The 57,671-nt window shown below is 61.8% G+C and carries 45 protein-coding genes, 2 tRNA genes and 1 other RNA gene (2 of these 48 cut by a window edge); 35 read left to right on the top strand and 13 right to left on the bottom strand.

Annotation, left to right across the window (positions count from 1 at the left end):
* A protein-coding gene (locus GX515_06655) for an endonuclease MutS2 (GenBank protein HHY32692.1) crosses the window boundary here: on the top strand, positions 1 to 328 show its final stretch. The gene continues 2,084 nt to the left of window position 1, outside the view; only the last 328 of its 2,412 coding nucleotides appear in the window; the start codon falls outside the window, past its left edge; it ends in the stop codon at positions 326 to 328.
* Positions 329 to 563: 235 nt separating this feature from the next.
* Here GX515_06655 and GX515_06660 read toward each other — a convergent pair whose 3' ends face one another.
* Complete coding sequence (locus GX515_06660; protein ID HHY32693.1) at positions 564 to 2,816, bottom strand: penicillin-binding protein 1A; 2,253 nt, start codon at positions 2,814 to 2,816, stop codon at positions 564 to 566.
* 453 nt (positions 2,817 to 3,269) lie between these two features.
* Between GX515_06660 and GX515_06665 the strand changes: the two genes are divergently transcribed.
* The 3 genes from GX515_06665 to GX515_06675 all read left to right on the top strand — a co-directional run bounded on the left by GX515_06665 (position 3,270) and on the right by GX515_06675 (position 6,565).
* Positions 3,270 to 4,493 (top strand): tyrosine--tRNA ligase, encoded by a 1,224-nt coding sequence (locus tag GX515_06665; protein HHY32694.1) that lies wholly within the window; start codon positions 3,270 to 3,272, stop codon positions 4,491 to 4,493.
* Positions 4,494 to 4,930: 437 nt separating this feature from the next.
* Positions 4,931 to 5,563: a sporulation protein YunB gene (gene yunB, locus GX515_06670; GenBank protein ID HHY32695.1), complete on the top strand. Its 633-nt coding sequence runs from the start codon at positions 4,931 to 4,933 to the stop codon at positions 5,561 to 5,563.
* A 354-nt stretch (positions 5,564 to 5,917) separates the two neighbouring features.
* Complete coding sequence (locus GX515_06675; GenBank protein HHY32696.1) at positions 5,918 to 6,565, top strand: hypothetical protein; 648 nt, start codon at positions 5,918 to 5,920, stop codon at positions 6,563 to 6,565.
* Between the two features lie 91 nt (positions 6,566 to 6,656).
* Here GX515_06675 and groL read toward each other — a convergent pair whose 3' ends face one another.
* The 5 genes from groL to GX515_06700 form a co-directional block, all read right to left on the bottom strand.
* Entirely contained in the window at positions 6,657 to 8,279 is a 1,623-nt protein-coding gene (gene groL, locus GX515_06680) for a chaperonin GroEL (protein ID HHY32697.1), read from the bottom strand.
* A 53-nt stretch (positions 8,280 to 8,332) separates the two neighbouring features.
* Positions 8,333 to 8,614, bottom strand: a complete 282-nt coding sequence (locus tag GX515_06685) for a co-chaperone GroES (GenBank protein HHY32698.1) — start codon at positions 8,612 to 8,614, stop codon at positions 8,333 to 8,335.
* Between the two features lie 160 nt (positions 8,615 to 8,774).
* Positions 8,775 to 9,401, bottom strand: coding sequence for a hypothetical protein (locus GX515_06690; GenBank protein ID HHY32699.1), 627 nt, complete (start codon positions 9,399 to 9,401; stop codon positions 8,775 to 8,777).
* 299 nt (positions 9,402 to 9,700) lie between these two features.
* Entirely contained in the window at positions 9,701 to 10,459 is a 759-nt protein-coding gene (locus tag GX515_06695) for a YebC/PmpR family DNA-binding transcriptional regulator (protein HHY32700.1), read from the bottom strand.
* Between the two features lie 490 nt (positions 10,460 to 10,949).
* On the bottom strand, positions 10,950 to 11,879 hold the full coding sequence (locus tag GX515_06700; GenBank protein ID HHY32701.1) for a PrsW family intramembrane metalloprotease: 930 nt from the start codon (positions 11,877 to 11,879) through the stop codon (positions 10,950 to 10,952).
* 169 nt (positions 11,880 to 12,048) lie between these two features.
* On the opposite strand from GX515_06700, the gene GX515_06705 reads away from it, so the two are divergent.
* The 16 genes from GX515_06705 to GX515_06780 all read left to right on the top strand — a co-directional run bounded on the left by GX515_06705 (position 12,049) and on the right by GX515_06780 (position 28,276).
* A complete protein-coding gene (locus GX515_06705) occupies positions 12,049 to 12,273 on the top strand; it encodes a DUF2905 domain-containing protein (GenBank protein ID HHY32702.1) in 225 nt (74 codons plus the stop codon).
* 260 nt (positions 12,274 to 12,533) lie between these two features.
* Positions 12,534 to 13,343: a DNA repair protein RecO gene (gene recO / locus GX515_06710; protein HHY32703.1), complete on the top strand. Its 810-nt coding sequence runs from the start codon at positions 12,534 to 12,536 to the stop codon at positions 13,341 to 13,343.
* A 64-nt stretch (positions 13,344 to 13,407) separates the two neighbouring features.
* Positions 13,408 to 13,809, top strand: a complete 402-nt coding sequence (locus tag GX515_06715) for a DUF4342 domain-containing protein (GenBank protein ID HHY32704.1) — start codon at positions 13,408 to 13,410, stop codon at positions 13,807 to 13,809.
* Positions 13,810 to 14,160: 351 nt separating this feature from the next.
* A complete protein-coding gene (locus tag GX515_06720) occupies positions 14,161 to 14,805 on the top strand; it encodes a stage II sporulation protein M (GenBank protein ID HHY32705.1) in 645 nt (214 codons plus the stop codon).
* A gap of 26 nt (positions 14,806 to 14,831) precedes the next feature.
* Complete coding sequence (gene glyQ / locus GX515_06725) at positions 14,832 to 15,851, top strand: glycine--tRNA ligase subunit alpha (GenBank protein HHY32706.1); 1,020 nt, start codon at positions 14,832 to 14,834, stop codon at positions 15,849 to 15,851.
* A gap of 13 nt (positions 15,852 to 15,864) precedes the next feature.
* Positions 15,865 to 18,018: a glycine--tRNA ligase subunit beta gene (locus tag GX515_06730; GenBank protein ID HHY32707.1), complete on the top strand. Its 2,154-nt coding sequence runs from the start codon at positions 15,865 to 15,867 to the stop codon at positions 18,016 to 18,018.
* A 118-nt stretch (positions 18,019 to 18,136) separates the two neighbouring features.
* Positions 18,137 to 20,842 (top strand): pyruvate, phosphate dikinase, encoded by a 2,706-nt coding sequence (locus tag GX515_06735; protein ID HHY32708.1) that lies wholly within the window; start codon positions 18,137 to 18,139, stop codon positions 20,840 to 20,842.
* A 641-nt stretch (positions 20,843 to 21,483) separates the two neighbouring features.
* The gene (locus GX515_06740; protein ID HHY32709.1) at positions 21,484 to 23,415 is read left to right on the top strand and encodes a DNA primase; all 1,932 of its coding nucleotides are present in this window, start codon (positions 21,484 to 21,486) and stop codon (positions 23,413 to 23,415) included.
* 109 nt (positions 23,416 to 23,524) lie between these two features.
* A complete protein-coding gene (rpoD, locus tag GX515_06745; protein HHY32710.1) occupies positions 23,525 to 24,667 on the top strand; it encodes an RNA polymerase sigma factor RpoD in 1,143 nt (380 codons plus the stop codon).
* A 101-nt stretch (positions 24,668 to 24,768) separates the two neighbouring features.
* A tRNA-Asn gene (locus GX515_06750) sits at positions 24,769 to 24,843 on the top strand.
* A gap of 6 nt (positions 24,844 to 24,849) precedes the next feature.
* Positions 24,850 to 24,924 (top strand) — tRNA-Ile (locus tag GX515_06755).
* A gap of 378 nt (positions 24,925 to 25,302) precedes the next feature.
* Positions 25,303 to 25,479 carry a hypothetical protein gene (locus GX515_06760; GenBank protein ID HHY32711.1) on the top strand — a complete coding sequence of 59 codons (177 nt, stop codon included), beginning with the start codon at positions 25,303 to 25,305 and terminating at the stop codon, positions 25,477 to 25,479.
* Positions 25,480 to 25,544: 65 nt separating this feature from the next.
* Entirely contained in the window at positions 25,545 to 26,258 is a 714-nt protein-coding gene (locus GX515_06765) for a hypothetical protein (protein ID HHY32712.1), read from the top strand.
* Between the two features lie 131 nt (positions 26,259 to 26,389).
* Complete coding sequence (locus tag GX515_06770) at positions 26,390 to 26,863, top strand: ribonuclease HI family protein (protein ID HHY32713.1); 474 nt, start codon at positions 26,390 to 26,392, stop codon at positions 26,861 to 26,863.
* A gap of 333 nt (positions 26,864 to 27,196) precedes the next feature.
* Positions 27,197 to 27,578: RNase P RNA component class A (rnpB, locus tag GX515_06775), an RNA gene on the top strand.
* Positions 27,579 to 27,712: 134 nt separating this feature from the next.
* Positions 27,713 to 28,276 carry an ECF transporter S component gene (locus GX515_06780; protein ID HHY32714.1) on the top strand — a complete coding sequence of 188 codons (564 nt, stop codon included), beginning with the start codon at positions 27,713 to 27,715 and terminating at the stop codon, positions 28,274 to 28,276.
* Positions 28,277 to 28,558: 282 nt separating this feature from the next.
* On the opposite strand, the gene GX515_06785 is transcribed toward GX515_06780, so the two are convergent.
* Positions 28,559 to 29,656 (bottom strand): Glu/Leu/Phe/Val dehydrogenase, encoded by a 1,098-nt coding sequence (locus GX515_06785; GenBank protein HHY32715.1) that lies wholly within the window; start codon positions 29,654 to 29,656, stop codon positions 28,559 to 28,561.
* 338 nt (positions 29,657 to 29,994) lie between these two features.
* On the opposite strand from GX515_06785, the gene GX515_06790 reads away from it, so the two are divergent.
* The 3 genes from GX515_06790 to GX515_06800 all read left to right on the top strand — a co-directional run bounded on the left by GX515_06790 (position 29,995) and on the right by GX515_06800 (position 35,240).
* Positions 29,995 to 31,458, top strand: a complete 1,464-nt coding sequence (locus GX515_06790) for a hypothetical protein (protein ID HHY32716.1) — start codon at positions 29,995 to 29,997, stop codon at positions 31,456 to 31,458.
* Positions 31,373 to 31,618 carry a hypothetical protein gene (locus GX515_06795; protein HHY32717.1) on the top strand — a complete coding sequence of 82 codons (246 nt, stop codon included), beginning with the start codon at positions 31,373 to 31,375 and terminating at the stop codon, positions 31,616 to 31,618. The genes GX515_06790 and GX515_06795 overlap by 86 nt, the downstream gene beginning before the upstream one ends.
* Before the next feature lie 322 nt (positions 31,619 to 31,940).
* Complete coding sequence (locus GX515_06800; protein HHY32718.1) at positions 31,941 to 35,240, top strand: DNA polymerase III subunit alpha; 3,300 nt, start codon at positions 31,941 to 31,943, stop codon at positions 35,238 to 35,240.
* Between the two features lie 41 nt (positions 35,241 to 35,281).
* On the opposite strand, the gene GX515_06805 is transcribed toward GX515_06800, so the two are convergent.
* Positions 35,282 to 36,193, bottom strand: a complete 912-nt coding sequence (locus GX515_06805) for a serine hydrolase (GenBank protein HHY32719.1) — start codon at positions 36,191 to 36,193, stop codon at positions 35,282 to 35,284.
* A gap of 528 nt (positions 36,194 to 36,721) precedes the next feature.
* Here GX515_06805 and GX515_06810 point away from each other — a divergent pair.
* The 9 genes from GX515_06810 (at position 36,722) to GX515_06850 (ending at position 48,587) form a co-directional block, all read left to right on the top strand.
* Entirely contained in the window at positions 36,722 to 38,602 is a 1,881-nt protein-coding gene (locus GX515_06810) for an ABC transporter substrate-binding protein (protein ID HHY32720.1), read from the top strand.
* Positions 38,603 to 38,962: 360 nt separating this feature from the next.
* Entirely contained in the window at positions 38,963 to 40,141 is a 1,179-nt protein-coding gene (locus GX515_06815) for an ABC transporter permease (GenBank protein ID HHY32721.1), read from the top strand.
* Positions 40,142 to 40,171: 30 nt separating this feature from the next.
* Complete coding sequence (locus tag GX515_06820; GenBank protein HHY32722.1) at positions 40,172 to 41,134, top strand: ABC transporter permease; 963 nt, start codon at positions 40,172 to 40,174, stop codon at positions 41,132 to 41,134.
* 4 nt (positions 41,135 to 41,138) lie between these two features.
* On the top strand, positions 41,139 to 42,182 hold the full coding sequence (locus GX515_06825; protein HHY32723.1) for an ABC transporter ATP-binding protein: 1,044 nt from the start codon (positions 41,139 to 41,141) through the stop codon (positions 42,180 to 42,182).
* A complete protein-coding gene (locus tag GX515_06830) occupies positions 42,175 to 43,158 on the top strand; it encodes an ABC transporter ATP-binding protein (GenBank protein ID HHY32724.1) in 984 nt (327 codons plus the stop codon). Before GX515_06825 ends, GX515_06830 begins: the two co-directional genes overlap by 8 nt.
* Positions 43,159 to 43,306: 148 nt before the next feature.
* Complete coding sequence (locus GX515_06835) at positions 43,307 to 43,873, top strand: hypothetical protein (GenBank protein HHY32725.1); 567 nt, start codon at positions 43,307 to 43,309, stop codon at positions 43,871 to 43,873.
* Positions 43,863 to 44,309, top strand: a complete 447-nt coding sequence (locus GX515_06840; protein HHY32726.1) for a hypothetical protein — start codon at positions 43,863 to 43,865, stop codon at positions 44,307 to 44,309. The genes GX515_06835 and GX515_06840 overlap by 11 nt, the downstream gene beginning before the upstream one ends.
* 74 nt (positions 44,310 to 44,383) lie before the next feature.
* Entirely contained in the window at positions 44,384 to 45,709 is a 1,326-nt protein-coding gene (locus tag GX515_06845; GenBank protein ID HHY32727.1) for an aspartate aminotransferase family protein, read from the top strand.
* 52 nt (positions 45,710 to 45,761) lie between these two features.
* A complete protein-coding gene (locus GX515_06850; protein ID HHY32728.1) occupies positions 45,762 to 48,587 on the top strand; it encodes a hypothetical protein in 2,826 nt (941 codons plus the stop codon).
* 270 nt (positions 48,588 to 48,857) lie between these two features.
* Here GX515_06850 and cysE read toward each other — a convergent pair whose 3' ends face one another.
* The gene (gene cysE / locus GX515_06855; protein HHY32729.1) at positions 48,858 to 49,523 is read right to left on the bottom strand and encodes a serine O-acetyltransferase; all 666 of its coding nucleotides are present in this window, start codon (positions 49,521 to 49,523) and stop codon (positions 48,858 to 48,860) included.
* A 203-nt stretch (positions 49,524 to 49,726) separates the two neighbouring features.
* Between cysE and cysK the strand changes: the two genes are divergently transcribed.
* The 3 genes from cysK to GX515_06870 all read left to right on the top strand — a co-directional run bounded on the left by cysK (position 49,727) and on the right by GX515_06870 (position 54,426).
* Entirely contained in the window at positions 49,727 to 50,644 is a 918-nt protein-coding gene (gene cysK, locus GX515_06860) for a cysteine synthase A (protein ID HHY32730.1), read from the top strand.
* 240 nt (positions 50,645 to 50,884) lie between these two features.
* The gene (locus GX515_06865; GenBank protein ID HHY32731.1) at positions 50,885 to 51,835 is read left to right on the top strand and encodes a SpoIID/LytB domain-containing protein; all 951 of its coding nucleotides are present in this window, start codon (positions 50,885 to 50,887) and stop codon (positions 51,833 to 51,835) included.
* A gap of 185 nt (positions 51,836 to 52,020) precedes the next feature.
* Positions 52,021 to 54,426 (top strand): copper-translocating P-type ATPase, encoded by a 2,406-nt coding sequence (locus GX515_06870; protein ID HHY32732.1) that lies wholly within the window; start codon positions 52,021 to 52,023, stop codon positions 54,424 to 54,426.
* Here the strand turns inward: GX515_06870 and GX515_06875 are convergent.
* The 4 genes from GX515_06875 to nifV form a co-directional block, all read right to left on the bottom strand.
* On the bottom strand, positions 54,406 to 55,413 hold the full coding sequence (locus GX515_06875; protein ID HHY32733.1) for an isocitrate/isopropylmalate dehydrogenase family protein: 1,008 nt from the start codon (positions 55,411 to 55,413) through the stop codon (positions 54,406 to 54,408). The two genes, GX515_06870 and GX515_06875, sit on opposite strands and share 21 nt — an antisense overlap.
* Positions 55,414 to 55,461: 48 nt before the next feature.
* Positions 55,462 to 55,965 carry a 3-isopropylmalate dehydratase small subunit gene (locus GX515_06880; protein ID HHY32734.1) on the bottom strand — a complete coding sequence of 168 codons (504 nt, stop codon included), beginning with the start codon at positions 55,963 to 55,965 and terminating at the stop codon, positions 55,462 to 55,464.
* A 66-nt stretch (positions 55,966 to 56,031) separates the two neighbouring features.
* Complete coding sequence (locus GX515_06885; protein HHY32735.1) at positions 56,032 to 57,288, bottom strand: 3-isopropylmalate dehydratase large subunit; 1,257 nt, start codon at positions 57,286 to 57,288, stop codon at positions 56,032 to 56,034.
* 126 nt (positions 57,289 to 57,414) lie between these two features.
* A protein-coding gene (nifV, locus tag GX515_06890; GenBank protein HHY32736.1) for a homocitrate synthase crosses the window boundary here: on the bottom strand, positions 57,415 to 57,671 show its final stretch. The gene runs 895 nt beyond the window's last position; the window shows 257 of its 1,152 coding nt (coding positions 896-1,152); its start codon lies off the right edge, out of view; its stop codon occupies positions 57,415 to 57,417.

A 57,671-nucleotide genomic window follows, 5' to 3' on the forward strand; every position in this document is an offset into this window, starting at 1 on the left:
CGACGACGAGCCGGAGAGCCCTGGCCCGGCTGTGGGCGGCGTGACCATGGCGCCCGTCGCCCGCGAGAAGGCCGCCGTCGTCTCGAGCGAGCTCGATCTCCGTGGGCTGACCGTCGAGGATGCGCTCGCCGAGGTGGATAAGTACCTGGACGACGCGTGCCTTGCGGGACTCCCGAAGGCCAGGATAATACACGGCAAGGGGACGGGAGCGCTGCGGCAGGCCGTCCGCGAGTTCGTGAGGACCCATCCTCACGTGAAAGGCTTCGAGCCCGGGGGACCTGGGGAAGGCGGGGACGGCGTCACGGTTGTCGCCATCCGGGGGGACTAAGTATGTCGCCATAAGTTTTCGTCCCCTTGCCTGACGGCGTTAGGGTTGCCGGTGCTTGCACGACGGGGCGTGGAGAATTCGGATGTCTCCCGCGCCGAATTCGAACGAGGCACGCCGCAAGCGCGCCGTCCCCGGAGGGCAACACCGATAACCTTAGGCAGGACCCCCCCTCCGAAAAGTAGCGCGAACTCTTGGCGACATACTTAGAAGCTCCCGCCTGACTGCAGTGCAGGTCCTACTCGGCGGGAGGGCTTGCGCTCTGAGAGGCGGATGGCAAGGTGTCTGGCTGCGCGGCGCGGTCGGTGGCGGTTCCGTCGTTCCGACCGTGAAGAGGGCAGTACGTCGTTGGGATGTGCTCGTCTGCCGCTATCGTGCCGTCCGGAAGCACCCGCAGACCGCTGGAGGACAGGTAGCGCCGAATCTCGACTTTATCCGGCGGACAGGCGCCCGTCGCGAGGCACCCCGACTCAGTGCACACTGCGACTTCAACGATGCCGCTGTGGAGAGAGCAGTAGTCTTTTGGCTCTGTCCCGGGCAAGAATACCTCTGTGGTGGTCTTTGGGCACGAAGGGGTCGCGAGCATACCTGATTCAGTGCAGATCGTGGTGAACACGAGCCCGGCCGGCACCGGGAATTCCGCAGGTGGGGTATCGCGCAACGCCTCCTTCATGAAAGCCCCCCATATCATCGCCGCCCGTGCGCTGCCGATCCTTACCCCTCCGTAAACCATCGGCTTCTGCTGCTCGTCATTGCCTATCCATACACATGCCACGAGGTCAGGCGTGAACCCTACGAACCACGCGTTGGTGTAATCTGACGTAGTCCCTGTCTTGCCTGCTGCCGGACGACCGATGTTTGCCGCCTTGCCGGTTCCGCGGGTGATGACGCCCCGCATCATGTCAGTCATGATATATGCTGTTTGCTCGTCAAGGACCACGTTCTTGACTGGCACGTTGCGCTCGAGCACATTCCCGTCGGGGTCCTCCACCCTCAATATGGCGATGGGCTCTGCCCTGATTCCCTGGTTGGCGAACACAGCGTATGCGGCCGCCATCTCGAGAGGCGTGACACCCTTCGTCAGCCCGCCCAGCACGAGCGAAAGGTTCATGTCGTTCCGTCGCCCAGATTCCACGAGGCTCGTTATCCCCATGGCCTCGGCGGTCTTGACCGCCTTTTCGATGCCTATCTGGTCGAGAAGCTTCACGGACGGCACGTTGATGGAGTCTTCCAAAGCCTTTCGCAGGGTAACGGGCCCCCGGAACTTGTTGTCGTTGTTGATGGGCGCCCAGGGTTCCTTTTGCCCCGGGATGTTGTACTCGACCGGCGAGTCATCCAGCATTGTGGACGGGGTATACCCCGCCTGTATGGCCGCGGTGTACACGAACGGTTTGAACGCTGACCCTGGCTGCCTATACGACTGAACAGCCCTGTTGAACTCGTCGTTGCCGCGTCCGCCGACCATCGCCCTGATGTAGCCATCGTGAGCATCGAGCACGACCATGGCTCCCTGGGGTTGTATGAGGCCCTTCGAGTCGGGTTTGCCCTGCGGAAGATTGGAGACGAGCGTTTTCTCGGCGAGCTCTTGGAGTCTCAGGTCTAGTGTTGTGTACACCTTCAAGCCGCCTTTGTACACCAGATCCCGTCCGTATCTCTCCAACAGCTGCGTTCGGACGTAGTCGACGAAATACGGGGCGACCTCTTTTGACGAGCGCTTTTCAATAACCCCCAAGGGGGCCCGATTGGCCGCATCCGCCTGCTCCTGTGAGATGTACCCGAGTTCCACCATGCGCGATAGAACCGTCGCACGTCTCGCCCGCGCGGCCTCGGGATTCTTGGTGGGCGAATAGAGCTGGGAGTTCCGTATCAAGCCCGCGAGGAGCGCGGACTCGGCGAGGTTCAGGTCACGCACGTGCTTGCCGAAATACCCTTGGGACGCGGCCTCCACCCCGTACACGGCCTGGCCGGGGAAAAAGTAAACCTCATTAAGGTACAGCTCTAGGATCTGATCTTTGGTGTACGCGCGCTCGAGTTGGATCGCGTAGATGAACTCCTGGATCTTTCTGGTGAACGTACGCTCCTGCGTCAAGAACGCGTTCTTGGCAAGCTGCTGAGTAATGGTGCTCCCGCCCTGGACGATCCGGCCCTCCCTGAGGTCGACGAGGAGGGCTCTCAGCATAGCGGTGAAGTTGACGCCGTGATGCTGGCGGAAATTGTGGTCTTCTATGGCGATCACGGCGTTCTGCAGTGTCTCCGGGATGTCACGTAACGGGACCCACACTCTGTTTTCTATGTACAACCTCGAAATGAGTTTTCCGTTGACATCGTATATCCTCGTGGCCTCGCTGGGCCTGTACTCGAGGTCTTGGAGCGCGGGCATGTTCCGCAAAGCCCCCATGACCACTCCCACGAGGACGCCGGAGACGACACATGCCGCCAGGACAAAGGTTATGACTAGGACGGATATGATGCGCCCCATGCCCCTGGACATCGTTGCGTCCCTCTCTAGACGAGCCCGTCATCGGCATCGACGCGCTCGGTGTAATGGAATCGCTGAGCCAGCCACCGCGTGAAAGGCTTCGAGCCGTCGGTTCACGCGGTCATGTCCGTAAAACCCCTGTGCAGCGCCCGGCCTAATTATACCACACACGCCTTCGCCCGTGCCAACCTCGCCTGGCAGTGGCGACGCACAGCGCGACCGGAGTCCCGTTGAGCCAACGACCGCTGCGACCGCGTGCGAGCCCGGGGATATTCCCGGATCGTCCGTTCGCCTTCGCTGAGGACAGCGGTCTACGCCACGGGCTCGCGGCGGCGCACGCCCGTAGCGCCGGCGCCGGTGGACGGTGAACGCGGCGCGCCGTTGTCCGGCGACAGGCGCGCCGGGGCGATTGACGCCGGGATCACCCTATGCTAAACTGAACGTAACGCCGGCTGGGAGGTATTGGTGGTGACTGTGGACGACCAGGTTAGCATCCTGAAGAAAAGGACCGCGGAGATAGTATCCGAGGAGGATCTCCGCGAGAAGCTGGAAAGAGCGTCGCGAGAGTCTCGGCCCCTCAGGGTCAAGCTCGGCCTGGACCCGTCCGCACCCGACATCCATCTCGGGCATGCCGTAGTCCTGCGTAAGCTCCGCGAATTCCAAGATCTGGGCCACGAGGTCATTCTGGTAGTAGGGGATTTCACAGGCCGTATCGGCGATCCTACGGGGAAATCCGAGACGAGGCGCCAGCTCTCCGTCGAGGAGGTCACGAGGAACGCCCGGACTTATCAGCAACAGGCGTACAAGATCTTGGACCCGGCGAGGACGAGGATCGCATTCAACAGCGAGTGGCTTTCGAGACTGACGTTCGAGGACGTTATCAACCTTGCTTCCAAGTACACGGTGGCGCGAATGCTCGAGCGCGACGAGTTCAGTGCGAGGTTCCGCCAGGAACAACCGATATACATCCACGAATTCTTCTATCCTTTCATGCAGGCTTACGATTCCATTGCGTTGAAGGCCGACGTCGAGCTCGGCGGCACCGACCAAAAGTTTAACATCCTTTTCGGTAGGACGCTTCAGCGCGAGTACGGGCAGGAACCCCAGGTTGCCATGCTGATGCCCATCCTCGTCGGCACCGATGGGGTCAACAAGATGAGCAAGAGCTTGGGAAACTACATCGGCGTGGACGAGCCTCCGTCGCAGATGTACGGGAAGACTATGTCGATATCCGACGATGTGATGCTGACATACTACGAGCTCGCGACCACTTTGTCCCAGACCGAGGTGGAGGACATTCGAGACTCTCTCGCCAGCGGCCGGTTGCACCCTAGGGATGCGAAAAGGCGCCTTGCGCGCGAGATCGTCGCGCTCTACCACGGACCGGACGCCGCAAAAGCCGCTGAGGAGGAGTTCGACGCGATCTTCCGCAAAGGGGAGCTACCCGAGGAGATTCCGGAGGTGACCATCTCCCATGACGAGTTGGTGGATGGCAGGATGTGGTGTCCAAGGCTGCTTGTGAGGGCTGGCCTTGTGGACAGCACAAGCGAGGCGCGGCGCCTCATCGAGCAGGGAGCGGTAAGGATCAACAGCGAGAGAGTGGCGGATCCGCAAGCTGAGGTGGCCGTCGGGCCTGACATGGTGGTTAGGGTGGGTAGGCGGAGGTTCGCGAAGATCCGTCTTTGCTGACGGCATTCAGAGCATCGCGACGGGGCCCTCGCGAGGGCCCCGTTTTCATGCCTTGCTCTATGGCTTTTTGTTGCACGGGGAGAATATGATCTACCACGAACTCCTTGCGTCCGTGAGGGCCAGGCGCGAGGGCTAAGGAGGTACGTGGTTCGATGGCGCATCGCCGCTGGTCGAGCGGCCTTCCGCGCCACCCGTGGTGGGTGGAGCTCGGACGCGCCTTGTCCAGGGCTTTCGGGCCCAGGTGGCCCGCGCGGCGGCGACCAATGACGCCATTTCAGCTGGCGCCCGCGGACCGGAAGATCAGCCGCAGCCAACGAGGGCTCGCAGGCCTTGGAGGCGAAGGGGGAAGCTTTGCTCATACGGCGGGGCACGGACGGGCCCGGAGATGGCCCGGACTCCGGCGTCGACCCCCGCGGTGGTACGGATGGCTGCGGCGCGTGGCTGCCATGGTCGCGGTGGGTGGCCTCCTCTTTGCGCTTGTGGATTGGCGTCTTCGGCCGACTCTTCATCAGATAGCGAGCGCGCAGGCCCGAGTGCTCGCCACTGAAGCGGTCAGTCAGGCGGTGGCGACGGAGATCGCGGAGGACATCCGGTGGGAAGACCTCTACGCTCTAAGACCTGACAGCACCGGGCGGGTTGTCCTCGTGCAGCCGAATACCGCGGAGATCGACCGCCTGACGTCCAAGGTGACCAACAGGGTGCAGGAACTCCTCAAGAAAGTCACCGTGACCCAGGTGCGGATACCGTTAGGACAGGTCTTCGGAAGCCAGATCCTCGCCAACATGGGCCCACGGATACCCATCTCGGTTGTGCCAGTGGGCACTGTAACCACCAAAATACTCAGCGATTTCGAGCAGGCAGGCATAAACCAGATCCGCCACAAGATCTACCTCGAGGTCGCGGCTCACATCAAACTTGTGGTTCCGCTCGTCGCCTCAGCGGTCGACGTCACGGTCCAAGTGCCCATCACCGAGGTCCTCATCATGGGCGACGTTCCCCAGACTTATATTCAGCTGGAGGGCTCCGAGCTGCGGAATCTCCTCCTGCCGCAGACTCCTCCGGCACAGTGAGAATCCTAAGTATGTCGCCAAAAGTTCGCGCTACCTTTCGGCGGGGCCGCCCTGCCTAAGGCTATCGGTGTTGCCCTCCGGGGACGGCGCGCTTGCGGCGCGCCTCGTTCGAATTCGGCGCGCAAGACATCCGAATTCTCCACGCCCCGTCGGGCAAGCACCGGCAACCCCAGCGCCGTCAGGAAAGGAGACGAACACTTATGCCGCCATACTTAGTGGCCTCGCGGGCGGCAGAAAGGCGTTTCCCTGCGTCTGTGCGGGAGGAATCCCGGTAAGAGTGCAGAACCTAGCAACTGACTGACAAGAGCACTCGGGCAAGTTTTGTCATTCTCAGACTAGGGGGATTCGCCGAGAATGCACAGGTTCCGTGACGCGGTCTTGGCTCGCAGCTACATTCAACGCGCCATTATCGTGTGGGAGACGGTCCTGGCCCTGCTCGTGTTGCTGGGAGTAGTCGCGGGGAGCCTGGACCTGGTTAGCTATCTCAAGCTCCTCTTGCAAAGGGGGTCTGAGCTCCAGGATCCGTACAGCACGCTGCAGGGATTAATAGGTCACGTGCTGATGCTCGTGGTTGGGCTTGAACTCGCCATGATGCTCATCCGGCACACGCCGGGGAGCGTGATCGAGGTCCTCATGTACGTGGCGGCGCGCAAGATGCTCGGGCCGCAGACAACGGTGGCGGAATTCCTCGCTGGCACTGCGGCCATCGCAGGGCTCTTCGCGGTCAGGAAGTACCTCTTCGTGGCGAGGATGGATGTGGGCGATCACGTTTTTGGTGCGGCGACTCCGGTGAGCACGGTGTGTCAGACCGCGGATGTGCGCATACCAGGGAGTATGGCGAAGACTATCGGAGGGGTGGTGGCGCGTCTTGCGGAGGAGCAGGGTGTGGACATCGTTCCGCGCCGCGCCTTCCGAGTGGGGGATGCCCTCATAGAGGTCGTGACGGTTGTGGACGGCTTGGTGGAAACCGTGAGGGTGACCCGAGTTGGCGACGATTCCTGACCCAAAACCCAGACTCAAGTGAGCGACCCCGGAGAGTGCTCCGGGGTCGCCTTCTTTCGGTTTCCGGGCCTCGTTGTGCAAGGCTCTCGTTCTAGTAGTCCATGCCGCCTCCAGGCGGATACGGCGGGTTCTTCTCCTCCTTGGGAATGTCCGCCACGAGGGCCTCGGTGGTGAGGAGCATGGACGCGATGCTCGCCGCGTTCTGCAGGGCGCTCCTTGTCACCTTGACCGGGTCCACTATGCCCGCCTTGACTAGATCGACATACTGCTCGGTTACGGCGTCGAAGCCTATGCCGGGCTTCTCTTGGCTCTTGACCCTCTCGAGCACGACCGATCCTTCGAGGCCAGCGTTGTTCGCGATCTGACGCAGCGGCTCCTCGAGGGCCCGCTTTACGATCTGCACGCCGACCTTTTCATCGCCGTTCACCTCGATCTTGTCGAGGGCCGGGATGATGTTCACGAGGGTCGTCCCGCCGCCGGCCACGATCCCCTCCTCAACGGCCGCGCGCGTAGCAGCGAGGGCGTCCTCGATGCGGTGCTTCTTCTCTTTGAGCTCGGTTTCAGTGGAAGCGCCGACCTTGATTATCGCCACGCCGCCTGCGAGCTTCGCCAGCCTCTCCTGGAGCTTCTCGCGGTCGTAGTCGGAATCGGTCTCTTCGATCTGCTTCTTGATCTGGGCTATGCGGCCCTTGATCTTCTCTCTATCGCCGCGGCCCTCCACGATCGTGGTCTTCTCACGAGTGATCTTCACCGTCTTGGCCTGGCCTAGCATGTTGAGGTCCACGTTCTCCAGCTTCACGCCGAGATCCTCTGACAGGAACGTGCCACCAGTGAGGATGGCTATATCCTCCATCATCGCCTTGCGCCTGTCGCCGAATCCTGGCGCCTTGACCGCGGCCACGTTGAGTATTCCGCGGATCTTGTTCACGACCAGCGTAGCGAGAGCCTCACCCTCGATATCCTCGGCGATGATGAGAAGCGGCTTGCCCGCACGCGCGACCTTCTCGAGGAGCGGCAGCAGATCGGCCACAGCCGATATCTTCTTTTCATGGAGAAGAATGTACGGGTCCTCGAGCACGGCCTCCATGGCCTCAGCGTTGGTAACGAAGTAGGGCGAGATGTAACCCTTATCGAACTCCATGCCTTCGACCTTTTCGACCGTGATCTCGATGCCCTTCGACTCCTCGACCGTAATGACGCCGTCCTTGCCCACGAGATCCATGGCCTCGGCGATCTTGTCGCCGATGGCGGGATCGTTGCCGGCTATCGCGGCGACGTGGGCGATGTCATCCTTGCCTTCCACCGGGATGCTGAGCTTCTTCAGCTCGGCCACGGCGACCTCGACGGCCTTGTCAATACCTTTCTTGACGAACATCGGGTTGGCACCCGCGGCGACGTTCTTCAAGCCTTCGGCAACAATGGCCTGAGCCAGCACCGTCGCGGTGGTCGTGCCGTCACCGGCCACGTCGTTGGTCTTCGACGCAACTTCCCTGCACAGCTGCGCACCCATGTTCTCGTATGGATCTTCAAGCTCGATCTCCTTGGCGACGGTTACGCCATCTTTGGTGATGGTGGGCGATCCGAATTTGCGCTCGAGCACTACGTTACGGCCCCTGGGGCCGAGGGTCACTTTGACCGCGGAGGCCACTTTGTCGACGCCTTTCTGTAGAGCGCGCCTGGCCTCCTCGTTGAAAGCGAGTTGCTTGGCAGCCATCGTATGTATACCTCCTCTTGACTGCGCCCGGACTGCGCTTGGAATATGGTGTGCTACTTGATAGCAAGGATGTCGCTCTGACGCAGGATGATATACTCCTCGCCATCGATCTTTACTTCGGTGCCGCCGTACTTGGCGAAGATGATCTTATCCCCAGGCTTCACGTCCATCGGCGCTCTCTGGCCGTTGTCCAGGAGCTTCCCGGGTCCGACGGCGACAACCTCACCCTCCTGCGGTCGCTCCTTGGCAGTGTCGGGCAGAACGATGCCGCCTTTTGTGCGTTCTTCCTCGGTATTCGGTTTGACCACCACTCTGTCCTCCAATGGCTTTACCACTCGTCATACCTCCTCTGGGCTGAAATTTAGCACTCACCGAGGGGGAGTGCTAACAATCCGATACCATATTACAGAAGGTCATTCCGGGTTGTCAATAGGATAACTCGCAAATTCTCGAAAGCGGCGGAGTCTGACGAGCTTCACACCCCGCATGATCCGTTCATCCGTCAGACCAGCTCGCGAGGGTTTCAAGGATTCGCAGCAGTTCCTCCTCGCTTGACACACGTATCCCGGCTTTGAGATCGGCCCTCTCATTTGGCGGAAGATCGCTAGCCCTTATTCTGGTCACGCTCTTGGGTCTGCACCTGTGCTCGGGGTCACCGTAGAAAACCGTCACCCATCCATCCTTCTCGCCGATGTGCATGTTAGAGAGGCAGGTGGGCGACATCCCGGCCCTCCTCTGCGACATCACGACCCGCTCTGGCGTGAACTCCGTTATGGTCCAGTCGACGACTTCGCGTGCTAGTTCCTCGCGGGTAAGGCCCACCATCTCCGGAGGCGCGGCCGTCCTGCTCACTTCCTCGTGGCCGCACTCGTAGAGCACCCTGTAGACAATCTCGGTGGAGGAGGATATCCTTGCGGCCGAGGCGACTTGTTCGGCGCCTGCCTTGAGACCCTCAAGGGGCAGGGAAGCCGCGTCCGGCCTCGTCGGACTGGTCTGTCCTAGCTTCTCCCGCGCCCGTTCGACGTTGTGAGCAGCTTTCAGGCTGAGGTAGGCGTACGTCGCCCCGGCGGAGGCCAGGGTGAACACGACGCAGAGCGCTACCAGCCTGCCCTTTCGGTCCACAGCCTCATCCCTCCGCAACCAGTACCCAAAACTCCCTGGCTATCATGCCCGAAATAGCGTGAAGTATTCCTTAAAACAGGAGAACATGGCATCCATGCCATGTTCTCCTGATCTGATCAGCCCTTTTCGCCCTGTGCACACGTCGTCCGCGTGGCGTGAGCAGCGAGCGGCGGGACGTCATCGTCATGCTCGGACTCGGAGGCGTCCCGCGATCCAGCTCTGTCCGGAGACAGGCGGGGCGAACTCCCCTGCGCTCCCGCGCTGCGAAACCTCGCCTTACACGGTGAAGCGACCGGAGGTCATTCCTCTGCGGCCGCTTCCATTTCCTCGTCCGGTATGTCGAAGTTCGCGTGTACCTGCTGGACGTCGTCCAGATCCTCGAGCTCCTCGGTGAGACTGAGCACCTGCCTTGCGTCCTTGCCTGTGACCCGCACTGTAGTCTGTGGCAGCCAGGTGAGCTCCGCGACGGTGAAGGCGACGCCGTAATCCTTGAGATATTTCTGCACTTTCTCGAAATCCGCGGGATCAGTGGTGATCTCGACGGTGGAGCCGTCAACCTTCAAGTCCTCGGCCCCGGCTTCCACGGCGAGGTTCATCAGGTCGTCTTCGCTCATCTTCGACTCCGCGAGGTCCACCACGAGGAGACCCTTCTTGCGGAACATCCACGCCACGCAACCGCTTTCGCCCAGGTTTCCCCCGTGCCGCGTGAAGATGTGTCGTATATCGGAGGCCGCGCGGTTCCTGTTGTCGGTCATGGCCTCAACCATGATGGCCACGCCTCCAGGGCCGTACCCTTCGTAAACGATCTCCTCGTACGTCTCGGTTCCGGACTCGCCCGCACCCCTCTTTATGGCCCGCATTATGCTGTCGTTGGGCATGTTGACGCCCCTGGCCCGCTCGATGGCCATCCTCAGCCTGAAGTTTGCCTCCGGGTCAGGCCCCCCCTGGCGCGCGGCGACCAAGATCTCCCGCGCGACCTTGGTGAACATCTTTCCCCGCTCCGCATCAGCCTTTGCTTTTCTATGCTTGATGTTAGCCCATTTGGAATGTCCAGACACGTCTCACCCCTCCCGTCACGACAATCTTAGCACAGAGGCCAACCTGTTGTCACCGGGTCTTCGACCGCAGGGTGGGCGTTTCTCACGCGTGCTTTCGCGCCACTCGGCAGCCGGACCAACCGACCGCGCCACGCCCCGTCTCTTGAGTGAATCAGCAGGGAGCTCCGCGTGATTCGCAGGGAGCACATCGGGGCGCCCTGTCGATGCGCGCTCCGGCGGTGGGTGAGATCGATAACTCGGTGACCCGCCGCAGGCACACCTAAGTATGTCGCCAAAAGTCCGCGCTACTTGTCGGCGGGGCGGCCCAGGGTTGCCGGTGCTGCCCTCCGGGGACGGCGCGCTTGCGGCGCGCCTCGTTCGAATTCGGCGCGCGAGACGGCCGAATTCTCTACGCCGCGTCGTGCAAGCACCGGCAACCCTAGCGCCGTCAAGAAAGGAGACGAAAACTCATGACGCCATACTTAGCAGCTAGGCCTCGCGGCAGGCCTACTCACGGGACGCGGCCGTCTGCCTCGCTCGGTCCGGAGACCTCGCCTCCCGGTTCGTCCTCGCAGGTTTCCACCGGCGTGGACCCCTCGAGCGCCTCCTGGCCGGGCTGGCCGGGCGCCATTCCGGGGGCGCGCGCCGGAGTCGCGGCGCCGGCATGGGGTTCCGTCCTCATGCGGTCTGCCGGGGGCGCCTCGCCGGGAGCGTCGGCGTGGGAGGGCCTGGCTGCGGCGGCCACAGTCTGTGGGGGTCGGACCGGCGATAACCTGCGCGCCTGAACGATTTTCCGGCTGAGGTAGGCGTAGGTCGCGAGGACCATGAAGACGCCGAAGGCTGGTGGGACTATCCCGCTCATTATGAGGAAATCGTATCCTCCATGTAAGGTGATTGCGGTACCTAGGCCCCTGGCGACGAGGGCGGTCGCATGCGGGGCGTCGAACTTCGCCCGCCCGAGGTAGTATCCCACTATCCCCGAGAACGAGGCATGGGCGAGGTCCGTTATGAAAGCCCTCACTATCCCGACGGCAAGACCATAAGTTGTGGCATAGAAGAGGTTTTCGGTGGCCGCGAACCCGAGCCCCGCCGCCACGGCGTACACGACCCCGTCCATCACCTCGTTGAACTGGGCGCTGTCGTAGGCCGCCACCTTCACTGCGACGAACTTCGAGACTTCCTCGACGACGCCCACCACCAGCACCGAGACTACGAGGAGAGCTGCAAGGTCCTGGGCGCCCGCGGTTATGACTCTGCGGAACGGCGCCTCGAGAAAGGCGGCCGGGAAAACCGACAGAACGCCGTACAGAAATGCCTTGGCCACAAGTGCCTTCGGCTCGGGTTCTGCCCGATCCTTGCGGTAGAAAAACCAGACCCAAAGAAATCCGGGAGCGAGGGATACGAGTGCGAGCACCACGAGATCTGGAGTGGCCGGGGCCATTCGCGTCACCTTCCGGGGCCGGATATTCGTTGCCGCCCATAAGTCTTCCCAGAGTCGGCGTGCGCCAATCTACAGAGCCGGGCGGATGGAGACGGACGCGTTGCCCGCTAGGCGCGCCAGTGTGCTATAATAGGGCCGGACCAATCAGCGGACGGCGGGGTGATCGTGCTTGGACGGGCTGAGCTCGCTCGGAAAGATGCTCATGATGCTTGGAGGTTTGCTGCTGGTCTTCGGGGCGATCCTTACCTTTGCCGATAAGCTTCCAGGCATAGGCAGGCTGCCCGGGGACATCCTGATCCGACGAGGGAACTTCACGTTCTACTTTCCGATTGCCACGAGCATCTTGCTGAGCGTGTTGCTCACGGTTCTCCTGGCGCTTTTCTCTCGCAGATGACGATGACAAGCGGTTAGTAGGGCCGGGCTCGCCGCTGGGATTCCTGCGTTGAAGCGCGAAAGCGTCGGGAAGGTGTATCGCGAAAGCCCGGGCCGGGACGCCGCCCGCCCGCGCAACGCGACCAACCCGGTGGGTGGCTGCTGAAAATGCGATACCGGAGGCGGGTGACGCAACCTTGTGCGGGAGCGTGGGCCGCATATGCCGGGGAGAGCGCGGGAACTCTATGCACGATGGGGATGTGATTCCCTGGAGGTAGCGCCATGGCGCTCTACAGGACTGAGGGGATCGTCCTCAGAACCAGGAACCTAGGAGAGGCGGACAGGATCGTCACGTTCTACTCGCCCACGAGGGGTAAGGTACGGGCGGTCGCCCGGGGCGCTAGGAGGCCCCGGAGCAGGTTCGTCAGCAGCACGCAGATGTTTGCTCATGCTGACTTCCTGGTGTTTCCTGGTAAGTCTCTTGACAGCATAAGCCAGGTTGAGGTGAAGACGTCTTTCCCACGCCTGCACGAGGATCTCATCAAGCTGGCTTTCGCGAGTTATATCGCGGAGCTCCTTGATGCCATGGTCGAGGAGGGCGGGGAAGGCACGGATAACGCCGGGAATGAGGCGGTCTTCGGTCTTTTGGCTGCGTACCTCCGTGCGCTGTCGGAGGCTAATGACCCTGAGATGCTCACGCGGGCTTTCGAGTTGAAGCTCTCATCGCTCCTTGGGTACAAGCCCGTTCTTGACTCGTGTGCGCGGTGCGGCACGCGCGATCTTGGCGCCGAAGTCGGGTTTGCGCCCGATGCGGGCGGTGTGGTTTGCCAAGACTGCCTTAAGCACTCCGGTTTGGGCACCGGAGGCGTCAGGATCTCGCGGGGCGCGGTCGAGGTCATGAAGAGACTGCTTGTGCTTGAGCTGGATAAGGTCTCGCGGCTCGGGGCTGGCCCCGGCATGAGGGCGGAGATAGAAAGGGCGATGAGGGTGCACCTCGACTTCAGGCTGGATCGGAGACTTCAGTCGCTTGACTTCCTTGCAGCGGTGAAAGCCGCGCAGGACGGGGGCCGCAAGGCTGCGACCATCCAGTAGGTTGGTGGAAGCGGCACTCGCCTTCGTGCCCTCATCTAGCGGCGCCAAAACGGGGGGACAAGGTATGCAGATCGATCTCGAGAAAGTGGACATCATCCGAGAGCGGACAGGGCTTTCATACCGCGACGCCGTGGGCTACCTTGAGAGAGCTGAGGGCGACGTGGTGAAGGCCCTCGTTTTGATCGAGGAAGACAAACAGGCCGGTCGGGCTGAGTTCGCGGACAAAGGGCAGGAGCTCTTGGACAAGATCAAATACGTGATACGTCGCGGCAACGAGACCAAGATAAAGGTGGAACGCGACGGGAAAACCATGGTCGAGATCCCCGTGACCGCGGGTGTCATCGGAACTGCGATAGCGCCTCAGCTCGCGCTGGTGGGCGCGGTGACGGCGCTTGCGACCGGGTGCTCCATCTCGGTCGAAGACGCCGGCGGACGCGCGGAAGACGGGCAAGAGCAGGCGCAGTGACCTCGCATGGGGTGCGGATCGCCGGCTCGAGTTGTCGAGGTCAGGATTGACACGCCGGGGCATCTCTGGTATATTGGGGACAAAATGATCACAGTCCGGCGATGACGAAGAAAGATTACCCGCAGCGCCGGCCGGGGGAGAGCCAGCCAAGGTGAAGGCCGGCACCGCCGCCACGGGGAATGGCGCCTTCAGAGCCGGGGTGTTCTTCTAGAGGAGTGGGCTCATCGCTGCGGGGCCCTGCCCGTTTGGGTATGTGCGCGATGGGCCAATCAGGGTGGAACCGCGGGAGCGACCTCTCGTCCCTGGATGTTGCGTCGAGGGCGGGAGGTTTCTTTGTGGGAGGGGAACGCGTTGCGGGCACCGAGGCTTCTTACGCGCGTCCCGAAGATCCTTGGCGCAAGCAGGCGCTACATATTCTTTACAAGCGTTCTCTTCCTTACCGGCGTGGTCTTCGGATACGTGGTCTTTCGCCGGCACCCAGTCGACTCCTCATGGTTAGCCACGCTCCTTGACCAGAAGTTCGGGCCGATGGCCCAGGCTATGTCGACAATGAGCGTGAGCGGCATGGCCGGCATGGTTTTCTGGAACAACCTCAAGGCCGCGGGGCTTCTCGTTGCAGGTGGCGTTGTATTTGGAGTCCTCCCGATGGTCATGGTCTTTCTCAATGGGCTCTTGATAGGGATGGTTTCCGGGGACGTGACGCGTCAGGGGTTCGGGCTCATCCCGTTCATCCTCATCGGGGTGCTGCCGCATGGGCTGTTTGAGATACCCGGCTATATCATCGGCGGCACTCTGGGCATAAGGCTCGGGTTCAATATCCTCGGGTACCAGCGGGGACGGCGGGAGGGGCGCAGCGTGCGGGCGATCCTGGTTGACACGCTCTTGGTGCTGCTCGTGATAGTGGTTCCGCTCCTTATGGTGGGTTCGCTCATTGAGGTGACGGTCACGCGTCACCTGGTTGAGTGGGTCATGGGCGATGCACTGCGGTGGCACTGATAGCAGGCGCGCGTCCGTGCGTCGTAATGCAGTTATGCGGGTTCGCGCCGGGACGGGTAGCCAGGAGCCCTCTGGAATGGCCGTCCGGCCGCGACGGGCGGCAGTGTGGGGGTGGACACGTGACATTCCAGGAGATGATCCGAAAGCTTGAAGAATACTGGTCGGCGCAGGGATGCGTGATCCAGCAGCCCTATGACGTCGAGGTCGGGGCGGGTACCATGGCCCCGGCCACATTCCTGCGGGCCCTCGGGCCGGAACCATGGAAGGTGGCCTACGTGCAGCCTTCAAGGCGGCCTGCGGACGCCAGGTACGGCGAGAATCCAAACCGCGTGTTCTTGCATCACCAGTACCAAGTGATCCTAAAGCCGTCTCCTGAAGACGTGGTGGACATGTACCTCGGCAGCCTCACTGACGCGCTCGGGATCGATCCGGTGGAGCACGACATAAGGTTCGTGGAGGACAACTGGGAGGCTCCGACCCTGGGCGCGTGGGGGACAGGCTGGGAAGTGTGGCTCGACGGGATGGAGATCACTCAGTTTACATACTTCCAGCAGGTGGGCGGCATTGACACACGTCCCGTTTCGGCGGAGATCACTTACGGCCTCGAGCGGCTCTGCATGTACCTCCAGGACGTGGACAACGTGTTCGACCTTGTGTGGACTTCTGGCATCACTTACGGGGAGATCCAGCACCAGTTCGAGGTGGAGCACTCGAGATACGGATTCGAGCTCGCGGATGTGCGTGCCCTTAACCTTCTTTTCGACACCTATGAAGCTGAGGCCAAGCGCGGGCTCGACGAGGGCGTGGTGCTCCCAGCGTATGATTATGTCCTCAAGTGCTCCCACATCTTCAACCTTCTTGACTCCCGCGGCGCCCTTGGGGTGAGCGAGCGAACGGCGTTCATCGCGCGGGTGAGAGCCCTCGCCAAGGCGTGCGCTGAGGCATACGTCCGGAGGCGGGAAAGCCTTGGTTTTCCGCTCATGACGGCGTTTCGGGGCGGCTCGAAGGGCGCGGTGAGCGCGACGCAGGGCGCGCAGGAGCAGTGAGGGGGTGATTCGGATGAGCATGGAGAGCCAGACGCCTCGCACGTCCCACCTTGGGGACGCCGTGAGGGACGCCGTGCTTGAGATAGGCACCGAAGAGATCCCGGCGAGGTTCATGCCTGACGCGCTCGAGCAGATCGAGCGCGAAGGGGGAAGGCTCCTTTCAGAGGAACGTGTTGCCCACGGAACCGTGAGGGCTTTCGGCACACCGCGCAGGCTCGTGTTGTACGTCGAGGGGGTTGCGCCGATCGGGCCGCCCATGGTCCGTGAGACCAAGGGACCGGCGTACAACGTGGCTTTCGACGCCGCCGGAAATCCCACTCGTGCCGCCGAGGGATTTGCGCGGTCGCGAGGCGTCCGAGTGCAGGACCTGATTGTCAAGGAGGAGCCCAAGGGCAGATTCGTGTACGCGGTGTCACGAGAGCCTGGACGTCCGGCCAAAGAGGCGCTCGCGTCGGCGTTCCTTCGGCTCGTGACAACCTTGAGCTTTCCGAAGTCAATGAGATGGAGCGACCGGGAGTTTCGATTCGCAAGGCCGATCCGATGGATATTGGCGCTCTTCGGGGACGAGGTGGTCCCATTTGAGGTGGACGGGATAAGAGCCGGCAGATTGTCCTCCGGCCACAGGTTCTTAACCACGGGCGTGCTGGAGGTCGCGAAGGCCGAAGACTATATCGAGGTCCTGCGCAGAGCGTATTGTATGGTGGACCACCGAGAGCGGCGGCACGTCATATCAAAGGGGGCCAGGGAGGCGGCGGAGGCCGTGGGCGGGAGGGTCGTCGAAGACCCGGGCCTGCTGGAGGAGCTCACGTTTCTCGCCGAGCATCCTGTCCCGTTCGTGGGCCGCTTCGACCCGGACATGCTTCGCTTGCCCAGGGAGGTCATCGTCACCCCCATGCGCGATCATCAGCGCTACTTTCCGGTTGAGGACGGGGCCGGAAGGCTCATGCCCGCCTTCGTTGCTGTTCGCGACGGTCTCCCGTCGCGGCTGGATGCGGTGCGAAGGGGGAACGAGCGGGTGCTGGCCGCGAGGCTTGAGGACGCCAAGTTCTTCTATGAGGAAGACACAAAGGCTCCGCTTGAGAGATGCATTGGGGGCCTTGCGGGAGTTGTCTTTCACGAAGAGCTGGGCACCATGCTTGACAAGACCAGCCGCATTGAGGAGCTGGCGGTCGATATCGCAGACAGGCTTGGCCTCCCTTCGGATGCGCGTGCTGTGGTCGCTCGGGCCGCGAGGCTGTGCAAGGCCGACCTTGTGACACACATGGTTAAGGAGTTTCCCGAGCTGCAAGGGATCATGGGGGCCGAGTACGCCCGGGTGGGCGGAGAAGAGGAAGGCGTGGCCCGCGCGATATTTGAGCATTACCTTCCGAGATTCGCTGGAGATGACCTCCCCGAGAGCAAGCCGGGGATAGCCCTGGCGCTCGCCGACAAGATGGACACTCTGGCGGGGTTCTTCGGCATCGGCATCCGGCCGTCCGGCTCTGAAGATCCGTTTGCCCTCAGGCGGCAGGTTGCGGGTGTTGTGAGCATCCTTCTGGAGCGGAAAGTGCGGGTCTCGGCATCCTGGCTTGCGTTACGGTCCGCGTCACTGTTTGAGAGAGCCGGCGTTCTTAAGCTCCCGCCGGAGGAGGTGAGCGAGGCGATCCTGGATTTCATGCGACAACGCCTGCGGCTAAGCCTCATTGACCGCGGCATACGCTACGACCTGGTCGATGCTGCGCTTGGGGCCGGCTTCGACGATGTGCCGGACGCGCTTGCCCGCGCAGAAGCCCTAGCGTCTGCGAGCGGCACTGAAGAGTTCGGCCGGGCGGTCACGAGCTATACAAGGGCCTCCCGGATCGCAGGGGCCGCCGACCGCGGCGAGGTGAGCGAGTCCGTTCTGTGTGAACCGGCTGAAAGGGCGCTTTTCGCGGCGTACCTGGACGCCCGAGACAGGGTCGAGGCCAGGGTGCGAGAGGGCGACTATACAGGTGCTCTCGCGGCCATGGCTGCGCTGGCTGGTCCGATAGACGATTTCTTCCGCGAGGTTCTCGTGATGGCGGAGGACGAGTCACTCAGGAGGAACAGGTTGGCGCTGCTAGCACGCGTGGCAGGGCTTTCTCGAGGAATCGCTGACCTCTCCAAGGTCGTCCAGGCTGACGCCGCAGAGGGGTCCACGAGCAGGTAGAATGATGCGATCTGCGGGCCCGTCCGTCGTGCAAGTCCTGGCGGGAGACGAGCCGGAGGGCGGCGCTCGTGCCATACCACACGATCGAGAGTCACGAACGAAGGAGGTTGAACCATTCATGGCCAAAAAGTACGTCTACTTTTTCGGCAATGGCAAGGCTGAGGGCGGCAAGGACATGCGAAACCTTCTTGGCGGCAAAGGTGCGGGCTTATCCGAGATGACGAACCTTGGCATACCTGTCCCGCCCGGGTTCACCATCACGACCGAGGTGTGCTCGTTTTACTATGAGAAAGACAAGCAGTACCCGCCTGAGCTCACCGAGCAGGTTCAGGAGAACCTCAGGAAGCTCGAGGATGCGATGGGCCTCAAGTTCGGCGACCCTGAGCGGCCGCTCCTCGTATCGGTTAGGTCGGGGGCCAGGGTGTCGATGCCTGGCATGATGGACACGGTGCTCAACCTGGGGCTCAACGACGAGACAGTCAAGGGTCTCATCAAGCTCACGGGGAACGAGCGCTTTGCCTATGACGCGTACCGCAGGTTCGTCCAGATGTTCGGCAACGTGGTCCTGGGCGTGCCCCATGATGACTTCGAAGAGATCCTCGAGGCGAAGAAGAAGGAGCTCGGGGTGCGTCTGGATACCGAGCTCGACGCGGCAGCCCTCAAGGATGTGGTGAAGTCCTTCAAAGCACGCATCCGCGAGAAAAAGGGGATCGACTTCCCCGATGATCCCATGAAACAACTGGAAATGGCACGCGACGCCGTGTTCGGTTCCTGGAACAACCCGCGCGCCATAACCTACCGTAAGATCCACAATATACCAGGCAACTGGGGCACTGCCGTTAACGTCCAGGCGATGGTGTTCGGGAACATGGGCGAGAACTCCGGGACGGGGGTTGCCTTCACTAGGGACCCCGCGACCGGCGAAAAGAAGTACTACGGCGAGTATCTGAAGAACGCGCAAGGCGAGGACGTGGTGGCTGGCATTAGGACCCCGAAACCCATCGCCGAGCTCGAGAAGGAAATGCCGGAGGTCTACAAGCAGCTTTGCGGGATCTTCGAGAAGCTGGAGCGGCATTACCGGGACATGCAGGACGTGGAGTTCACGATCCAGGAAGGCAAGCTCTTCATGCTGCAGACGCGTGCCGGGAAGCGCACGGCGGCAGCTGCCGTCAAGATCGCCGTGGACATGGTCAAGGAGGGCCTCATAACGAAGGAAGAAGCCGTCATGCGCGTTGAGCCCGCGCAGCTCGACACGCTCCTGCACAAGATGATCGATCCCAAGGCCAAGGTGCAGGTCATCGCGACTGGGGTGGCCGCCTCCCCGGGCGCCGCGGTAGGCGCGGTGGTATTCAACGCTGACGATGCGGCGTCGCGCGGCGCGGCAGGAGAGAAGGTCATCCTGGTCAGAAAGGAGACGTCGCCCGATGACATCCACGGCATGGCTGCTGCCCAGGGCATTCTGACGAGCAGGGGCGGCAAGACCAGCCACGCGGCGGTTGTCGCGCGTGGCATGGGGACGCCTGCGGTCACGGGTTGCGAGGCCATCACCGTTGTCGAGGCGGAGAAGCTCTTCCGCGTGGGGGACGTGGTGGTGAAAGAGGGCGATATCATAACCCTCGACGGCACCAACGGGAGGGTCATTCTCGGCCAGGCGCCGCTGGTGGACCCGACCATAGGCGGGGACTTTGCGACGCTCATGGAGTGGGCTGACGAGATAAAGAGCCTCGGCGTGAGAGCTAACGCCGATACCCCCCACGATGCCGAGGCGGCGCTCAAGTTCGGTGCGAAGGGCATCGGGCTGTGTCGAACTGAGCACATGTTCTTCGGTGAGGAGCGCGTGCCAGTGGTGCAGGAAATGATCCTGGCTGAGACCACAGAGGCGAGGCGTGCGGCGCTCGACAAGTTGCTGCCGTTCCAGGTGGAGGACTTCCGCGGGATCCTTAAGGCCATGGCCGGCTATCCCGTGATCATCCGGCTCCTCGACCCGCCGCTCCATGAGTTCCTGCCCAGCCATGAGCAGCTGCTCGTGGAGGTCACGAAGATGAGGCTTCAGGGCGGTGATCCGGACGAGCTCAAGAAGAAGGAGGCGCTCCTCGCGCGCGTCGAGAAGCTCCGTGAAATCAACCCCATGCTCGGTCACAGGGGATGCCGGCTCGGCGTGACCTATCCCGAGATCAACGAGATGCAGGCGAGGGCCATTTTCGAGGCTGCTTGCCAGCTGACCAAGGAAGGGTACAAGGTCTACCCAGAGGTCATGATCCCCGTTGTAGGGCATGTGAGGGAGATCGAGATAGCCCGCGAGGTCGTAGACCGGGTCGCCAAGGAGACCATGGAGAAACACGGCGTGAAGATCGAGTACATGGTTGGCACGATGATCGAGCTTCCGAGGGCCGCTCTCACTGCTGATGAGATCGCTAAGGAAGCCCAGTTCTTCTCCTTCGGCACCAACGACCTCACCCAGACGACCTTCGGTTTCTCGCGGGACGATGCCGAGGGCAAATTCCTGCCGTACTATCTCGAGCATAACGTGCTGGAGCACAACCCATTCGAGATCCTCGACAGGAAGGGCGTCGGCGAACTAATCAAGATAGCCGTCGAGCGGGGGAAGCGGACCAGGCCCGAGCTTGAGGTGGGCATCTGCGGAGAACACGGAGGAGAGCCTTCGTCTGTCGAGTTCTGCCACGACGTCGGCCTCGACTATGTGAGCTGCTCACCGTTCCGCGTTCCCATCGCTAGGCTCGCGGCGGCCCAGGCTGAAATAAGGAATCCTCGCAAGGCCAAGGGCAGGGCGGCCGGTCGAACCGAGGAATACACCACCGCGTAGCCGGGAACTCCTCGCGCGGTGGGGCCGGCGCCACATGAGGGTGGCTGCGACCTGCGACACGCCGTTGCGGCGCGGTAGCGGATCCGGCGCCGCGGAGAGGGCGCGGCCCCAGTAGGCAGGGAGTGCTCGGAAAGAACGTCGTGAACAGCGGATCGTGCCCCCGCGAGCGCGTGCGCGAAGAGCGTGCGCCGAGATGCTCGCGGGGGCATTCGCGATTCTGGCTACCGCATTGCCGCGAGGCACGGGCGTCGTTGCATGTGCATGTGCATCTGCATCCGCATCGGTATCTGCAGCGGGCCGTGCGGTTGTCGCACGGGACTGAATTGTCAGGCATATACTGCTTCAAGTATGATATACTATCAGATATGCGAACATGTGGTCTGGTGGAGCGTCAATTCGGGTGCGAAATCTTGACCCCAAGGCAGGATTCTGACGAGATCCGTCGAATCCTGTGTGACAGTCTTCGCCCACTTCGACGCCATATGACGAGAGCGCCGCTGCCCGCACGCCCAGGCAATAGCGAGATGCCTTTCTGCGGCGAGTGAAGCCTGGCAAAAAAGGAAAAACGCCTGTAGTGGCGAAAGAGGAACTACGAGAGACGTGTCTCGTTAATCTGTGGTGTGGCAAGGAGAACGGGCGCAATGCGCGGTTACAGCGAAGACGTTCTTAACGAGGTCCGTGCGAAGAGCGATATTGTTGAGGTGATATCCGGATATGTCGCGCTGAAGCAGGCTGGTAAAACTTACAAGGCTTTGTGCCCGTTTCACGCGGAAAAGACGCCGTCGTTCGTGGTCTCTCCAGAGAAGCAGCTCTTCCACTGTTTCGGGTGCGGTGCGGGCGGTGATGTCTTCAGTTTCGTGATGAAAGCAGAGAATGTGGACTTCGCCGAAGCGGTCAGGATCCTTGCTGACAGGGCTGGCGTCGCCCTCGTGGCGTCATCGAAGGAGGCCCGGGAAGCGCAGGAGCGGCGGGCGGCCGTGTACGAGGCGAACGAAGCCGCGTGCGAGTATTTCCAGGAGGTGCTTGCGGGAAATCCAGAAGCCGAGAGTGCGCGGGCCTATCTAAGAAAACGCGGCCTTTCAGAGGAGACCGTAAAGAGGTTCAGGCTTGGGTTTGCCCCGCCATCTTGGGATGCTCTCTTGAGGGCTCTCACCAGGAAGAAGATCGCGAGAGAGGTCCTTCTCGACGCCGGGCTGGTCATCCCAGGGAAGGAGCCCGGCAGCTGTTACGACAGGTTCAGGGCAAGGCTGATGTTCCCGATAAGCGACCCGTCGGGGAAAGTGATAGGTTTTGGGGGACGAGTCATCGACGATTCCGCTCCCAAGTACCTGAATTCTCCGGAGACCGTGTTGTTCAAGAAAGGAAGAAACTTGTACGCGCTTCACCTCGCCAAAGAGGCGATGCGTAGGGAGTCTGCGGCCGTTGTTGTGGAGGGCTACATGGACGCCATCACTGCGCATCAGCACGGTTTCGCTCATGTCGTCGCCTCGCTTGGCACGGCCCTCACCGAGGAGCAGGCGAGGACTCTCCGGCGCTATGTGCCGGCCGTGGTGATCGCGTACGACGCCGACGCGGCGGGCGCGGCTGCAACCCTGCGGGGCATGGAGATTCTGGCAGGGGCGGGTCTCGAGGTGCGGGTGGCGACCTTGCCCGCCGGGGAAGACCCTGACGCCACGCTCAGAAGAGGCGGGGACGCAGCCTTCGCGAAGGTGCTCGCGGACGCGACGCCGCTCATAGATTACAGGCTGTACGTGGCCATCTCGAGCGCGGACCATGGAACGACTGAGGGAAAAGTGCGGGCCGCGCGGGAGGCCGCACGTGTGCTTGCCAGTGTGAAAAGCGCCGTCGAGCGCAGCGAGTACACGCGCAAAGCTGCATCCTGGTTGGGGATAGACCCCGATGCCCTCGGCAAGGATGTAGAGGCGCTCGCGAGGGCCTCAGGCCTTCGTATGAGAAGACCCGGCCCGGGCGCTGCGTCCGGAGGAACGGGGAGGGCGTCTTTCGGTCTCGAGACTCTGGAGGGAGATGCGGATAGAAACGCCGGAAGCAGGCATACTAAGTCAAAGGATGATATTGCCAGATCAGGCGAGATGATGAAAGTCCTGGAAGCCGAGAAGGTCCTTCTCAGGCTCATGGCCGAAAACAGAAAGGTCCAAGCCGCGGTGCTCTCGGAGGTCGGGAGCGACGGTTTCCACGACCCTAGGCACCAGAGGATAGCGCGGGCGGTGGTGGAACAGACGGCCGATTTGGGGGGCGAAGATGAGGATCGACCCGCCGTTGAGCCATCGAGAGTCATGGCTGTGCTCGAGGATGACGAGACCCGCAGGTATGCCGCGGGTGTGTTCCTCGAACAGGCCGGGGACGACCATGGCGACGCGACGAGAATTGCCGACGATTGCCTCAATGTGCTGCGCGAGCATGCCATCAGAGAGAGGATCCGTGAGATCGAGCGCGAACTTGCCTCCGTCGGTGGAGTGGGGCGTGCGGAGAGGGAGCGGGAGCTTCTCGCGGAGCTCGGAAGCCTGAGGGCGAGGCTTTCAAGGGAATTCCAGCCCTTCTCGGGGATCGGCTAGAGGGCGAGACCTTGTCCGAACGTGCCGCAGTGCTTGGGCGGCGGCCGCTGTATCGAGATTCAACTGGCACGACCGGCGGCGTATCCGGCGGCTGGGATGGAAAGGGGGGATGACGATGACGAAGCCTGGGCAGCCTGACGTGCCCGAGCTCAAAGAGCTTATCGAACGTGGCAAGAGAAAGGGCATGCTGACATACAGGGAGATAATGGACGCGCTCCAGAACGTCGAGCTTTCTACCGAACAAATCGACGACATATACGAGGCTCTCGGCCAGATGGGCATAGACGTCCTGCCGGAGCCCGGGGATGGAGAAGCGGCGGACATAGCCGAAGAGGGCATTGTCCCTGAGGGGCCGGACGGGGCAGACGGAGACGCGGTGCCTCACGAGGAAGTGGACCTTGACCTTTCCATTCCCGAGGGCATCAGCGTGGACGACCCAGTCAGGATGTACCTCAAGGAGATCGGCAGGGTTCCTCTTCTCACGGCCGAGGAGGAGGTAGAGCTGGCTAAACGGATCGAAAAGGGCGACGAACAGGCGAAGCGCAGGCTCGCCGAGGCAAACCTCCGGCTTGTGGTCAGCATCGCCAAGCGTTACGTCGGTCGCGGTATGCTTTTCCTCGACCTCATACAAGAAGGGAACCTTGGCCTTTTGAAGGCTGTCGAGAAATTCGATTATCGCAAAGGGTACAAGTTCAGCACCTACGCGACCTGGTGGATTCGGCAGGCCATAACGCGGGCCATAGCCGATCAAGCAAGGACGATACGGATTCCCGTCCACATGGTGGAGACCATCAACAAGCTGGTGAGAGTGCAAAGGCAGCTCGTACAGGAGTACGGCCGGGAGCCGACCATAGAGGAAACGGCGAAGGCCATGGACATGAGCGAGGACAAGGTTAGGGAGATCATGAAGGTAGCGCAGGAGCCTGTGTCCCTCGAGACGCCGATTGGTGAGGAAGAGGACAGCCATCTGGGGGATTTCATCGAGGACGAGGATGTGATGGCCCCCGCGGATGCGGTCTCCTTCCATCTTCTCAAAGAGCAGCTTGAGGATGTGCTCGACACGCTGTCTCCGAGGGAGGAGAAGGTGCTTCGACTGCGTTTCGGCCTCGACGACGGCCGGTCGCGCACCCTGGAGGAGGTCGGACAGGTTTTCGGCGTGACCCGTGAGAGGATCCGACAGATCGAGGCAAAGGCCCTGAGGAAGCTGAGGCATCCGAGCCGAAGCAAGAAGCTCAAGGATTACCTTGAGTAAACCCCGGAGCGGGATGGAGGCAGCGTGCGGATTTCGCGACGCTGGCCTCTTGACCGACCGGGGTCGCTTGTGTATAATTGCTGGTGTAAGTGAAGTTTTGTTCCCTGGTAGCTCAATGGCAGAGCGGCCGGCTGTTAACCGGTAGGTTGCAGGTTCGAGTCCTGCCCAGGGAGCCAGAATTCGGGCCTATAGCTCAGCGGTAGAGCAACCGGCTCATAACCGGTCGGTCCCTGGTTCGAACCCAGGTGGGCCCACCAGGATTTCAAAGCGGGCGATGTTCGCCCGCTTTCCACATCTCGCGGTGGCGCTAGCACTCGCGTGCCGCGATGCCGCGATGCGGCGAGGACATGAGAGCCTGCGCGGACCGTTCCAGCCGCGTGTGGAGCACGATGACGGCGTCCCAGGAAGATGAGAGGGCGGGGGCCCCCGTGACCGCCACGCACTGACTGGAACCTTGTGGGCCCTTGGCCGTCGTGCAGGAACTGAAAGGCTGTTGTAGAAATAACTATAGTACTGGAAAAGCAAAGCCCGCGCCTGCCGGGGCCTTGTTCGCTGGCAGAAATGCTCCGGCATCGGGGTCTTGAGGCCAAGTGGGAACGGCAGACCGGAGGAGAAAGGGGCCCAGAAGGATGGTCGTGAAGTGCGAGATATGCGGCAAGGTCATCCCAAAGGCAAGGCTCGAGATTCTGCCGACGACGAAGAGATGCGTCGAGTGCGCGCAGAAGAACGGCACGGACGTGCAGGCCAAGCGCACCGAGGTGGGCATGGACATTGAAACGTATAAGGACCTGCTGGGGGCGATAAGAAGCTAGTGTGCCGCCGCGCATGATGTCGCTCCCTTCAGGGTTTGCATGATAACGCGAAGGGAATAATGTCAATGACCGAGATACAGTTGCTCCTTGAGCTCCAGCACCTGGACATGCAGATACGGCAGCTGGAAAAGGCGCTTGTAGAGTTGCCTGTCCGGAAGGAGATCGAAAACCTTGAGGCGGCTCTAGAGACGTTGCGCGCAAGCCTCTCCGACGTGAACGCGAGGCTTGCGCGTATTCGTAAGGAGCAGAAAGAGGCCGAGTGGAACCTCAGGGAAACGATACAGGCGATTGAGTCCATCTCCGGAAAGCTCTATGGGGGCGCAGTCACGAATCCCAGGGAGATCGAGGGGATGCAGGGCAAACTCAGGATGCTGGAAGGAAGCAAGGCTCAGCTGGAGGACCGCATTATCGCCCACATGGAGGAGGTCGAGACCCTCGAGTCCAAGGTGGAGAGCCTGAGCCGTGAGGTCGCAGAGACCGCATCGAAGCTGGACGTATTGAACAATGCCTGCGCTGCCAAGGTGTCGGAGATCGAGGCGGAGATATCCGATGCGTGCGGGCGGCGTGAGTCCCTGGCCGCCAGGATATCACCGAGCATCCTCGCCAGGTATGAGCAGCTCACGAAGGACAAGGGGGGCCTGGCGGTAGTCCCGGTCAAGGATGGGATCTGCGGCGGATGCCATGTGGTCCTGCCAACGTTCATCGTGGCGCGATGTAGGCCCAACGACCAAGTCGTGAAGTGCGAAAGCTGCGGCAGGATCCTGTGCTGGATTGAGTGAGCCGTGGCCGCGGAAATGATTCCCGTCAGGGCGCCTCGTTCGGAGCGCCATCCCAGAACGCAACAGCGGTAAGTGGGCAAGTACTAGGAGTGGGGCAGGGACTAACACGTCCTGTCATTAGGGGGAGCATAGTGGGCGATCATTCGGGGACAGAGACTAGTGTAGCTGGTGAGCTCGTGATATACACCGACGGCGCGTCCCGGGGAAATCCAGGCCCCGCGGGCATCGGGGCGGTTATCCTCGACGAGACCGAACGAGTCGTTGCCGAGATAAGTCGGGGGATCGGCATTGCTACCAACAACGAGGCAGAGTATCTCGCTCTTGCGGAGGCGCTTGAGAAGGCACGGAGCCTCGGGGCGCGGAGGGTGCGCGTTTACGTTGACAGCGAGCTTGTGGCTAGACAGCTCTGCGGTGAGTACGCCGTGCGGTCCGACCGATTACGGCCTCTCATCGCGAGGGTGCAGGCGCTTCGCAGGGGGTTCGACGCGTGTCCGGTGAGGCACGTGAGGCGGGCCATGAATGCGCGAGCCGACGAGCTTGCAAACATGGGTATCGACGCCGCGTCGGTAACGCGGGCGGAGGAGCTGGAAGGACCGCGGCCATAGCGTGGTGCGGGGTCGAAGTCGAAGGTGAGTCCAGGCGCGCGCGCCGGCGTTCGTGCGGCGCGGCCAGAGACTTGAGAGCTGTGCATTGGATGTCCGAGGCGGTTCCGGTGAGGGCGGACGGCGGACGCGAGGTCGGGGGACCGAGCGGGGCAGGTCTGCGGGCTTTGCAGATTTGACATGTGGGCCGGCACGTGCTATTATGACGTTCAGCGAGGCCGGCATGCGAGTACATTTGCGCCGCTCACCGCGCGGCCTCGCGAGAAGACAGGACAATGACCAAAAAGCAAGATCCCCGTTCTCTTGGGCGGGCGATCATGCGCATCATGTCGAGAGCAAGCAGATCGGGTGGTCGCGGGCGCGCGGCCTGTGAGGCGCGACGCGCCTGAGGAAAGTCCGAACTCCACAGGGCAGGGTGCTGGGTAATCCCCAGTGGGGGCGACCCTAAGGAAAGTGCAACAGAGATTAGACCGCTTCCGTGCCCAGGAGGCATGAGCTTCCGGCGGCGCGCAAGCAAGGGTGAAACGGTGCGGTAAGAGCGCACCAGCGGCCGGGCGACCGGTCGGCTAGGCAAACCCCACCCGGAGCAAGACCAAATAGGAGGGATATAAGGTGGCCCGCCTTCCCCTCGGGTACGGTCGCACGAGGCTCGGGGCGACCCGAGTCCAAGACAGATGACCACCCTCGACAGAATTCGGCTTACAGATCTGGTTGCTTGCCTGGTCCAAAATGAGCGCTTCTGGCGAAAGAGAAGCGCTCACTTGCTATCAGTCGGTCTCTTGATGAGTTCACGATCGTGGCCCGCTGATTCTCGAGGCCCGAAAAACCAGACGAGGGGAGGACTAGATGACCATGAGAAACGACATGGTGCGAGGACTTGCCTACGGAGCCGTCTTCGTTGCGCTGGGGATAGTGTTTCCGATATTCTTCCACGCTGTCGGAGCTGGCAAGGTCTTTCTTCCCATGCACATTCCGGTGCTTCTAGCTGGCTTTCTCACGGGTCCTCTCGTTGGTGCGGTCGTCGGATTCATTACGCCCATTCTTTCTGCTTTGTTGACCGGCATGCCTCCCTTGATGCCACCGATGGCCCAGACCATGATGGTGGAGCTGGCCGTGTACGGCTTCCTCAGTGGGTTGCTGTACAAGGTTCTGAAGCAAAACGTGATAGTGGCTCTCGTAGGCGCCATGGTCGGCGGGCGTCTCGTTTACGGCGTGCTTTCTGCATACCTCCTGCCCCTCTTCGGGTTCGAACGCGTGCCGGTGCTTTACCCTTTGACAGCTGGGATCGTAGGGAGTCTTCCGGGGATCGTGCTGCAGCTCGTTTTCATCCCGGCCGTTGTGTACCTCGCCAAGAAAACGGTGAGGGCGAGGGCCGAGAGCGCCTCCTGCGCAAAGCAGGGCGACGGGGCGCGCTGAGAGACGGGAACGAATCGTGACGCGAGTCGTGGCCTGCCGGGGCGCCTTGGTCCCGGCGGCGGCCGGCAGGCCCTCATCTTTCCGTGTTTGCAGCTAACCGTCTGGGTGCGGCTGGTGAGCTTCAAGGAACTGGCGCTCAATCGGCTGGGTCCCGCTTAATGAACGCGTGTCGGGAAAAGGCGGGCGGCTGTCAGTCGGCGACGGCGCGGCACGGGGCGGAGGTCGATCACGACCTGCACCACCTGCGGCACGCCGGCTCGGCAGATGCCGGCGGATGCCGTGTCACTCGCCGATTCCCCAAGCACGGCCGGGCCTGATGTGCCGCGTGATCCTTCCCACAGCGGCGATGCGTTCCTCGGCAAGCCTGTCGGCAGCCTTGTATGTTGGGATGCCGTCGCGCCGCGATATCTCGACTACCTTGAGCATCGTGTCGTAGATGCCGGCGGCTTTGCGCAGAGCCCGCTCTCGGTTGTACCCGAACAGCCCGTCCGCGACGTTGATCACGCCACCAGCGTTAATGATGTAGTCAGGAGCATAGAGGATTCCCATGTCTTGCAGCGCGTCGCCGTGACGATCCTCTTGCAGTTGGTTGTTGGCGGAGCCTCCGACGATCTTGCATTTGAGCCTGGGGATGGTCTCGTCGTTCAGGACGGCGCCGAGTGCACACGGGGCGAAGATATCGCACTCGACGTCGAATATGGCGTCGGGCTCCACAGCCTGCGCCCCGAGATCACGTACGGCCCTTTCGACCTTGTCAGGGAATATATCTGTTACGATGAGCCTTGCGCCATCGTCGCGAAGGTGTTTACCTAGGTGATAGCCCACGCTTCCTACCCCTTGGATGGCCACGGTGAGACCTCTGAGCGAGTCGCTGCCGAAAACGATCTTGGCACAGGCAGCAAGACCTCGCCAGACGCCGTACGCGGTCACCGGACCGGGGTCGCCGCTTCCTCCGGACGCGCTGGAAGAACCGCCGACCCACCTGGTCTCGCATCTAATGGTCTCAACATCGTCCACCGTGATGCCGACATCCTCGCCTGTGATAAACCTGCCGCCGAGAGTGTCCACGAACCGACCGAATGCCCTGAAAAGCTCCTCGGACTTGTCCCTTCTCGGGTCGCCTATGATGACGGCCTTGCCGCCACCGAAATTCAAGCCCGCTGCAGCGTTCTTGTAAGTCATCCCGCGAGCAAGGCGGAGCGCGTCGACGATCGCCTCCTCTTCGGTGTTGTACGGCCACATGCGTGTGCCACCCAAGGCCGGGCCGAGAGTGGTGTCGTGGATGACGATTATCGCCCGCAAGCCGGCCGATGCGTCGCTGCAGAAGAGGACCTGCTCGTAGCCGTGTTTCCTCATCGCGTCAAACAGGTTCACCATCATACCTCCTTGTTCTGGAGTTTCCGCAGGGAAGCTTTGGAGTGAGGGCTGCCGACGGCGGAATCTATCCGCCAGCACGGCGCTTTGACAAAGGCTCTTTCCCCCTTTCGCATGGACTTCAGTGTAACCCTTGTGGCCCCTGAGGTGTGCGCGTGGGTCGTTTTGTGTCTTGCGTCGTTGGCGTTGTCGCCACTTAGTTGTTGGACACATCGGTATGAATTCCTTCTGTACCAAGGGGATATGGCAGGATTTGTCTTGACAGGAAGGGTAGCGACCCAATATACTATTAATGCGAACACACGTTCGTCATAAGTACTTGATGTCTTTGAGGAGCTGTGAAGATGAGACCCGCGTCGACGGTGGTAGCCCACGTCTGGGTGCCTGGTTTCTATGCGAAGGCTGAGGCCATGTTGAACTCACGCCCGAAGGAGGTGCCCGTGGTGATAGTTGGGGAAGATAAGAAAGTCATGGATATATCGCCTGGGGCAAGAAGAAAGGGCGTGAAGCTTGGAATGTCTCTTTCCGTGGTGCGGCTCATGTGCCCGGAGGCCGTCGAGGTGAATTATGTCCCTGAAAGATACGATAGCCTTGCCAGCAGTGTGTGGGAGGCATGCGCACGCCATAGCTTGGCCGTCGAGCCTTTGGCCCAGCATGAGGCCTTTATCGACCTTTCGGGATGTGCCGATGTGCTGGATGCGATCGAAAGATTATCCCAAAGCATAAGGGCGGTCGTTAACAGCTGCCCAGCGTTTGGGGTGGCGCGTTGTAAACTAGTGGCGCGGGTGGCTTCAGGGGTGCTTGAGGAGTCGAGGAGGGTCATATATGGCAAAACGCTTGGAAGTCCTTGCCCTCGCCGGCCAGGATCCTATCCTCATCTTGAAGGAGAAGGCCAAGCCGGGCGGTTGACGCCCAATTCGGCACGAGGGCCTAGGAACGCGTTGATCGTTATCGGGAAGGAGAAAGAATTCCTCGCCCCTATGCCCGTGGGCGTGCTTTGGCCCCTTGATGAGGGTGTGATCGAGCGGCTCCGGCGCCTCGGCATGTGGCGGGTCTGCGATGTGCTGGCGATGGGAAGATCGGCTCTAATTGAAGTGTTGGGTGAGCCAGGGCACGTCGTTTACGAGCTCTGCCTTGGCATAGATCGGTCGAAGGTGATCCCCGTTTATCCAAAAGAGACGGTAACCTTCAGAAAGGTTTTCGAGGACGAAGTGTCTGATAGGTCCATTTTGGAACACGTGGTCGAGATGGGTGCCGCCTTCATCGAACAAAGGCTGAACGCCTATGGCGCGATAGCCCGCCGGTGGCGCATCTTACTAGAGCTCAGCGGCAAAGGTAGCGCGGGCCAGATGGGCCAGATGGTTTACGAGCAACGCCTTTCGAGGCCTTCCAGGTTCTACGGTAGCTGCCTGGAAATATGCAGAGGGCTCCTACGAGCGGTGCTGGCAGCGCCCGACGAGGCGGCACGATTGCGATCGCAACATGGGCCGCTCCGTTCCGTGAGGGCGCTATCTCTCATAGCGGCTGATCTCGAGCCCACGACAACGACGTTACGGGTGAGCATGTTCGAGCCACATACAGCTGTTGATCGTGATCAAGTCGTTGAAGCGGTAATGACTCGGGTGAGAGAGAAGTTCGGGGCGAAGAGTCTTTTCCCGGCGAGCCTGCTTGAATGCGACAGAAGAGATAGGCTTCTGGCGGCCTGGGAGGCTTGTTTGCACTATGAGGAGGGTAAACAGGTCGCTTCAGGTAGTGATGCGAAGAGACCGACGTCCGGAGAGATTCTACTGGAACCAGAAATGGCTTAGAGTGATCTCCATCGTTGACGAGTGGTGTGAGACGGGCGAATGGTGGCGGGGGGAAGGGGAAAGGCATGTTTTCACCGTGCTCACAGATAATCACGGACTATACGAGCTCTGCTGCGATGGGCACGGCGACGCCTGGCGGCTCACGAAGATATTCGACTAAGCAGATCGCCATGAGCGGCCATGAGCGATCGTCATGAGCCCGTGTTGTTCTTCGATGTCTGAGTTCCGCCCAGGGTCGCCTATAGATACCCAAGCCCGAGCCCAGAAACTGTGTTCGGCTTGGATGGCATGCACGCAGAGTGCGCTTACGGTGCGCTTGGAGATCGTTTTGACTTCAACTTCAGCATGCTGTTTCCCTGAAAAGGCCGTTTGAGATAGCTCTACCCCGTTTACGTAACGTCGTCGTTGCTTTCTATAAACGATGGCGAAATCCTAGGACGACATGATCTCAGATACAGTCTGCTGATGGAGCCTGGATCGCCATGGGGAAGTTCGTGCATCTCCACGTGCATTCGCATTTTTCATTCCTCGATGGCGCATCGAGCGTCGAGTCTATAGTGAAAAACGCGGCGGAGCTCGGCATGGAGGCCGTTGCCATAACAGACCACGATAATCTTTGTGCGGCGGCAAGGCTAACCCGAGCTGCGCAGCGGCATGGGATAAAACCAATCCATGGCGCCGAGGTCACGCTCGAGGATGGGAGTCACCTGGTGCTCCTGGCAGAAGATCCCGAGGGCTACTCCAACATCTGTGCGATCCTTACCGAGGCTCATATGTCGAGAGATTGGGAAAGGGCCCTCGTGGGCGACGGCATGACGCCGTTATCTGGGGAGCGGGCCGTGACGGAGTTCACAAAACGACGCCTCGCACCAAGGGCGTCCCTGTCTTTGCTTGAAGAGCATCATAAAGGGATCATAGCGCTTTCCGGGTGCCTTGCGCGGGGGGCCATCCCAGTCCTCGTTCGCACGGGCAAATACAGCCAGGCCCTTGAACTCACTAGGCGTCTCGCGGGGATTTTCGGGCGACCTGGATTCTACATCGAACTTCAGAACCTCGCTCTCCCGGGAAGCGACCAGCTCATCTCACGTCTTGTCGAGCTTGCCGACAGGGTGGGGGTCAGGGTTGTGGCGACCAATGATGTCCACTACTGCAAGAAATCTGAGTTTGCGGTCCACGATGTCCTCACCTGTATCCGCACGCTGACGCGCCTCGACGACGTTCATCCCGAACGAAAGCTCAACGCCGAGAACTACTTGAAATCCGTTGACGAAATGATCGCCCTCTTTCATCGCTATCCGGATGCGATAGCGACCGCCGCAGAGGTTGCCGATAGGTGTTCACCCGGGCTTTTGCTAGACCAGAAGCTCTTCCCGGATTTCGCCCCTCCACGAGGAGCGGGGACGTCCGCCGAGTATCTTCGGCACCTTGTATACGAGGGAGCCTCGTCGCGCTACGGCATCATCAACCCTGCGGTAAAGTCCAGGCTCGACCATGAGCTCGAGATCATATGTACCCTTGGATACGAGGACTATTTCCTCATGGTATGGGATGTGGTGAACTTCGCGCGACAAGAAGGGATCAGGTTCTCGGGCAGGGGTTCGGCCGCGGACTCTGCCGTGGCGTATTGCCTCTTCATAACGAGCGTGGATCCGATCTCCCGAGGCCTTCTTTTTGAGAGATTCCTCAGTCTCGAGCGGGCGCAGAAGCCTGACATCGACATCGATTTCGATGCCAGGAGACGAGATGAGGTGCGGCACTATCTCCAACGCAAATACGGTCCCGAGCGCGTGGCCACGGTGTGCACCTTTAATACGTTTCAGGCTAGGTCTGCCGTGCGCGATGTAGGGAAGGCCATGGGGTTTCCCCCGGAAGACATAGACATGCTGGCCAAGCGCCTCCCTTACATATGCGCGGATGAGATCAGGTCGGCTCTCGAGAAGTACCCTGAGCTTCGTGGAAGCGGTATCCCAGTCGAGAAGTACTCTTGTTTGTTCGAAATATGCGAGGCACTGGCAGGTGTGCCCCGTCACATCGGGACCCATCTGGGCGGGGTGGTGGCAAGCCGCGTGCCCCTCGTGAGACTGACCCCGCTGCAAATGGCAGCGCGCGGCGTGGTCATCACCCAGTTTGACAAGGACGACGTAGAGGAGATCGGCTTGATTAAGCTCGATCTTCTATCTCTTCGCATGCTCGCGGCGGTGGAGGACTCCGTGAGCCTGAGTGGCGTCGACTACCAACGCATCCCCCTCGAGGATAGTGCCACATACGAGATGCTGAACGCAGGAGAAACCATAGGCGCTTTCCAGCTGGAAAGCCCCGCGCAGCGAGCCCTCCAAGGGCGCCTTGGCGCGAGCACCATCGAGGATATCGTGGCAAGCGTGGCGCTCATCCGGCCCGGTCCCGTGCAGGGGAATATGGTGGAGCCGTTCGTGGCGAGGAGGCGAGGGCTTGAGGAGGTGACCTACGCCCATCCCGGCCTTGAGAAGATTCTTAAGAAGACGTATGGCGTGGTGCTCTACCAGGAGCAGGTGATCGAGATCGCGACGGCCATAGCCGGTTTTACACCGGGAGAATCCGATCGCTTGCGAAAGGTGATGACCCATTACCGCTCTAGAGCGGAAATGGATGAGATAGGAAGGGAATTCGTGAAAAAGGCGATGGAACATGGGACCTCCCGAGAAGTCGCCGAGACTGTGCTGTCATACATAGTTGCCTACGCCGGTTATGGCTTCTGTGAAGCTCACGCGGCGGCTTTTGCGGATACAGCCTACAAGACGTCGTACCTGTTGCGCCATTTTCCTGTGGAATTCTACACGGCCGTCCTAAACAATCAGCCCATGGGCTTTTACCCGCCGAACACCATATGTGTGGAAGCCAGGCGACGCGGGATCAGGATCTTGCCGGTTGACATAAACAAGAGCGCCGAGAGGTTCACGATCGAGGACGGCGCAATACGCGTGGGGCTTCTCAGAGTACGGGGTATGAGCGAGGAGACGGCAGCAAGGATAATTGCACGCAGGGGACTGCGGGGGTATTCCTCCGTTGAGGATTTCTTCGCGCGGGTGCCACTAGACCGAGACCTCCTCGAAAACCTGGTCCTCTGCGGCGCATTCGATTCCCTGTGCCCTAACCGCAGGGCTGTGCTTTGGGGGATCTCCCGGCTCTTGCAGGGGTCGGGAGGAATCGGTGACAGTGTCCTGAACCTCGAAGACTGTGGCCTTTCAGATATCGCAACTGATGGCACTGACAGCGCCATAGCCGGCGCTCACGGCGATGCTGATGCCAGTGATTGTTTTGGCGTCCGTCGTACATCAGATGCCTGGGTGCGGAACCAGCGTGCCCAAAGCGGCCGCTCTTTGTGCGAGCTCTGGGACATACCTGACTTTTCCGAGGTCGAGAAATTCAAGCACGAGTTCTACATACTGGGCCTTCATCCTACAAGGCACCCAATGGAGTTTTATCGGGATAGCCTGGCGAAAAAGGGGGTGCTCACGGCCGCCGCTGCGAAGAAGATGGATTCCGGCGCGAGCGTACGAGTTGCTGGAGTGGTGGTCAGGCCGCATCGTCCCCCAACCCGAAGCGGGAGGGTCGTGGTTTTTTTCTCGCTCGAAGACGAAACAGGCCTCATAGACGTAACCGTGTTCGAAGGCGTGTATAGGCGCTGTGGAGGCGCGATGTTCACAAGCCCGATCCTCGTCGTCGAGGGACGTGTGGAGCGACGGGGCAACGCTGTGAGCGTTACCTGCCGTCGCGTCCGAAAGGATCTCTTGTCCTCGTACTGACTGAACCGCCTTGTGGCCGCGTGTCTCGGCTCGGGCCGATGTCAAGCGGCCACGCTGTTCTGGTAGTCGTACACGATCCGCGAGATCTCAGCGATCGTGGCGAAGCCCTGATCGATGTCGGGAACATCCTTCGAGAGCACCACGAGGATGTACGGTCTATTAGCGAACACGATGCCCACATCGTTGGCTACGCCGGAAATGTCACCCTCTTTGTGCGCCACCGTCACCTGCGGCGGGAGCTTTCCCGGCAAGCCGACGTGGTAGATGGGGTGCGCCATGTCGTCCAGGAGGCGTGAGCCGAGGTCCGGATGAGACCGGTCGAAGTCGAGCACGCCTTGGATGTACGCTGCCATGTCCTTGGCACACGTTATATTCTGACCGCCCGGGAACACCATCTCCCCGCCGAGTTCCCGCATGAACTCCGCGATATTGTCCTTTCCGAGGTGCCGGACGAGCATCCGGTAGGCCACGTTATCGCTTATCGTGATAGCCAGGTTCGCCAATGTCCGAAGGGAGTAACTATCCCCGTCTCTCGCCGCGAACTGGAGTATCCCGGCCCCATCCTGGTAGTCCGTGGCGCTGTTGTACACGACGCGGTCGTCCCAGCTCGCCTTGCCCTCCGCAACGAGACGGTTCAGGTAGAGCACAGCGGGGACTTTCACGGTGCTTGCCGCGGTGATGGGCTCGTATTCATTGATTCCGAAGCCCATCCCAGTTTTGAGGTCGCGGAAATACACGCCGTATGTGGCGGGCTGCGACTTTATATAAGCCTCGAGCTCGGCCTTGAGTGGCGTGTAGTCTGGTCGCGCCTCGGACGAGCCTGCTTCTCTACCCATACCGTTCCCGGCCGGGATGTCGTGGCGCGTCGACCCGCCCCAATAGAGCAGCGACCCGGCGCCCAGAAAAGCTATTGCGATAACAAGGCCGAGGGCGCGGTAGACGCGGTTTCTCATGGCCATCCTCCTTTCCCTGTGTTTCACCGCTTCATTATAGGACGCTCGAGGCACGATGGCCATGGTAGTTTGTGGGTCACGATGCGAAATCCGCATTGATGCCAGCGTGATTAGAAGGAAAACTCCAAATCGCGTGGAACTACAACCCACGCTCGTACCGCGGTGAGGCGATCGTGCCACAGAGGACCGCTGGGGGAGAGTGGGAGGCGGAGTCGCACAACCGGTGAGCCTGGCCCGGCAACTTTGCCCTGATCCGGAAGGAATCCACATGGTCGAGGCGAATAATCGTACGGGAGGTCATCGGCTGCGTCGCGTTGCCGTCACCCCATGGTATGACGTGCGGTCCGTCGATGGCCTACGTCGGTGGTCTGCAATGATGTGACGTCGAGTTATCGACTGAGGTTGAGAGGAGGTGGTGGGCAGGCACCAGAGCAACGCCTGCAAGTCTGCCTTGGGCTCCTGGATGGGTTGGGAGCAAAAGGGTTCCGGAGAACAACTTTGGGAAGGCAAGAAGGAGGCTAGGCTTCGATGAGAAGATTGTGGAGAGGAATCCTTGCCGGGTTGCTTTTCGTGTTCCTTGTTGCGGGAGTTGCTTCGACTGGGTTCGCGGCTCAGGGGAAGCTGTACGAGATGGCGATCTTCGCTGATCCCACCACTATCAACTTGTACTCGTCCCTGGGCCCGAGTTCGACCGTGTGGAACACGTTCGTTTCGAACAGCCAGTACTACACGTCCCTTTACGGGAACGCCGCTCCCACCTGGGCGTTCGTGCCGGCCGCAGCGGCCGACATGCCGAGCCCACTGAAACAGGAGACCATCGGCGGAAAGACCTACTACACGTCCATCGTCAAGATGCGCAAAGACATCAAGTGGAGCGACAATACCCCGCTGACCGCTGATGACGTCGTGTTCAGCTACAACGCTGTGCTCGAAATGGATCCGAACAAGCTGGGCGGGAACTGGCCCAGCATCGTGGACCCGACCGTTCTGGAGCGCGTTGAGAAGGTCGACGACTACACGGTGAAGTTCATCCTCAAGGAGAAACCCGGGTTGTCCCAGTGGCAGTACGGACTCCTCCAAAACTACATCGTTAACAAGAAGTACTGGGAGCCCGTGTTCGAGAAGGCGAAGAAGGCGGCTGATCCCGTCAAGGAGCTCTTTGCCCACGAGCCCGAGAACCAGCCCACAGCCGGTCCGTGGAAGTTCGGACATTGGGAGAAGGGCGCGTTCTGGCAGAACGTGCCTAACCCTGTGTACAGTGGCAAAGGTGAGGTCACCACATTCTACGAGAACGGCGTAGTGACCATCGAGAACCCGAGGACCGGGTTCAAGTGGCAGAGCGGCAAGCCCGAGGGCAAGGTGCAGCTCAAGGTGACCGACGGCCCCGACGCTACGGGTACGCTGTACAGGATATTCCAGAACCAGAGCGCTGCTGTGCTCTCGCTCACCAGCGGCCAGGTCGATTTCGTGCTGAACTCCCTGGGCCTGCAGCGCGGCTTCCAGGAGCAGTTGAAGAAGGCGCCCAACGTCGAGCTCATTGAGAACAGCGTGAACGGCTTCCGGTTCATGGCTTTCAACCTGCGGAAGTACCCCTTCAACATCAAGGAGTTCCGTCAGGCGGTCGCCACGCTCATCGACCGTGAGTACATCTGCGAGAAGGTGCTGCAGGGCATAGCGTTCCCGCAGTACTCGGTGGTGCCGCCCGGAAACGCGTACTGGTACAACAAAGACGTTCCTCAGTGGGGCAAGGGGCTCACTCGCTCCCAGAAGATAGCGGAAGCCGTGAAGCTCCTCAAGAAGGCCGGGTTCAAGTGGGAAGTCGAGCCTGAGGTGGACGTCGAGAAGGACAAGGTGCTGAAACGCGGTAAGGGGCTCATCATGCCGGACGGCAAGAAGATGCCCGAATTCGAGTTCATGATCATGACCGCCGGGTACGATCCTCTCCGCTACACGTTCGGTTTGAACATCGCATCGTGGCTCAAAGAGGTCGGCATCCCGATTGAAGCCGTGCCCACTGACTTCAACGTGGTCAGCTCGAAGGTCTTCGACGAGCAGGACTTCGACGCGTTCATGATGGGCTGGAGCCTGACCCTGTATCCGGACCACATGAAGTATTTCTTCCACAGCGAACAGGCAGGGCTCGGCGGCTTCAACGCCGAGGGCTATAACAATCCGGAGTTCGACAAGCTCGCGGACGACTTCGTGAAGGAAGACGACATGGAGAAGGCCCGCGAGAAGGCGTTCAAGCTCCAGGAGATCCTCGCCGATGAGTTGCCTTACATCGTGCTCTTCGACACGCCGATGCTCGAGGCGTATAGGTCCGACCGTCTGCAGTTCCCGTACACGAAGGTCCTGAGCGGCCTGCAGTACGTCGGGGGGCTCACGAGCTCGGTCAAGATGCTCGACTGACGGCGGGAAGCCGCATCCCGGGCGTGAGTCGAACCGCGGCCTTTCACGCGAGCGGGCCTGGGGTGCCCCAGGCCCGCTCCGGTTTATGAGACCTCGCCGGAAGGGCCGCGTCTAGCTGTGGCGCCGTGAGTTTTCGCGTCTCCTCTTGAGCGTGCAAGAGTTGCCTGTCCTTGTACGAAGGGGTGCCGGGAATTCGGCCTGAGTGCCCGGCGAATTCGGACGAGGCGCACTGCAGGCGCGCTGTCCCCTGGAGGGTAAGGCCAACAACAGGGAACAAGGCTTGCGCCTGCGCGCTGAAAGGGAGGCCAAACTCGTCGTGGTCTTGAGAGGGGCAAATCTGTCGAGGATCGAGGGATGGAGATGCGCCGATACATTTTGAGCAGGCTCGGACAGGTCATCCTTACGCTTCTGATATACATCACCCTGGTCTACTTCCTCCTCCAGGCCATGCCAGGTGACATCACCCAGATGTACTTGGCAAATCCCAAAATCCCCCAGGCGGCTAGGGAGGAGCTTAAGAAACAGCTCGGGCTCGACCAGGGAGTGTTCATGCAGTATCTAACCTACCTGAAGAACTTCTTCCGGGGAGAGCTGGGGGTATCGTTCTCGCAATACCCGCGGCCCGTGTGGGACATCTTGATGGAGCGACTGCCCCGGACTTTCGTGCTCTTCCTCACCGCGAACGTGCTCTCTTTCTATGTTGGTTACGTGATGGGACGGGTCATCGCTTGGCGCCGTGGCAGAGTCGTGGACTATGCCGCGACGGTCGTCGGGATAACATTCTGGACCGCGTTCTACCCTCTATTGGCGCTCGTGCTCATTTGGGTCTTTGCCTATACTCTGAAGCTGCTGCCGCTCAACCAGTTCATAGAGCCCAAGCTATGGCAGGGCGCCCCATTCTCCGTGAACACGGTATTCGGCTACATGGTGTTCGGGGGAGGTGTGGTGGCAATAGGGCTTTTCCTCATCTTCTATGCCTTCCTGCGCGGTCTCAAGCGGACGCGCCGAAATGTCACGTTGGCCTGGCTCTCGGGATCGGCGCTCGTGGCGTTGGCCCTCCTCGTTGCGTGGCGACAAGGGGTGCTGGTCTATATCTGGGATATAGCTAACCACATGGTGCTCCCCGTATGCACTCTCACGCTCATCAGCTTCGCAGGCACTATGCTCCTCATGCGTGACTCCATGCTTGAGACGGTGCAGGAGGACTATGTCATGGCCGCTCGCGCCAAGGGTCTTCCCGACAACGTTGTGAGGGACAGGTACGCCGCGCGAACCGCGATGCTGCCCACTGTGACAAGCCTCGTCCTCAGCCTGGCGAGCTCGATGAGCGGGGGCCTTGTCACCGAGACCATGTTCTCTTGGCCGGGGCTGGGCCAGGTGTTGTTCCATTCAGCGCTTGCGAACGACTACCCGCTTGCTACGGGAGCCCTCGCGTTCACCGGCGTGTTCCTGTTGATAGCGCACTTCGTTGCGGACATTCTCTACGCGGTTCTCGACCCGCGCATCACATACACGGGGCAGCCCGCGACAGAGGCTTAGATTGACGTGTGGCAAGGCAGGTGAGGCAAGATGAGACAGTTTGCACCGAGCCCCCAAGCGGACACCGTGGCCCTCAGAGAACCCCTCTGGAAGATCAGATGGAAGCTCACCATGCGCGGGCTTTCGCAGAACTGGGCCGTATTCAGAGAAAGCCGCATCGGCATGTTCGGGTTGGTCCTCATCGTGCTATTCGGCGTGTTTGGCGCCCTGTGGCCGATAATGATAAACACAGTGTGGGACCCCATGATCTACCACCCTGTGGTCGGGTTTGATCCGATGCTCGCTCATCCTTCCCCGCCGACCAGGGCACACCTCCTCGGCACAGATCCCATTGGCCGGGATATCCTGGCCCAGCTCATGTTCAGTACAGGTCGGGAGTTCCTGCTGGGCGTGCTTTCAGCGGCGATCACAGTAGTGATTGGGACCGTCATCGGCACTGTGGCCGCATACTACGGCGGGTTCACTGACACGTTCTTCATGAGAGTTGCCGACATAATGATGCTATTCCCATTCGTACCATTGCTCGTGGTCGTGGGCTCAATGGTGCGTCTGAGCTTCTTCCCGTTCGCCGTGATCCTCGGCGTTCTGGGAGGATTCGGAGGCATAACCATCATCCTCAAAGCACAAGCGCTGTCCGTGAAGGTAAGACCATACATCGACGCGGCCCGCGTGGCCGGCGGGAGCAGCTTTCACATAATCCGGGCGCACATCATACCCAACGTGCTCCCCCTTTCGTTCCTGTACATGATGTTCAACGTGACGTCAGCCATCCTGAGCGAAGCGACCCTGTCGTTCTTCGGCGTTTTGAACATCGACATGAGCTGGGGCATGATGATCCACACCGCCGAGACCGCCGGCTACCTCTTTGACTTCGGCCGGTACTGGTGGCTGTGGTTACCTTCCGGGCTTGCGATCACGTTGTTTTGCGCGGCGTTCTACATGGTTGGTAGAGGGCTCGACGAAGTCGTGAACCCGCGGCTGAGAAAGAGGTGATAGAATGGACCCCCTGCTTCAATTGGATGATTTCACCATGCATTACCGCACGAAGGCCGGCTGGGTGCAGGCGGTAGACGGTGTGACATTGTCCCTCGCCAAAGGGCAGGCCCTCGGCTTGGTCGGAGAGTCCGGGTGCGGCAAGACGTCCATCGCCATGTCTATAATGAAACTCCTTCCGTACAATTCCAAAGTAGTCAGGGGCCGGATCCTCTTCGAAGGCCGCGATGTCTACTCGATGACCGACGAGGAAGTCCGAAGGATGAGATGGAAAGGCGTTGCCATGGTGTTCCAGGCCGCCATGAACTCCCTCAACCCTGTGTACCGCGTGGGGAATCAGATAGTCGAGGCCATAGTCACGCACGAGCCTGAGACCAGCGAAGAAGAGGCCTGGTCGAGGGTTGCGTCGTTATTCGAGCTCGTGGGTATCCCGAAAGAACGCATGCACAACTATCCGCACGAATACAGCGGCGGGATGAAGCAGAGAGCTGTCATCGCCATGGCCCTCGCGTGCAATCCCAAGCTGATCATCGCAGACGAGCCAACGACTGCCCTGGACGTCATAGTCCAGGACAGGATCCTGCGAGAGATGGACCAGATAAGGCGCAAAATCAACATGAGCATGATCTACATCTCTCACGACGTCTCCGTCATAGCTGAGGTAAGCGACGTGGTGGCCGTGATGTACGCTGGCAAGCTCGTCGAGCTCGGCCGAGCGGATGATGTGTTCAAGCGTCCGCGTCATCCGTACACCTATTCCCTGATGAGGGCTTATCCCAGCATTCTCGGAGAGAAGCACGAGCTCGCCACGATCCCGGGGGAGCCGCCGAACCTTCTCGACCCTCCGCCCGGGTGCCGCTTCCACCCTCGGTGCGACCGGGCTACTTCAGAGTGCTCCGCGGCGGACCCAGTGTGGCGAGAGGTATATCCAGGGCACTACTGCGCGTGTCACAACCCAGTCGAGGCCGACGGCAGATGGTCCGACGGAGGGCGCCTGGGCAAGGGGACGGATGGGGGTGAGGAGCTTGGCAGTTCCAGCAATGGCTGAGGCGACCGACACTATCTTGCGTGTGGAGCACCTATCGAAGCACTATCCTGTGTCGAGAGGCTTATTCCAGCGAGGGAAGCTGTTCCTTCACGCCGTCGATGATGTAAGCTTCGAAGTGAAACGGCGCGAGGTGCTTGGGCTGGTCGGGGAATCGGGGTGCGGAAAGACGACGACGGGACGGATGATCGCCCGCCTCACGGTTCCAACCACCGGGCGCATCATCGTTGAGGGTGCCGATGTCTCGAAGCTGCAAGGAGCCGCGTCTAGCGAGTTCCGCAGGAAGGTGCAGATGATCTTCCAAGACCCGTACGAGTCTCTGGACCCGAGGATGACCATATTCGACATCGTCGCCGAGCCCCTGAACGTCAACGGCGTGGGCAGCCTGGAGGAGCGAGAGGAGCGCGTGGCTGAGATGCTGAGCTTGGTCGGGATCTCGCCTCCGTCAGCTTTTCTCTTCAGGTTTCCTCACGAGCTGTCGGGCGGCCAACGGCAGCGTGTCGCGATCGCGAGGGCGCTCGTGATGGATCCTGCCTTCGTCGTAGCGGATGAGCCCACCTCCATGCTGGATGTCTCGATTCGCACGGGCGTCATGAAGCTCCTTGCGCAGCTTCGCGAGGATCTCGGGATCAGCTATCTCTATATAACCCACGACCTCGCGGTTGCAAGATACCTCTGCGACAGGATCGCCGTGATGTACTTGGGCAAGATCGTTGAGATGGCAGGGGCCGAAGAGATCATCAAGGAGCCGCTGCATCCTTACACCAAGGCTCTCATATCGGCTGTTCCAGTGCCGGACCCGGCCGTGAGGAGGCCTGTCCCCACCATCAAGGGGGGAATCAGCAAGCCCATAAACCCGCCGCGCAGGTGCCGATTCTACGAGAGGTGTCCTGTGGCGAAAGACTCGTGCGCCGAGCAGGATCATCCGGCTCTGAAGGAGATATCCAAGGGTCACTTTGTTGCCTGCCACGACGTGTAGGCATTGGGTATTTGGCCAATGAACGGCCGAGTGAGAGGGGCGGGTCGGCCTTGCGGCTGCGATGACCGGGGCGTGTGGCGTGCGGTCGGCTCGCTTCCCAAGCGCAGGATACGCGAGCCGCAGGTCTACGAGTGCGAGGTGAGGGGCGGTGTTGTCTACCAGGAGGAGTCACGAACTGCGGGCCTGGACGACCCTCGCCGTCGCGTCCATCGCGGCCATCGTCCTTCTCGTGGCAACCGAGCGTCGGTACCTCGAGTACGTGGGGTGGACGCGCGAGGTGCGAGCCTCGCTCGAGGCTGCGAGTCTCAGACATAACGGCGAAGCTGTCGTGCTGAACGCGGTGATCGCGCTGGAGGCGCCGGCGGTGGGGTTCAAGAGCACGGTGGAGCGGGTTGAGTTCACTTTAGACCAGGGTGGGAGGCGCCTTGGGTATTTCTTCACGCTTCCGGGCGACATGGTTGTGACTCCACCCGCGGACGTTGGAGCTCGCCCTGTGGCAGTAACCCGCATCACTGTCACCAAGGATGCGTCGCGGGAGCTTGCAGCGAGCGCGGCGGGCGCTGGCGGGGGGCCGCCACAACGGGCCGGCGAAGATGGTGAAAGCGCTGTGGCGCAGTTGGCCGGCGATGTCGTGCTGGTTGTCACCCTCCCGCGAGGAGAGAGACTGGTGCGCGTGCCGGTGGGAGGGGAGGTGGGGATGGAAAGTGGCGGGTGAAGAGGTGCTGAGACGGTGCATGAGAGCCACCGTGGTTGCCGCACGTGCGGTTATCCTGGGTGGCGTGGGTTCGGTATGTCTGGCGTTGCTTCAGCTCGGGGACTTCACCCCTGTGCCTTCCGGGTGGAGCCTCGCCATCCCGGTGCTGGGCGGTGTGGCGCTGGGCCTGGCTGAGATGAGTGTGCACGAGCTCGTGGGGTGCGTGGCGTTTATGGTGGTGATGGCCCCAGCGCTGGCACCTCTTCTCGTTGCCTTTCCCGCCTCGGAGGTTGAAAGGAACGCTGTCGTGCGTGCTGCGCTTCGCAATTCGTTGGCGGCCGACGCTCTCCTGCTTCTCCCGTGCGTCCTGGCTGGGATCGTGCTTGGCAGGTGGGTCAAGGGCATTATCTCGTCTCGCCCGCAACCGATGCGTCACACGCCGCGACGAGCGGACTAGCCTGCTTTCTCGGAGGGATCGATGTGGAAGGATACGTTGACGATAAGCGCAAACAAGGCGAACAGAAGCATTCGATGCCACGCCCTCTGCGCAGTGGTGAGGGGGTGCCTGCGGAGGCGCCCGCAACTCTCGTCGGCGCAAAACCCCAGGCATCCATCGTCGAGGATTTCGCGCGGTATGTGTCTCCGGGAAGGGTGGAGGTCTACCGGGCTCTCGGCTTCGACGCGGTTCCGGGCAAACGCGATGGAGTGTATGTCTGGGACCTCTCCGGCAAACGGTACATAAACTGCCGGTCGAGCGGCGGCGTGTTCAACTTGGGCCACCGGCCCCCTGCCGTGGTGAATGCGCTGAGGGCCGCGCTCGACGTGCTCGACATCGGCGACCACATGCTCCTCAGCGAACACCGAGCTAGGCTTGCTGCCAGGCTTGCCGAGCTCACGCCCGGCGACATAACGTACAGTTTCTTCACCCCTAGCGGCGGCGAGGCGTGCGACGTTGCCATCAAGCTGGCGAGGGGGTATACCAGGCGGCCTGGGATCGTCTCGGCGGTCGGCGGGTACCACGGTCACACCGGGTTTGCGCTCTCGGCGGGCGACGCCCGTTTCAAGAGGCATTTCGAGCCGCTCATGCCGGGGTTCACACAGGTGCCGTTCGGGGACATCGACGCCGTCGAACGCGCCGTGGACGAAACCACGGCGGCCGTGATATTCGAGACCATCCCCGCCACCGCCGGGATCATCATCCCTCCCGACGATTTCTATCCTGCGGTGAGGGAGATCTGCGACAGGAAAGGGGCCCTGCTGATCCTCGACGAGGTTCAGGCCGGGTTGGGCAGGACGGGGCGCCTTTGGGCGATCGATGAGTGGGGCGTGGTCCCGGACATCTTGGTCTTGGGAAAGGGGATGAGCGGCGGGATCTATCCGCTTTCCGCGGTATGCTATAGACAGCACGTTGACGAGTTCTTCAAGCAGAACCCGTTCGTGCATCTGACCTCGTTCGGCGGTGCAGACCTGGGGTGCGTTTGCGCGCTCGCGATGCTCGACGAGATCTGCCGTCCGGGATTCCTGGACCACGTGGAAGAGATGGGCGCACGTTTCGAGCAAGGATTCGCGCGGCTGAAGGAGAGACACCCGGAGAGCGTGGCGGGCTGGAGACGACGCGGCCTGATGATGGCCTTCGAGCTTACGGAGGACAGGCTTGGCCCCATGATGACGTATGCTCTCGGCAAGAACGGCGTGATCGCGGTGTTCTCGGATTTCCGGCCCAGGGCGATGCAGATAATGCCGCCGCTCATCATACAGCCGCCCGAGGTGGACGAGGTGCTCGACGCGATGGACCGAGCGCTCGAGCTCGTGGAGAACATGGTGGCCGCAGGAGCCCCGACTCCCTACATTCCCTGACTGAATCCAGGGCAGCCATACAGTAGGTCAACGCAGCGGAGGGACCACCCAGGTGGAGCCATACGTCTTGAGGCTTGAAGACATCGGACCAGAGCACGACGCTCTCGTGGGCGGCAAGGCACGCAACCTTGCGAGGCTGTTGCGCGCGGGGCTCCCGGTGCCCCGTGGGTTTGTCGTCACGACAGCGGCCTATCTTCAGTGCGCCGCCGGGGAACGCGACAACGGGCCTGGGGGGCTGGCCGAGGCAGAGGCGGCCTCTGGCGGCTCTCGTGCTCGTTGCCCGGACACCACCACTCGCGCCGTCTGGGAGGAGGTTCGCCGGGCGTATGAGGAGCTTCTCTGCGCTCATCCTGGTGCGTCGTGCGCGGTGCGGTCCTCGGCCAGTGTGGAGGACGAGGTCGGGGCGTCGCACGCGGGGCAGTACGACACGGTGCTCGGGGTTCGAAGCTGGGAGGCGCTAGTCAAGGCCGTGCTCGCGTGCTGGAGGTCGCTCGACGGGGAGAGGACGCGCGCGTACTCGCCGAATCGGGAGACGCGACGCCGGGGCCGGGTGGAACGGGCTATGGCCGTGGTTGTACAGCGCGAGGTGCCGGCGGATGTGAGCGGCGTCCTTTTCACCCTGAACCCGCAATCCGGCAGGGAGAACGAGATGCTGGTGGAGGCGACCTGGGGACTGGGTGAGGCGCTCGTCGCTGGGATAGCCACGCCCGATAGGTTCGTGGTGGACACGTGGGAGGAAAGGGTCATTGAGGCACGGGTGGGCGAGAAGAAGGTCATGGTGACGTCCGACGGGGATGCGCCGGTGCCGGTGCCCGAGGATATGCGCGCCCGTCGAACGCTGGACGATGCTGTTCTCCTGCGCATTGCGCATTTCGGAGAAAGGATTCAAGAGGAGTACGGTCTCCCGCAAGATGTGGAGTGGGCGATGTCCGGGGGCCAGATCTTCATCCTCCAGGCGCGTCCGATGACGGCATTTTCTTTCGCGCCTGATTTCGGCGAGTGGACGTCGGCGAACTTCAGGGAGGTTATGCCCGGGTTCGCATCGTACTTGAGCCAGTCCCTGTCATTCCATCACGATTTCGCCCTGGCTACGGAGGAGGTCTTCAGACGCACGAGGCTTTACCGCCGGGAGGATGCGGGCACCACATGGGCTGCCACGTTTTTCGGACACGGCTACTGGAATGTGGGTGCGACCAAGCGGGTGGCCGCGCGGGTGCCGGGCTTCAAGGAGCGCGCCTTCGACAGGACCGTCGGGATCGTGCCATCATATGAGGGGAACGGGGTTGTCACCCCATGGACCATAAAGACAGTGCTCGGCGCGCTTCCGTCGCTCTTCGCTCTGAAGAAACACTACCGGCTCGCGGTTGAGGAAGCCAAGCGGTTCATCTCGTGGTTCGAGGCCAACGAGCCCGAGTGGGACGCGATTGCTCCGGAACGACTCAACGACGCGGACCTCAGGTCGTGGGCCAAGTTTGCCGTCGATCTTCATTGGCAGACAAACCGGTGGGCCTTGATCATCTCCCTCCTCGGGACGCAGGCCCAGGATGATTTCCACGCCACGGTGGAGAGACTCAACAAGCACGCGCAGAAGGCGGGGAAGGCGATATCCGAGGCCCGTCTGCTGACTGGGATCTCTCAGATGGCCACGGCGAGGCCCCTCGCCGCTATCTGGGAGCTGGCCAGCTTCGCGCAGGCGAGGCCGCAAGTGGCGGATCTCCTGAAGTCGGCCTCGCCTCAGGCTCTATCGGAGATGTTTGTCAACTGGAGAGAGCAAACCACGAGCGAGCCACCCGACACAGATCCGGAATCATCAGGCCTGGACGAATTCTGGAAACGGTTTGCTGCGTGCATCGCGGAATTCCGCTACATGTCCGAGATCGACGAGGACCTGGCCGTTCCTCGGTGGGCCGAGGACACGGCCCTGCCGCTCTCGATGGTGCAAGCGTGTCTGTCTGGAGAGGTCGGGGAGGACCCGCGGCTCCAGTTAGCCCGGCAGGAGGAAGTGCGCAGGCGCGAGGAAGAAGCCGCAGCGGTCATGCTGAGATCGGCGGGCTGGATGGCGCCTCTCACGGGCACCGTCCGGGTCCGTGCCTTCCGCGCCCAACTGAACCTTGTGAGGCGCCTTGCATGGTGGCGCGAGGAGACCAGGGTTTACCTCAGTCGCGCAAGGTACCACACAAGGCGATTCCTGAAGGAGCAGGGGAAGCGTTGGGCCTCGCGCGGCGAGCTCGACGCGGCCGATGATGTTTTCTGGATGTCCAGGGCCGAGGTCCTCGGCCTCCTTGAAGGGTCTTGTGACTTCGAGACTGTGCGGAAGGCTGTCAGGAAAAGACGGCGCATCCCCGTGGCCTACAGGAACTTCACGCCTCCGCCCGTGATCCAGCCTGGCCCCGTGCGCGTCCTCACCAAGCGTTCGCTAGGCAGGCGCGTGCATGCCAATGGCATGAGGGGCGGGGCCGAGGAAGATACCGTGGCGATGGCGTACCCGAGCCGTCAAAACGCGAAGACCGAAGAGACGACGGGAGGGGAGGGCGCGCGCGAGGTGTATACGGGCGTTGGCTGCTCGGCAGGGATAGCTCGTGGCCTCGCCAGGGTGATCCGTTCCCTGGACGAAGCGGCGACTCTAAGGAGGGGCGAGATCCTGGTGGCTCCCTTCGCGAACCCGGGCTGGATGCCCCTCTTCAACGTCGCATCCGCGGTCGTGCTGGAAGAAGGCGGGTTGCTGTCGCACAGCGCTGTGGTCGCCAGAGAATACGGCATCCCCGCGGTGCTTCAGGTGGAAGGGGCCACTGCGAAGCTCCGCACCGGCGACCTCGTAGTGGTTGACGGCGGGCGCGGCGTCGTCGAGGTCCTGGGCAGGGTTCAAGAAAAGAGCTGAGTATATCGCCAGAAGTCCGGGCCGCTTTTCGGCGCGGAGGTCCTGTCCTGCTCGGGGCTGCCAGCGTTGCCCTCCCTCCGGGGACGGCGCGCTTGCGGCGCGCGTCGTCCGAATTTGGCGCGCAAGATAGCCAAATTCTCCGCGCCCGGTCGCGCAAGCAGCACCGGTAGTAACCTCAGCGCCGTCAAGAAAGGAGACGAAAACCTATCGAAGCCGCACGAAGTCCCGCGGCCTGCTCGCGGTTTTCCACCCTGCCGTCCGGTTTCTGCCCTACGATATGAGACGACGAGCCTCCGAGTCCCTCTCGAGGCTTTCCAGCCTCTCCTCGAGCTCCTCTATCCGCCGGGTGAGAGCCTCAAGCGCCGCCTGGACAGGGTCCGGGAGGTTTTGGTGATCGAGGTCAATGCCTGGGACTCGCTTCCCGTACCTCGATACGACCTTTCCAGGCACACCCACAACCGTGGCGCCGGCTGGCACGGGCCGGAGCACCACCGCCCCGGCGCCGATCTTCGCCTCGTCGCCGACTTCGAACGATCCCAGAACCTTTGCTCCCGCCGCTATGACCACGCGGTTTCCTATGGTCGGGTGGCGCTTGCCTTTCTCCTTGCCGGTCCCGCCCAGGGTCACTCCCTGGTAGATCGTGACATCGTCGCCGATCTCAGCGGTCTCGCCTATCACAACGCCCATGCCGTGGTCGATGAAAAGGCGGCGTCCGATGCGCGCTCCCGGGTGGATCTCTATCCCTGTCAGGAAGCGCACGGCGTGGGAGATGAGCCTCGCGATGACGAACATCCTCCTCTGGTAGAAGAAGTGCGCGATCCTGTACCCTATGATGGCGTGGAGGCCGGGGTAGCACAGGATGACTTCGAGCACGTTCTTGGCTGCTGGATCGCGCTCGAATACCGCTTTGATGTCTTCTCTGATGCGCTCGAACATTGAAAGCTCCCTCCAAGAGCCGTTCTTGGGTCGGTGGTTGTCCGCTGCAATACCCTAGTAATTTAGTTGGGTTTGCTGTATTATAACACACGGGACCGCGGCGCGCTAGGGGATGGATGCTGGTACATTGGCACACAGGTACGCAGCTGGACGTCGACTGAGCGAGCCGCGTTTCCAGGCATTATTCGGGGAGAGTGAGCATCGTGGCAAGGATCGCCGGTAGCGTGCAGGACGTTGTCGGAAAGACACCTCTCGTCAGGATCCGTCGGATCGCGGAGGGGGTGCGGGCGGAGATCGTGGCAAAGCTGGAGTTCATGAATCCAGGCGGGAGCGTTAAGGATCGGGCTGCCCTCGGGATGCTCGTCGCGGCCGAGAGAGATGGGAGACTCGGCCGGGGATCTGTGGTTGTGGAGCCGACGAGCGGCAACACAGGGATCGCTCTCGCAATGCTTTGTGCCTCGCGCGGCTTGCGGCTCATCGTGACAATGCCTGAATCCATGAGCGTCGAGAGGCGCAAGATCCTCGAGGCGTACGGTGCCGAGGTCGTGCTCACCCCGGCGCGCGATGGGATGGCTGGGGCCGTGCAACGGGCGCAAGAGATCGCAGGCTCTATTCCCGGTGCGTTCATGCCCCAGCAGTTCGCGAACCCCGCGAACGCCGAGGCACACCGCAGGACGACCGCGAGGGAGATCTGGGAGGACACAGACGGAAAGGTGGACGTGTTCGTGGCTGGCGTGGGGACTGGCGGCACCATCACTGGCGTTGGAGAAGCCCTCAAGGCCAAGCGGCCCGATATTCGTGTCGTCGCCGTCGAGCCGCAGGAATCTCCCGTGCTGGAGGGCGGGCCAGCTGGAAGCCACGGAATCCAGGGCATCGGCGCAGGCTTTGTGCCGGACGTGTTCAAGCTGGAGGTCATTGACGAGATCGTCCCAGTGTCGACTGCGGAGGCGGTCTCGATGGCTCGGAGGCTCGCAAGAGAGGAGGGCATCCTCGCGGGCATATCATCTGGTGCCGCGCTCGCTGCGGCTCTCCGCGTGGCTCGGAGGCCGGAAAACGAGGGACATCTGGTGGTCGTGATGTTTCCGGACGGCGGTGAACGTTACCTCTCGACCGCGGGCTGACGGTCGCCTGGCCGAAGCCGGGGCGGGGCAGCCACGGCCGGACCGACTCGCGGCCGTGCGAGAAGGCACGTGGGGTTGGCGGCGGGCGCAAGGGATGCGGCTGGTAGCTGGGTAGCTGGTACGCCTCCAGTGTTCTGCGCATAATAGCCGTGGGACGGCAAGCTGCCGTGTCGGATGCGTCCCGGTGTGGCTGTGCGGGCGCGTCCCAACTCTAGTGTGCAGGATGGGAGGCTGAAGCAAGTGGCTGCCAAGAGAAAAAGGAGCATACTTTGGCTCGGGGTCGGCCTTCTCGTCGTGGCGCTCGTCGTCATAGGGGTGTCACGCGCTAGGAGGGCGGTCCTCGCGAAGGAGCCCACCATCAGAGTGTATCTGTCCGACGAGAACAGGGTCGAGGAGATGCCCATGGAAGAATACGTGGCTGCCGTGGTGGCAGGCGAGATGAAGAACTATTGGCCTAGGGAGGCCCTGGCGGCCCAGGCCATCGTAGCGCGCACGTTCGCCCTGAAGACGCTCGAGCAGATGCGCGGCAAAGGGCCCATGGGCTCCGACATACAGGCGGGGTTCAAGCAAGCTCAAGAATTCAAGCCGGAGAACGTAAACGACGCGATCAGAGCGGCGGTCCGCGAGACGCGGGGCAAGGTCCTGACCCATGGCGGGGAGCTGATCGACGCGTGGTTCCACTCCAACGCCGGCGGCATCACGGCGCTTGCCAAGGAGGGTCTGAACCTTCGTGGTCCCGAGCCTCCTTACACGGTCGTAAAGAAGAGCCCTGACATGACGTCGGACGTTCCTGCCGAGGACCGCGTCTGGTCTGCCACCTTCACCACGGCTGAGGTTGAGGCCGCTCTGAACAAGATCGGCATTCCGGTCAAGGGCATAACAGGGATGTCCATAGCCAAACGCGGCCCCTCCGGACGGGCCCAGACGATAACCATCCACCACTCGGGTGGGGACGTGACCATCGGTGGCAACGACCTCCGCGTGGCTCTCGACCCCATGCGTATGAGGTCCAACCTCATAACCAGCCTCGAGGTGCGTGATGGCCAGGTCCGTATGAGCGGAAAAGGTTTCGGCCACGGCGTGGGGATGAGCCAGTGGGGCGCCTACAACATGGCGAAGGCAGGACGACGGCACGAGGAGATCTGCACTTACTACTTCAACGGCGTGAAGGTGGAAAAGCGCTGGGCGTAGCCCAAGGTGATCGCGCCACTTTTCGGCGGGGCGGTCCTGCCTAAGGCTATCGGTGTTGCCCTCCGGGGACGGCGCGCTTGCGGCGCGCCTCGTTCGAATTCGGCGGGCAGGCCTGCCGAATTCTCCACGCCCCGTCGTGCAAGCACCGGCAACCCTAACGCCGTCAAGAAAGGAGACGAAAACTTATGGCGCCATACTTAGAGGGGTGCGGTACTGCCGCGTCTCGTACAGGGAACGTCGACGTGCACCTAGCGAAGGAGGCCGACCCTGAGGAACGCGCGTCCCGGACGGGCCAGGCACCTGAGGCGCGCGCCGTGCTCCGGGTTACTGGCATGACGTGCGCTTCGTGCGTGGCCAGGGTGGAGCGCGCGCTCCGGCGTGCGCCCGGCGTTGTCGATGCGGTCGTGAACCTTGCCACCGAGAAGGTCACCGTGCACTACGACCCATGCGAGACGTCCCCAGACGACCTCGTGAAAGCCGTGCGCGACGCGGGATACGAGGCCTTCGAGTTTCGGGAAGGCGACAGGCGGAGCGCAGGACAGGCGGTTGAGGAACGCGAGCGCGGGGCCGAGGTGAGGCGCGAGACAGCCGTCTTCGTCCTGGCCGCCGCGCTTTCGGTGCCACTCGTTTCGCTCATGCTGTCCCATCTCCTGGGCGTGCGGTTGCCAGCGTTCGTTGCGAGCCCGCTCGTGCAGTTCGTCTTGGCCACGCCCGTGCAGTTCATCGCGGGGCGGCGGTTCTACACCGGCGCCGCTGCGGCTCTTGCCGCCCGCTCGCCCAACATGGACGTGCTCGTGGCCCTCGGCACCACGGCTGCGTATGGTTTCAGCGTGTACGAGACTTTCATCGGGCATGGCCACGTTTACTATGAGTCTTCGGCCGTGGTCATTACTCTCGTGCTTCTTGGCCGGCTGCTTGAGGCGAAGGCAAAGGGCAGAACCTCCGAGGCCATAAGAAAGCTTGCGCGCCTGGCACCTCGAGTCGCGCACGTGGTGCGCGATGGGGCCGAGACTGACGTTCCCACCGACGAGGTGACGGTGGGCGACGTCCTTGTCGTAAGGCCCGGCGAGAGGATACCCGTGGACGGGATCGTCCTAGAGGGCACGTCGGTCGTGGACGAGTCGATGCTCACGGGGGAGAGCATTCCCACGGAGAAGGGACCTGGGGATGAGGTCACGGGAGCCACTGTCAACGGGCACGGGTGGTTCAAGATCCGTGCGACCAGGGTCGGAAGGGACACGGTGCTCTCTCAGATCGTGCGGATGGTGGAGGAGGCACAGGGGTCCAAGGCACCCATCCAGCGCCTCGCGGACGTCGTCGCAGGCTACTTCGTGCCGGTTGTGCTGGGTGTGGCCTTTCTTGCCCTCGTGGGGTGGCTCGTTGTAACGGGTGATCCCGGCCGCGCCCTATTTGCATTCACGGCGGTCCTGGTGATCGCGTGCCCCTGTGCTCTCGGGCTTGCGACGCCGACCGCCATCCTGGTCGGCACAGGGAGGGGAGCGGAGGCTGGCATCTTGATCCGCGGCGCCGAGCATCTTGAGAGGGCTCACAAGATAGACACGGTTGTATTTGACAAGACGGGCACCCTCACGAAGGGTGAGCCTGAGGTGGTGCGCGAGGTTCTCACGAGTGAAGCTCGAGCACTGCGAGAGATGGGAGCGACCGGGCCCGTGCCCAATTCGGGCTCGCAGGCTGACGTGCCGGCTGGGGCGCTTGTCGGGACCATGATGAGGCTCGCGGCCTCGGCCGAGTTGCGGTCCGAGCACCCGCTGGGCGCGGCAGTGGTGCGGCGGGCCCGAGGTCTCGGCATAGAGCCCACGGAGCCCGCCGAGTTCGAGGCGGTCCCGGGCAAGGGCGTCCGGGCCGTGGTGGGTGGTGTCGTCGTACGTGTCGGGACGCTGCGCTTCCTCAAGGAAGTTGGCGTGAGCGTGCCAGAAGACCTTGACGAGGCTCGCGAGTCCATGGAGGCTGAAGGGCAGACGGTCATGTTCGTTGCAGCGAACCAGCAGGCTGTTGGCGTCATGGGCGTGGCTGACACCGTGAGAGAGGCTTCGCGCGAGGCGGTCGAGGCACTCCGGGCTCTCGGGGTCGACGTTGTGATGGTGACTGGCGATAACGAGCGCACGGCCCGGTCCATCGCGCGGCAAGTAGGCATCGAGAGGGTGCTTGCCCAGGTGCTTCCGGGGGACAAGGCCAAGGAGATTGAGAGGCTTCGCGCGGAGGGAAGGGTCGTGGCAATGGTCGGGGACGGGATCAATGATGCGCCTGCCCTCGCTGCTGCCGACGTGGGAATAGCGTTGGGAACCGGCACGGACATCGCGATGGAGGCCGCGGACATCACCCTCATTCGAGGGGACATCCGGGCTGTAGCCGCGGCGATCCGCCTCAGCCGCCGCACGATGGCAACCATCCGCCAGAACCTCTTCTGGGCGTTCATCTACAACGTGATCGGCATTCCCCTTGCCGCTCTTGGCTTTCTCTCACCTGTGATCGCGGGAACGGCCATGGCGTTCTCATCGGTGTCGGTTGTGACAAACTCCCTGAGGCTGCGTCGCTTCGACCCGGCTCCGCTAGGAGGAGGCAAGGGCTGAGATTATGGCGTCCGCCATCTCGCCTGTCGTGGCGGTGCCACCAAGATCCGGAGTGAGAACACGGCCTTCGGCCAGCACCTTTGTGACCGCCGCCTCAACCACCGCGGCTCCCTGAGCCTCTCCGAGGTGCCTCAACATCATTGCGCCAGAGAGGATGGTCGCAATGGGGTTTGCGATCCCCCGCCCAGCGATCCCGGGAGCGCTTCCGTGGACCGGCTCGAAGACCGCGATTCCGTCTCCTATGTTGGCTCCTGGGGCGAGGCCCAGCCCGCCCACGAGGCCCGAGGCAAGGTCGGAGACGATGTCCCCATACAGGTTCGGGAGGAGCAACACGTCGAAGCTTTCCGGAGCCATGACCAGTTGCATGCAGAGCGCGTCGATGATCCAGTCGTCGAACTGGATCTCAGGGTAATCGCGGGCCACCGCGCGCGCGCAGTCGAGGAAGAGCCCATCGCTGAACTTCATGATGTTGGCCTTATGGCCGCACGTCACCCGGTGGCGCCCCTCACGCCTCGCGAACTCCATCGCGGCCCGGGCGATGCGCTCCGAACCTCTACGCGTAATGATCTTGATGGTTTCCGCGGTATCCTCATCCACCCAGCGCTCCTTGCCAGCGTATACGTCCTCGGTGGCCTCGCGGAATATCACTATGTCCACGTGTGGATACCGCGTGGGCACGGAGGGCAGGGTTCTGATGGGCCGGACGTTCGCGTAAAGGTCAAGGGCGATCCGAAGGCCCACGTTGACGCTGCGGAACCCGGTCCCGACAGGGGTGGTCACGGGGCCCTTAAGCGCGACGCCGGTGCGTCTGATCGACTCGATGACCTCGTCCGGCAAGGGGGTGCCGCGGCGCGCCAGCACCTCCGCGCCCGCCTGAGCTTCCTCCCACTCGATCGAGACCCCCGTGGCCTCGATGACGCGTCTTGCGGCGAGAACTACCTCGGGACCGATCCCATCCCCGGGTATGAGCGTCACTCTATGCGACACAGCGTGTCCCTCCCGCGAGGCGGTTCAACGGAATTGCAGGTACGTGCGTCACAGGCCGAGGTTGAACCCACCATGCTTGCGGATGTGCGCGGCGAGCCCTCCATCCTCGAAAATCCGCTGCATGAAGGGGGGGAGCGGCGACGCGCTCACCGTGACGCCCCGGGTGACGTTGACCACGGTACCTTGACCGAGGTCGACTTCGAGCTCGTCTCCGCTGGAGATGGCGCTTGTGTCGCACTCTACCACGGGCAGGCCGGTGTTGACCGCGTTTCTATAGAATAGCCTCGCGAAAGACACAGCTATGACCGCTCCCACCTTCGCGTGGATGAGCGCGAGCGGGGCCTGCTCCCGAGACGATCCGCACCCGAAATTCCTCCCGGCCACTACGAAGTCGCCGGGCTTTAGCCTCGTGGCGAACTCCGGGTCGAGATCCTCCATCACGTGCTTTGCCAGCTCGTCCATATCGAGCGTCTTGAACTTGTACTTCCCAGCGATTATGTAGTCGGTATTGATGTCGTCGCCGAACTTGTGGGCTTTTCCTCTCAGGACCACTTAGCCGTCACCTCCGCAAGAGCCCCGCCCCGGGCGGCCTCTCGTTCAACAGTCAACAGAAGGGCCTCATCCGAGGAACCTCCTCGGGTCCGTGATCCTTCCGACGAGCGCTGACGCGGCCACCGTCGCTGGGGAGGCGAGATAGATCTGGGCGGACGAGTTGCCCATCCTCCCTTTGAAATTGCGGTTGGCGGTGGATATGACAACCTCGCCGTCGGCTGGCACTCCGGCGTGTGTGCCCACGCATGGGCCGCACCCTGGGGGAAGCACGGCCGCTCCCGCGTTGAGGAGGGTCTCCAACACCCCCTCACGGAGGGCTTCGACCAGGATGCGCCGCGAGGCCGGCGCAACTATGAGGCGCACCGAAGGGTTCACCCTCTTGCCTTTGAGGATCGCAGCGGCGACGCGCAAGTCCTCGAGCCGGCCGTTCGTGCATGTCCCGATGAAGGCCTCGTTGATCTCGACTCCCGAGAGCTCGTGGGCTTCACACACGTTGTCCACCTCGTGCGGCCGGGCTACCTGCGGCGCAAGATGCGAGACGTCGAACTCCCGCACGTCCGCGTAGCGGGCGTCTTCATCTGCGAAGACCGGGTGGAACTTCCTCTTCGAACGGCCGCGCACCCATGCGAGAACCTCGCCACTGGGCGCTATGATCCCGGCCTTGGCGCCCATCTCCACCGCCATGTTGCACAAGGTAAACCTGGCATCCACCCCGAGGGCGTCCACGCCCTCTCCGGTGAACTCGCACGACATGTAAGTCGCGCCCGACGCCGAGATCTTGCCGGCGAGGTATAGCGCGAGGTCTTTGCTGTAGGTTCCCGAGGGAAGGTGGCCTCTGCATACTATCTTCATGCTCTCTGGCACCTTGAGCCACGTCTTGCCGGTGATGAGGGCCGCCGCGAGGTCGGTGGACCCCACGCCCGTCGAGAACGCGCCGAGGCCTCCATAGGTACAAGTGTGAGAGTCCGCTCCCACCACGAGGTCTCCCGGGGCAACGTGGCCACGCTCCGGGATGAGCTGGTGACAGACGCCCTCGCCCACATCGTAGAGGATTGAGCCCTGCTCGGCGGCGAAATCTCGCATCAGTTTATGGAGGTTTGCCGTGCCCTCGTTCGGGCTTGGGGCGCCATGATCTATCACCATGGCGACCTTCTCGGGGTCGAAAACCTTCTTCCCGCCCATCTCGCGGAATGCCTTGATGGCAAGAGGCGAGGTCCCATCCTGCCCCATCACGAAATCCACATCCGCGAGGACGATGTCCCCCGCGCGGGCATCGACGCCCGAATGGCTCGAGAGGATCTTCTCTGCGATGGTCTTGCCCACGCTTCTCTAACCCTCCTACGCGTTCAAACGTTTGCCGCGGTCGCTACGGCGCCGCCGCTGCGGCGCTGCCGCCTGGCCCGCGGCTCGGTAGAGCACTGTATGGGCACCACGAGCCACAAATCTGTCTTACTTGTGAGCCGATGATGTGTCCCTTTTCGCGTCTTCGTATATATATACAAGTTCCTTATCGAAGAGCGGCCGTTTGAGATTCACCGCAGTCGCGCGCACTGCGGGCAACATCGCTGCCGCCTCCTCGTCTGTGAGGTTTATGCCGTATTCAAGGAATTTCGCCTTAAGCGCGTGCTTGCCTGAATGTTTGCCGATGATGATCTGTCGCTGCAAGCCCACTTCCTCCGGCGCGAAAACCTCATAAGTCTTGGGGT

This window comes from Bacillota bacterium, assembly GCA_012842395.1.
In the GTDB taxonomy this organism is placed as follows: domain Bacteria; phylum Bacillota; class SHA-98; order UBA4971; family UBA4971; genus UBA6256.

What these genes read in the sequence shown, in the direction of transcription:
- GX515_06660 (HHY32693.1), bottom strand. Translation starts at nt 2,816, where the DNA reads ATGTCCAGGGGCATGGGGCGCATCATATCCGTCCTAGTCATAACCTTT.
- GX515_06675 (HHY32696.1), top strand. Translation starts at nt 5,918, where the DNA reads ATGCACAGGTTCCGTGACGCGGTCTTGGCTCGCAGCTACATTCAACGC.
- groL (HHY32697.1), bottom strand. Translation starts at nt 8,279, where the DNA reads ATGGCTGCCAAGCAACTCGCTTTCAACGAGGAGGCCAGGCGCGCTCTA.
- GX515_06700 (HHY32701.1), bottom strand. Translation starts at nt 11,879, where the DNA reads ATGGCCCCGGCCACTCCAGATCTCGTGGTGCTCGCACTCGTATCCCTC.
- recO (HHY32703.1), top strand. Translation starts at nt 12,534, where the DNA reads ATGGCGCTCTACAGGACTGAGGGGATCGTCCTCAGAACCAGGAACCTA.
- GX515_06715 (HHY32704.1), top strand. Translation starts at nt 13,408, where the DNA reads ATGCAGATCGATCTCGAGAAAGTGGACATCATCCGAGAGCGGACAGGG.
- glyQ (HHY32706.1), top strand. Translation starts at nt 14,832, where the DNA reads ATGCAGTTATGCGGGTTCGCGCCGGGACGGGTAGCCAGGAGCCCTCTG.
- GX515_06730 (HHY32707.1), top strand. Translation starts at nt 15,865, where the DNA reads ATGAGCATGGAGAGCCAGACGCCTCGCACGTCCCACCTTGGGGACGCC.
- GX515_06735 (HHY32708.1), top strand. Translation starts at nt 18,137, where the DNA reads ATGGCCAAAAAGTACGTCTACTTTTTCGGCAATGGCAAGGCTGAGGGC.
- GX515_06740 (HHY32709.1), top strand. Translation starts at nt 21,484, where the DNA reads ATGCGCGGTTACAGCGAAGACGTTCTTAACGAGGTCCGTGCGAAGAGC.
- rpoD (HHY32710.1), top strand. Translation starts at nt 23,525, where the DNA reads ATGACGATGACGAAGCCTGGGCAGCCTGACGTGCCCGAGCTCAAAGAG.
- GX515_06765 (HHY32712.1), top strand. Translation starts at nt 25,545, where the DNA reads ATGACCGAGATACAGTTGCTCCTTGAGCTCCAGCACCTGGACATGCAG.
- GX515_06780 (HHY32714.1), top strand. Translation starts at nt 27,713, where the DNA reads ATGAGAAACGACATGGTGCGAGGACTTGCCTACGGAGCCGTCTTCGTT.
- GX515_06785 (HHY32715.1), bottom strand. Translation starts at nt 29,656, where the DNA reads ATGATGGTGAACCTGTTTGACGCGATGAGGAAACACGGCTACGAGCAG.
- GX515_06790 (HHY32716.1), top strand. Translation starts at nt 29,995, where the DNA reads ATGAGACCCGCGTCGACGGTGGTAGCCCACGTCTGGGTGCCTGGTTTC.
- GX515_06795 (HHY32717.1), top strand. Translation starts at nt 31,373, where the DNA reads ATGAGGAGGGTAAACAGGTCGCTTCAGGTAGTGATGCGAAGAGACCGA.
- GX515_06800 (HHY32718.1), top strand. Translation starts at nt 31,941, where the DNA reads ATGGGGAAGTTCGTGCATCTCCACGTGCATTCGCATTTTTCATTCCTC.
- GX515_06805 (HHY32719.1), bottom strand. Translation starts at nt 36,193, where the DNA reads ATGAGAAACCGCGTCTACCGCGCCCTCGGCCTTGTTATCGCAATAGCT.
- GX515_06810 (HHY32720.1), top strand. Translation starts at nt 36,722, where the DNA reads ATGAGAAGATTGTGGAGAGGAATCCTTGCCGGGTTGCTTTTCGTGTTC.
- GX515_06815 (HHY32721.1), top strand. Translation starts at nt 38,963, where the DNA reads ATGCGCCGATACATTTTGAGCAGGCTCGGACAGGTCATCCTTACGCTT.
- GX515_06820 (HHY32722.1), top strand. Translation starts at nt 40,172, where the DNA reads ATGAGACAGTTTGCACCGAGCCCCCAAGCGGACACCGTGGCCCTCAGA.
- GX515_06825 (HHY32723.1), top strand. Translation starts at nt 41,139, where the DNA reads ATGGACCCCCTGCTTCAATTGGATGATTTCACCATGCATTACCGCACG.
- GX515_06830 (HHY32724.1), top strand. Translation starts at nt 42,175, where the DNA reads ATGGCTGAGGCGACCGACACTATCTTGCGTGTGGAGCACCTATCGAAG.
- GX515_06845 (HHY32727.1), top strand. Translation starts at nt 44,384, where the DNA reads ATGCCACGCCCTCTGCGCAGTGGTGAGGGGGTGCCTGCGGAGGCGCCC.
- cysE (HHY32729.1), bottom strand. Translation starts at nt 49,523, where the DNA reads ATGTTCGAGCGCATCAGAGAAGACATCAAAGCGGTATTCGAGCGCGAT.
- GX515_06870 (HHY32732.1), top strand. Translation starts at nt 52,021, where the DNA reads ATGGCGCCATACTTAGAGGGGTGCGGTACTGCCGCGTCTCGTACAGGG.